Genomic DNA, 54,445 nt, shown 5'->3' on the forward strand with positions numbered 1-54,445 from the left:
GTTCCAGCGCCACATGCTGCGCCAGTCGCTGCTGGGCGGCGGCATCGGCTTCCTGCTGGCGCTCGCCACCCTCTGGGGCCTGGATCAGGCTGGGCGCGGCCTGGGGGCTTCGCTGCTGCCTGACATGGCACTGTCGCTGCGGGACTGGGCTTGGCTGCCGCTGGTGCCTTTGGTGGCGGCCCTGCTGGCGGCGCTGACGGCCCGCCTGACCGTCATGCGCGCGCTGGGCCGGCTGCCGTGAGTTGGCATATTGCTTCCCGGCAGTTGCGGCGGCTGATCCTGCTGGGATCGCTGCTGTTGCTGGCCTGGGCGGTGGGGCTGTTCCTGTTCGCGGCGTCGTTGCCGCGACAGGCGCCGGATGACGGGATCACCACCGATGGCATCGTTGTGCTGACCGGCGGCAGCGAGCGGCTGTCCGTGGGCTTCGATCTGCTGCGCGCGGGCAAGGGTCGCAAGCTGTTCATCAGTGGTGTCTATCGCGGGGTGGAGGTGCGCGAGCTGCTGGCCCTGTCGTCCAGATCGGGCAACGATCTGGAATGCTGTGTCCGCCTGGGCTATGACGCCGACGATACCGAAGGCAACGCGGTGGAAACCGCCCGCTGGATGGCGGAGGAGGGGTTCACCAGCCTGCGTCTGGTCACCGCCAATTATCATATGCCCCGCAGCCTCGTGGAATTCCGCCGCGCCCTGCCGGGCGTCACCCTGGTACCCCATCCCGTGACACCGCAGAAGGTGCGCCTCGATTCCTGGTGGAACTGGCCCGGCACGGCTGAGTTGATCGTCGGGGAATATAACAAATATCTGCTGGCCGTGGCCCGTGCCGCCCTGACCACCTCTCATCCCGCCTCCTGATGGGCCGCACCCTGGACAGGGTCCGGTCCTTGCGGTTAAGTGCTGCCCCGCACGCCGATCATTCCGGACCAGACGCGCATGATTTTCCTCCGCTCGCTGCTGTTCAACGTCGCCTTCTTCTCCTGGACGGCGGTTTACTGCTTCGCCATCGTCTGGACGCTGGTCATGCCGCGGCCGGTCATGCTGGCCATGATCCGCTTCTATATGCGCAGCCTGTCCGTTCTGGAATGGGTCATCATCGGCCTGCGGTACGAGGTGAAAGGCACCGAGCACCTGCCCCGTGACGGCAGCTATCTGGTGGGCGCCAAGCACCAGTCCATGTGGGAAACCATGAAGCTGCACCTCATGTTCCGCGATCCGGCGATCGTGCTGAAGCATGAGTTGATCTATATCCCGCTCTGGGGCTGGTACGCCTGGAAGGCCCGCATGATCCCGGTCAAGCGGGGCAAGCGCGGGGCGGCCATCGCGTCGCTGGTCCGGGGCGCCCGCGCCATGAAGGCGATGGGCCGCGAAATCGTGATCTTCCCCCAGGGGACGCGCGTCGCCGTGGGCGAGTATCGGCCCTACAAGGTGGGTATCGGGCTGCTTTATGAGGATCTGGGCGTGCCGCTGGTGCCCATGGCCGTGAATTCGGGTGTCTTCTGGGGCCGCAAGACCTTCATCAAGCGCCCCGGCCTGATCACCATCGAATTCCTGCCGCCCATCCCGCCGGGCCTGCCCAAGGATGTGGCGCTGTTCGAGCTGGAGGCGCGGCTGGAAAGTGCCAGTAACCGGCTGGCCATTGCGGTCGGCGGGGCCGCCACATTGAACCCCCATGCCGCCAGTCCGGGTGCCGCGATCACGCCAGAACCGGAAACGGGTTTGTAATCCGCCCCTGATCAGCCCCGGCTCTTGAAGCTACGCAACTGGGCATTGAGCTGCATGGCCAGGCTGCTCATGCGGTTAGTGGCGTCATTGTAACGCGCGGTAATTTCCGGCGTGAAATTGCCCTTGGCTTCTGCTTCCAGGCAGGAGAGGAATTCCTGCGTCTCCACGATATAGGCCTTCACGGCGTCCTGGGCCTGGTTCATCTCCGCCGCGGCCGCCGTGGCGCCATCCGGCACGGCGGGGGCCGCATTGATGGCGCAGCCGGCGGAGGCGGGCAGGGCCGACGCCGTCAAGGCGGCCAGCAGCAGGGCGGCGAAGGACAGGCTGGAGCGGGTCGTGGTCTTCATCTGCGGTCTCCTGACATCATGCCGCACGGCAACATGTTTTCTCTGATCTCGTGTAAAAACCATGCCACAGGCGTGACTAAAATCAATAGATCGAGCCTTTACTTTTGTGCATCGCAACCAACGCTAGCCATGCGCGAACATATGTAACAATCAGGTACGAATTATACTGATATCGGCCTTGATGAATCATATAATTATCGAGAATTTTATCGAACTGCCCTTTGCATATTTTATGAACATTTGATGATGCAAAAGGCGGCTGCAGGCCCCGCAAAATCGCGCCCCTCATCTGTTGTCGCACCCTCTTTCGCGGGCGCGGTGAAGGGCCTATCTGTGCGGCAGGGGCGATCATATGAAACCTGCAGGGAACTGTACTCGTGAAGACCAAACATCTGCTGGCGGTCGCCGCCATGCTTCTGACCGCCGTCGGCGCCGCCCGCGCCGAGGAGGGTCCCTATGTTGCCTCCTCCGTCGGCGCCTATATGGGCACCAATTACGACCATCATCTGCTGTGGAAGCTGCTGAAGGGCGATGCCGACAAGAAATTCAACGGTTCCCTGGCCGCCGGCTACCGGTTCGATGAGTTCCGTGTCGAACTGGAAGGCGGCTTCGGTCGTCTGGCCGATGTGGATCGCGGCACCACGGCGATCACGCCCGGTGCCGGTTTCCAGGCCAAGGGCGACCTGACCATGTGGACCGCCCTGGCCGGTGCCTATTATGACATCCCGGTCACCGAGACCTACCAGCCCTATGTCGGCCTGGGAGGCGGCGTGGCCGGTCTGGACAATAGCAGCGACCTGCTGGTCATCAATGAAGGCAGCCATGCCGCCGCCTTTGCCGAGGCCGGCCTGAACATGGCGCTTTATGACGGGCTGACCGTGGCGCCCGGCTATCGTTACCTGTGGGTCAATTCCAAGGGTGGCGGTGCGCGTAACCTGAGCACCCATATCGTCAAGCTGACGGCCCGCGCCAGCTTCTGAGCAAGGCCCCGATTCCCCTGGCCGGTTCGCCGGCCGGGGGATCAGTCATCGACCTCTTCATTGGGGTAGATGCCCCAGAAATCGGTCCGTTCCAGCCAGCCGTGATAGCCCTGGATCTCCACCTCGCACCATGTGCCCTTGCAGGAGACCAGCCGGCCCATCACGCCCGGCTCCGCCTGTGCCACGGCGGCGGCGGAACCGCTGGGCCGTTCGCGGACAGTGCGCAATTCCCCGGTGATCACCAGGGTGCGGCGGCCGGACAGCATGGATTGGTGGACCCAGCCCTGCGTGCCCTCCACATCGCGGATACGGCGCCAGGTGTCGAATTCGGCCGTGATCTCCACCGGCATGCCGGGGCGCACGAACACCCATTCGATCGGGTAGGACCGGCCGGGGCCGGTACGCACATTCACCTCTCCCGAGCGCAGCGACACGAAGCGCGGCACGGGCAGGCCGCTGCGCACGATCATGTCGGACCGGGGGTCGGTTTCCTGCCCTGTGGCGGGGCTGTAGGCCAGACCGGTGGCCAGCAGGCAGGCCAGCAGCAGACGGGTCCCGCCCGCCCTCACCGCCCCGCCCAGCGTCTTCGTCCCGGTTCGCAGCAACACACAGCCTCGCACGTGGCGGCCCGGTGATCCGGGCACCCAATCGTTAACGACCCTTTGTGCCGTACCCCGGATATCCGGGTCAAGCACCAGCGACCATCCGTCCCGCAACCCGCATCATGGACAAGGGCGGCCGTCGCTTGTACTGCTATGGCAACCAGCCCATGGGAGGATCAACGCACATGGCCGAACGCCGGAAGCCCCTGGTCATCGTCACGCGCAAGCTGCCGGACGCCATCGAAACCAGGATGATGGAGCTGTTCAACACGCGCCTGAACCTGGACGACCACCCGATGAGCCGGGCCGAGTTGGAAGAGGCGGTGAAGACCGCCGACATCCTGGTCCCCACCGTCACCGACGTGATCGATGAGGCGCTGCTGAACCAGGCCGGGCCGCAATTGAAGCTGATCGCCAATTTCGGCAATGGCGTCGACCATATCGACCTGCGTGTGGCGCGGGCCAAATCCATCCTGGTCACCAACACTCCCGGCGTGCTGACCGAGGATACGGCCGACATGACCATGGCCCTGATCCTGGCCACGGCGCGGCGCCTGTCGGAAGGCGAAAGGCTGGTCCGCTCAGGGCAATGGACGGGCTGGGCCCCCACCGTCATGCTGGGCTCGCGTCTGGCGGGCAAGCGTCTGGGCATCATCGGCATGGGCCGCATCGGCCAGGCGCTGGCGCGGCGCGCCAAGGCCTTCGGCCTGTCCATCCATTACCATAACCGCAAGCCCGTCCACCCGGAGGTGGAAGCGGAACTGGATGCCGCCTACTGGGAAAGCCTGGACCAGATGCTGGCGCGCATGGATATCGTCGCCATCACCTGCCCGCGCACGCCGGCCACATATCACCTGCTGAACGCCAGGCGTCTGGCCCTGCTGAAATCAACGGCCATCCTGGTCAATATCAGTCGTGGTCAGGTGGTGGACGAGGCGACGCTGGCCCGCATGCTGCAACGGCGGGAGATCGGGGCCGCCGGCCTGGACGTGTATGAGGACGAGCCCAATGTCGATCCCAAGCTGCTGAAGCTGGACAATGTTGTCCTGCTGCCGCACATGGCGTCGGCCACGCTGGAGGGCCGCATCGACATGGGCGAGAAGGTGATCGTCAATATCAAGACCTTCGTCGATGGCCACCAGCCGCGCGACCGCGTGCTGGAAATGATGTTCTGATCAAGGCTTGGCAGTCCCGCCGCACCGCAACATACTGGCCTCTTCCCAGAGGCCAGTACCGGAGCCGGCGCACATGGCGGACCCCGCCCCCGTCATCACCTATGACGATTTCCAGAAGCTGGATATCCGTGTGGGCACCGTCGTGAAGGCGGAGCCCTATCCCGAGGCACGCCGGCCCGCCATCAAGCTATGGGTGGATTTCGGCGCACCCCTGGGCATCCGCCGCTCCTCCGCCCAGATAACGGCCTATTATCAGCCGGAAACGCTGGTGGGCCGGCAGGTGGTCGGCGTGGTCAATTTCCCGCCCCGTCAGATCGGCAAGTTCATGTCGGAAGTCCTGGTCCTGGGCGTGCCCAGCGCAGAGGGCGAGGTGGTGCTGCTGTCACCGGATCAGCCGGTGCCGGACGGCGGCCGCATGTACTGACACCCTGCCCAAATTACCCGCTTATCAGCGCGGCGGGTTCCGGGTCGCCGTCCAGGTCGGGTGCGCGCCGCGGTGCGTGGATTGCGGCCAGCCGCTGCACAATGGCCGCCTTGGGGCTGGAGACCTCCCCCTGTTCGAACGCCACCACTTGCATCCCCTGTTCCAGGGCAAAACGCAGCAATTCCCCGTCCCGCAGCAGGAACGCAGGACTGGACGGCCGGCCGTGCCGCTGATTGCCATTGCCGAACGTCTCGTACAACAGCAACCCGCCCGGTTTCAGCGCGCCGACCAGGGCGGGCAGAAGCGGCCGATGCAGGTAGTTGGTCACGATGACGGCATCGAATCCGACCAGGGCCGGGGGCGGGCCCGCTTCCCCCTCCAGATCGGCCTGTAACAGGGTGACGTCCGGCCGGCCGTCCAGATCGTTGACACCGCGCAGGTCGATATCCACACCCATGACGCGGATGTCCCGGTCCAGGAAATGGCGCAGATGCCTGCCATTGCCGCAGGCGACATCCAGGATCGAGCCCCCGGCGCGCACCAGCGGCGCGAACCGCACGATCCAGGGGGATGGGGGGGCGAAGGGCAGAACGGGCGTCATGCGTACCGAATCATTGGGGCTGTGGGGCCGTGTGGGGATGGTCGCTGAAATCCCGGTCCCGGCCCATGGTGAAAAGGGGCTGGAACCCGCCCAGGATCAGCCGGCGCGGGTCGAACGGGATATCCCCTGGCGCGACATCCATGCGGGGGTCCTGATGCATCCTGGCCTCGGCTTCGTCCAGTGTCGCCTTGTCGGGCCAGATCTGCCAGCAGAAGACGATCTTTTCCCCCTCCTGCGCCGCCACGGCGCGGCGGAAATCCGTCTGCTTGCCGGCGGGCACATTGTCCTCCCAGGCATCGACGGTTTCCAGACAGCCATATTCCTTGAAGAAGGCGGCGCTGCGGGCCGCCCAGCGACGATATTCCTCCATCCTGCCCTCGGGCACGGGGATGACCAATCCACAGACATACATCGCATGGCTCCATCGCAGGCCGGTCGGAGATGCGGGCCGGTGCGACACAGGGTAGGGCCAAATGGCGGCGGCGGCCAGGGGGGCCGACCTGCGCCGATCCGGTTGCCATGCGCTGGCATGGCTTGACAAGAACGGGCCGGCGGGATTTAACCGGTTCGCGTGGTGATTTGGTGACCGGATTGCAGGCCACGTTCTAAAGAAGCTGCTAAAAGGTCGAAGCCATGGATCGTATGCCGCGAAGGGCGGCGCACCGGGCCTCGATCGAACCGGTCGAGGCTTGTGAAGGACCATGGCGATGAGCGACCTGCCCGATGACCTGAACCCCGCCACCTTGCTGGTGCATGGTGGCACCCGCCGCTCCCAGTTCGAGGAGACGAGCGAGGCGATCTTCCTTACCTCCGGCTTTGTCTATGGCAGTGCGGAAGCGGCGGAAGCCGCCTTCGTCAATGACGGTTCGCGCTTCGTCTATTCCCGGTTCCGCAACCCGACCGTGGCCATGTTCGAGGATCGGCTGGCCATCTATGAAGGGTTCCCGCGCTGCTTTGCCACCGCGTCGGGCATGGCGGCCGTGCATGCCGCCGTCTTCGGCCTGCTGAAGGCCGGCGACCGGCTGGTGGCCAGCCGCGCCCTGTTCGGCTCCTGCCTCTATATCGTGTCCGATCTGGCCAAGCGCTTCGGCATCGAAAGCGTGATCATCGACGGCACGAAGAATGAGGAATGGGAAAAGGCCCTGTCGGTCCCCACCAACCTGGTCTTCCTGGAAACCCCGTCCAACCCCTGCCTGGAAGTGGTCGACCTGGAACATGTGGTGCCGCTGGCGCACAAGGCCGGGGCCAAGGTGGTGGTGGACAATGTCTTCGCCACGCCTGTCCTGCAGAAGCCGCGCCAGTATGGCGTGGATGTCGTGGTCTATTCCGCGACCAAGCATATTGACGGCCAGGGCCGCTGCCTGGGCGGGGCCATCCTGTGCGATGACGAGGTTGCGGCCCAGATCGCACCCTTCCTGCGCCATACCGGCCCCGCGCTCAGCCCCTTCAACGCCTGGACCCTGCTGAAGGGTCTGGAAACCCTGGAGCTGCGCGTGAAGGCACAGTCGGCCAGCGCGCTGAAGGTCGCCACCTTCCTGGAAAGCCATCCGGCGGTGGAGCGTGTGCTCTATGCCGGGCTGGAAAGCCATCCGCAATATGCCCTGCTGAAGCGGCAGATGAAGGCCGGCAGCAACCTGATCTGCTTCCATCTGAAGCCGGTGAATGGCGATGCCAAGGCGGCAGCCTTCGCGGTGCTGAACGGGCTGCGCGTCGCCAAGATTTCCAACAATCTGGGCGATTCGAAGAGCCTCGCCACCCACCCGGCGACCACCACCCACCAGCGCCTGACCGACGCCGACCGCGCCATTGTCGGCATCGGCCCCGGCACCATCCGCCTGTCGGTGGGGCTGGAGGATGCGGACGACATCATCGCCGACCTGAAGCGCGGGCTGGATACGCTGGTGTAACGGGGAGCATACCGGCCGCCGTCGCCCCCCTCACCCTCCCAAACGCTGGCGCATTCGGGCCCCTCCCTCTCCCGCCAAGCGGGCGAGGGAGGAAACGATCTGTGCCCGACATTCCGCCCCTCTCCCACGAAGGTGGGAGAGGGAGGGGCCCAGGCCTGCCAAGGCCTGGGAGGGTGAGGGAGCGACGGTGTCGGAACGGGCACCCCCACCCGACCCGGCAACCCACCGGGCAGGCAGGCGTGCCTTGCGCGCCGCCATTCTGGACAGGGCTTTCCTGGATCGTTACATGAAAGGTTCCCAAGGGTGCGGATGGTGATCCGCGCCCTGTTCGGGCATTGCCAACGAGATGGTGTCCCATGACCGCGTCCACTGAAACCTTCCAGCCCTATCCCGCCGCCGAGCCCAATCCGGATTTCCCCCGGATCGAGGAAGAGGTGCAGCGGATTTGGAAGGAGAACGCGGTTTTCCAGAAGTCGGTGGATTTCCGCCCGCTGGAAAAGGACGGCAAGCACAACGAATTCGTGTTTTACGATGGCCCGCCGTTCGCCAACGGCCTGCCGCACTATGGCCATCTGGTCACGGGCTTCGTGAAGGATCTGGTGCCGCGGTATCAGACCATGAAGGGCCGCAAGGTCGAACGCCGTTTCGGATGGGACTGCCACGGCCTGCCGGCAGAGCTGCAGTCAGAGAAGGAACTGGGCGTTTCCGGGCGTCACGACATCCTGAAATACGGGATCGACAAGTTCAACGCCCACTGCCAGGTGTCGGTGCTGCGCTTCACCCAGGAATGGGAATATTACGTCACGCGCCAGGGCCGCTGGGTCGATTTCCAGAATGATTACAAGACCATGGACATCTCGTTCATGGAAAGCGTGATGTGGGCCTTCAAGCAGCTCTGGGACAAGGGGCTGGTCTATGAGGGCTATCGCGTTGTGCCCTATAGCTGGGCCGTGGAATCGCCGCTGTCCAATTTCGAGACCCGCCTGGATAATTCCTACCGCGAACGCCAGGACCCGGCCCTGACGGTCCGTTTCCGCCTGGACCCGCGTGACGGCGATGCCGGCGCGCTCGACATTCTGGCCTGGACGACCACGCCCTGGACCCTGCCGTCCAACCTGGCTTTGGCGGTCGGTCCGGAGATCGACTATGCCGTCATGCGCAAGGGCGATGACCGGCTGATCCTGGCTACCAGCGCCATCGGCAAATACGCCAAGGAACTGGAAGGGTACGAGCAGGAAAGCACGCTGTCCGCCGAGGACCTGCGCGGCCGCACCTATGAGCCGATCTTCCCCTATTTCAAGGGGTTGGAGAAGGCACACCAGATCCTGGTGGCGGACTTCGTCACCACGGGCGATGGTGTCGGCATCGTCCATATGGCGCCCGGCTTCGGTGAAGACGACTTGGCCGTCTGCAAGGCCCACGGCCTGCCCGTGAAGGTGCCGGTGGATGTGGCCGGCAATTTCACGGCGGAAGTGTCCGACTATGTCGGCCTGAACGTGATCGAGGCCAACAAGCCCATCATCCAGGACCTGAAGGCGCGCGGCGTCGTGCTGCGGCATGAGACGTACCTGCACAATTACCCGCATTGCTGGCGCACCGATCAGCCGCTGATCTACAAGGCGGTGAATAGCTGGTACGTGGAGGTTTCCAAGTTCAAGGACCGGATGGTCGAGCTTAACCAGCAGCAGATCAACTGGATCCCCGGCCATGTGAAGGACGGCTCCTTCGGCAACTGGCTGGCCAATGCCCGCGACTGGAACATCTCCCGCAACCGCTTCTGGGGCTCGCCCATCCCGGTCTGGCGCAGCGATGATCCCCGCTATCCGCGCATCGACGTCTATGGCTCGATCGAAGAACTGGAGCGGGATTTCGGGGTGAAGGTCACCGACCTGCACCGCCCCGCCATTGACCATCTGGTCCGCCCCAACCCCGACGATCCGACCGGCCAGTCGATGATGCGCCGCGTGGAAGATGTGCTGGATTGCTGGTTCGAAAGCGGCTCCATGCCGTTCGCGCAGCAGCATTACCCGTTCGAGAACAAGGAACGATTCGAAGCCGCCTTTCCCGCCGATTTCATCGTCGAATATGTGGCCCAGACCCGCGGCTGGTTCTACACGCTGATGGTGCTGTCCACGGCCCTCTTCGATTGCGCGCCCTTCCGCAACGTCATCTGCCATGGCGTCGTGCTGGACGAGGATAAGCAGAAGCTGTCCAAGCGTCTGCGCAACTATCCCGACCCGGTGGAGGTGCTGAACAACCAGGGTGCCGACGCGCTGCGCTGGTATCTGGTGTCCAGCCCCCTGATGGTGGGTGGCGATCTGGCCATGCCCAAGGATGCGCGCGGCATCGCGCAGGCCCTGCGCCAGGGTGTGCTGCCGCTGTGGAACGCCTACAGCTTCTTCACGCTCTACGCCAATATCGATCAGGTGAAGGGGCAGATCCGCGCCGATCAGAAGGGTCTGCTGGACCGCTACATCCTGGCCAAGACGCGCGAACTGGTGGAAGGCATCGAAGGGCGCATGGACGCCTACGACCTGCCCGGCGCCTACGCCATCATCACCGGCTATTACGACGCGCTGAACAACTGGTTCATCCGCCGCTCCCGTTCCCGCTTCTGGCGCGAGGCCGGGGAGGGCGATGGTCAGGACAAGCGTGATGCCTATGACACGCTCTATACCTGTCTGGTGACGGCGACCAAGGCGCTGGCCCCCCTGCTGCCGCATGTAACGGAGCGGATTTATACCGCCCTGACCGGTGAGGCATCGGTGCATCTGGCCGATTGGCCAGACGTGTCCTACCTGCCATCCGATCACGATCTGACCAGCCAGATCGACCTTGTCCGGGAGATCTGCGCGTCGGCCATGTCGCTGCGTGAGGCCAAGAAGCTGCGCATCCGCCTGCCGCTGCGCACCCTGACCATCGTCCACCCCGATGCCGACCGGCTGAAGGGCCAGTTCGATACCGTGCTGGGCGCGCTGGTGGCCGACGAGGTGAATGTGAAGCAGGTGGTGGTGTCGTCCGACATCAGCCTGGTCGGCACCCGTCAGTTGGCCGTGAATGCCGCTGTCGTCGGTCCCAAGGTGGGGCCGAAGATGAAGGAGGTCATGGCGGCCAGCAAGCAGGGCAAGTGGAGCGACAAGGGCGACGGCACCGTCGAACTGGCCGGTGTGGTGCTGGAAGCGGGTGATTTCGACATCCGCATCCAGGCCAAGGAAGGCACCCACGCCGCCCGCTTTGCCGGCGGCAAGGGCGTGGTTGTGCTGGACGTCACCGTGGATGCTGAACTGGAAGCCGAAGGCTGGGCCCGCGACTTCGTGCGTGCGGTGCAGTCGACGCGTAAGGATAGCGGCTTCCAGGTCACCGACCGCATCACGATCACGGCCCAGGTGCCGGACAATATTGCCGGTGCGTTGACCACGCATGCCGAGACGATCAAGCGCGAGACGCTGGCTCTGTCGCTGACGGTGAACCCGGCGGCCCTGCCCGATGGGGCGGTGTCGGTGGACCTGTCGGGCACGTCGGTGTCGTTGGTGCTGACCAAGGCCTGATCCCGGCCACCTGCGGGGACGCTGCGTCCCCGCAGGTGATGCCTGTCAGCTTGCCCGGGGGGCCCATAATATGGTCGCAGCCCCGATCAGGCAGAGCGCGGCCCCGGTGATGTCCCAGCGGTCGGGCCGCTGCCCCTCCACCAGCCACAGCCAGGCCAGCGAGGTGGCGATATAGACCCCGCCATAGGCGGCATAGGCGCGGCCCGCCGCATCGGCGGGCACGCGGGTCAGGACACAGGCGAACAGGGCCAGGCTGGCCATGCCGGGAACCAGCCACAGGGCCGACCGCCCTTCGCGCATCCAGGCCCAGAAGGCAAAGCAGCCGGCGATTTCCGCCAGCGCCGCGACGATGTACAGAAGGACGGTGCCGCCCGCCACGCGGCCTCAGCCCTTTTTCATCACCAGGGTAGACCAGTCGCCCAGACGGTAGCGCTTGATCAGGCGCAGGCCCTGGGCGCGGTGGGCGTTGATGACCAGCGGTTCCTGACGGTGCAGCAGGCCCGACAGGATACAGATGCCGCCCGGCATCAGATATTTGTCCAGGTCCGGCGACATCCGGGCCAGCGGACGGGCCAGGATGTTGGCGACGATCATGTCGAACTTGCCATGGCGGCGCACCGCCTCGGCGGCATAGCCGTTGGCGGCGTGCAGCTTCACCAGCTTGTGTACGCGGTTCAGGCGGGCATTCTCCGTCGCGATCTCGATCGACAGCTTGTCGATATCGACGCCGACCACCGGCTTGTGCGCCAGCTTGGCGATGGCAAACGCCAGGATGCCCGACCCGCAACCCATGTCGAGCGCGTTGCGGAAGCTGTTGCGCCCGCGCTGCGCGAATTCGGAAATGGCGCGCAGGCAGCCCTGCGTTGTCGCATGCTCACCCGACCCGAAGGCCATGGCGGCTTCGATCTGCAGGCCCAGCTTGCCCTTGGGCACGGGCTTCTTGTGGTGGCTGCCATGGATGAAGAAGCGCCCGGCCTCGATCGGCGGGAAGGACAGATAGGTCTTGGTCACCCAGTCGATGGGGGCCAGCGGTTCCTTGGTCAGTTCCGGTTCCGCGATGCCATGGGCGGCGGCCAGCACGGCCAGCTTCAACCCGATGCGGCTGGTGTCGGGTTCATTGTAGGAGGTGCATTCGATCAGCCACTGGCCGCCCTCCTGCAACTCGAATGTGGAGACGGCATCGACATGCGGCTCCACAATATCGGCGAAAACGGGAACCAGCGCCTCCGGCACCTCAAACGCGACACGCCACATCGGCTGCATGGAACTCTCCGCCCTTCGATCCGTCACAAACCAAACCAGTCGGAACTTTCTAGTAGCAAGGCGGCAACCCGGCAATGGCCCTTTGCGGCGGGGACATCTGCGGTAAATAAGGGCGTTTCCAGGTGAGATACCTTCCGTAAGGGAAGGAGCATGTGGCGCCGGGGTGTTTCGCAACCGCGAAACACAACCATCATCGCTTCGACGGAAACACGTCAAATCATTGAAATATAACAATGGTATCCGCCCATTGTGCGCCGCGGCAACCAAGCCGGCGGCCAAAGGGATGCCCATAATGAACCATCGTCAGCTTGTCCTGGGGACGGCGCTTGCCACCCTGTTCGCCGTTTCCCCCACGCTCGCGCAGACCACCGAACTGGCCGAGGCGTCGCCCCTGCTGGAAGAGATCATCGTTTACGGACGGGGCGAGGCGCGGCAGGTGCAGGGCGTGACCGCCGCTGCCATCGCGCTGGAAGCGCCGGGCACCAGCCCGCTGAAGGCCATCGAGAACCTGCCCGGCGTCAGTTTCCAGTCGGCCGATCCGTTCGGCAATTATGAATGGTCGGCCCGCATCACCATCCGTGGCTTCAACCAGAACCAGCTTGGCTTCACGCTGGATGGGGTGCCGCTGGGCGACATGTCCTATGGCAACCATAACGGCCTGCACATCTCCCGCGCCATCAGCAGCGAGAATGTGGGCGAGGTGACGGTGGCCCAGGGGGCGGGTTCGCTGTCCACCGCATCGACCAGCAATCTGGGCGGCACGGTGCAGTTCACCTCGCACAAGCCCGCCAAGGAGGCCGGCGCCTTCGTGTCCGGCATGTTCGGCAGCGAGAATACGGGCCGTGGCTTCGTGCGGCTGGAAACGGGTGAACTGAGCACGGGCACCGCTGCCTATATCAGCTATACCCGCCAAAACGCCGACAAGTGGAAGGGCGACGGCATCCAGAAGCAGGATCAGGCCAATTTCAAGGTTGTGCAGACGGTCGGCGAGGGCGAGATCAGCGCCTGGCTGAACTGGTCCGACCGCCGCGAGAACGACTACCAGGACCTGTCCTTGGCCATGATCGACCGGCTTGGGTACGACTGGGACAATTTCGCCAAGGACTGGGCCACGGCCCTGCGCGTGGCCGATATCTATAACGGTCTGGCCACCGGCCCGTTCCCCGGCAAGATCCAGACCGTGGATGATGCCTATTACGATGCCGCCGGCCTGCGCAAGGACACGCTGGGCGCCGTCAATTTCACCTATCCGCTGACCGACAGCCTGAAGCTGGACGTCACCGGCTATGGCCACCAGAATGACGGTCAGGGCCTGTGGTTCACGCCCTATACGCCCACGCCGGGCGGGGCGCCCATGTCCATCCGCACCACCGAATACAGCATCGAACGGTTCGGCGGCATCGGGCAACTGACGGCGGAGATCGGTGACCACACGGTCAGCGGCGGCTTCTGGTTCGAGGATAACGACTTCAACCAGGCCCGTCGTTTCTATGGCCTGAACCGCGCCTCGCCCGGCCGCTCCTCCACCCAGTTCCAGACGGGGCCGATGGCCACGCAATGGGAATATGACTTCACCACCAAGACCACGCAGTTCAACCTCTCGGACGCCTGGAAAGTCACCGACCAGTTGACGGTCAATGCCGGCTTCAAGTCGGTCAAGGTCGAGAATGAGGGCGCCACCGTGGTCGGCGCGGTCAAGAACGGTACGATCACGGCCAAGGACAATTTCCTGCCCCAGGCCGGTTTTGTCTATGAAATCAATGATGAACATCAGGTCTTCGGCTCCTATGCCGAGAATATGCGCGCCTTCGAATCGTCGGGCACCGGTGGACCGTTCAGCACCACGAAGGACGCCTTCGACAAGATCAAGGATGGGCTGAAGCCGGAAAATTCCCGCACCTTCGAACTGGGCTGGCGCTTCCGCGTCGACGGGTTCCAGGGCTCGGTGGCCGCCTATGATGTGCAGTTCGACGACCGTCTGCTGACGGTCACCGTCGGCTCGGGCATCCAGGGTCTGCCGCCGTCTTTGCAGAATGTCGGCGGTGTTTCCACCCGTGGCATCGAGGCCGCCGGCACTTACAAGGTGACGGACGACCTGTCGCTGTTTGGCTCCTACACCTACAATGACAGTTCCTATGACGATAACGTCCTGGACGGCGCCAACGTGGTTGCGACCAAGGACAAGACCGTCGTCAACTCGCCCAAGCATCTGCTGAAGGGCGAGGTCAGCTACGATGATGGCAACCTGTTCGGCACCTTGGGGGCCAACTACACCTCCAAGCGCTACTACACCTATCTGAATGACGGTTCCGTCGATGCCTATACGCTGGTGGAAGCCAGCGTCGGCTACCGGTTCGAGGGCAGCGACTGGCTGGAAGGGACGGAGCTGCAGGCCAACGTCACCAACCTGTTCGACAAGAAATATGTCTCGACCATCGGCTCCAACGGCTTCGTCAACAGCGATCCGACCGGGGCCGCGCAGACCCTGCTGGCCGGCGCGCCGCGTCAGTTCTTCGTCTCGCTGAAGAAGCAGTTTTAAGTTTTCGACGTCCGCCCTCTCAACGTCATTCCCGCCTGTGCGGGAATGACGGGGGGGAGCGTCATCATCTCTTTTCCCCTTTCTGAAACTGGGGCGGGCCGCCGGTCCGCCCCTTCTTTCGTCCGGAGGCCCCATGTCCCGCCCCCTTCTCGACCGTCGCATGCTGCTGACCGGGCTGGCCGCGACCCCGCTGGTGGCCCAGGCCGCTGGTGCGCAAACCATCCACCGCCTGCCCGAAACATCCATGCCCACCCGCATCGCCTTCGGCTCCTGCGCGCATCAGAGCAAGGACCAGCCGATCTGGGATGCCATCCTGACGGCCAAACCGGACCTGCTGATCCTGCTGGGCGACAATGTCTATCTGGACACCCGCAATGTGGAGGACATGAAGGCCAAATACGCCATGCTGGCCGACAAGCCGGGCTTCCGGAAGGTTCGCGACACCATCCCCATCATCGCCACCTGGGATGATCATGATTTCGGGGAAAATGATGCCGGTGCCGATTACCCGATGAAGGCGGAAAGCCGGAAACTGTTCTGCGATTTCTTCGGGGAGGCGCCCGACAGTATCCGCCGCACCCGGCCCGACGGCATTTATACCGCCTATGAATTCGGGCCCAGGGGTAGGCGTTTGCAGATCATCCTGCCCGACCTGCGCTGGAACCGCACCGCGCTGTCCACCATCGACATGGGCGGCAAGGAATACAAGGAATGGGCCACGGCCCGGCATGAGGCGGGGCAGACGGTTCCCGGCCCCTATGCCCGCCTGCCCGACGGGGCGGCAACGCAGCTTGGCGAGGCGCAGTGGCAATGGCTGGAGGGGCAGTTGGCCCGGCCCGCCGACCTGCGCATCCTGGCGTCATCGCTGCAGGTCGTGTCGGACTTTCCCGGTTGGGAGGCGTGGATCAACTTCACCCATGACCATCAGCGGTTGATCGAGGGCATCCGGGAGCGCAAGGCCAATGGCCTGTTCTGCATCTCCGGCGACACGCATTATGCGGAAATCTCGCGCTTGGACTGGAACGTGCCCTATCCGTTGTGGGACTTCACGTCGTCTGGCCTGACGGAGGTCTGGCCCGTGCTGCCCCCCAATGCAAGACGGGTGGGGGAGGCGTATCGCGCCCAGAATTTCGGCATGATCGAGATCGACTGGGCGGCGAAGACCGTGGCGGTGACCATCCGCGATGTGACCGGGGCCGAACAATTGCGCCAGACGCTGGCCATGGGCGACCTGCGCGCGGATTGAGAAGGGTCAGGCGTTCCACATGCCGTGGAACGCCTGTTCCAGATGGCGGGTGAAACCGGCCGCATCGCACAGGGGCGACCGGCGGACCTGCTCCCGCAGGTCCAGGCGCAGGCGGTTCAGCCCGTCCGGATCGCTGGCCAGCGCCGCCGCCCTGGCCACAAAATCCGCCGCGTCCGCCGCCACAAACCTGTCTTCCAGGCCCAGGACCCGCAGGAAACTTTCCCCGATTCGTCCGGCCCAGCGGTCGCCGCGCAGCGTCAGCGTCGGCACGCCCATCCACAGCGCCTCCGCCGTCGTGGTGCCGCCGCCAAAGGGGAGCGTGTCCAGCACGATATCGACCATGCCATAGGTTTGCAGATAGCGGGTGCGGTCGGTCATCCCCTCGAACCGCAGGCGGGCATGGCCGACGCCCTGTGCCAGGAATTGGGCGCGCAGTTCCTGACGCACGCCGACATCATCGAACTGCCGGGCCTTCAGGAACAGCCGCGCATGGGGAATGGCCAGCAGGGTGCGTGACCACAGCGCCACGGTTTCCGGCGTGATCTTGGCGCGATTATGGAAGGACCCGAACGTCAGGCTGCCCGTCTGGATCAGGGGGGCGGGCGTGACGTCCGGGGCATCGGCGGGCGGGGTGAAGCAGAGATAGGTGTCGGGCAGGTACCAGACCTTCTCCGTGTAGAATCCCTGTTCGGCGGGCGGCAGGACGGTGCGGTCGGCGATGATCCAGTCCATCTGCGGCACGCCCGTCGTGCCGAAATAACCCAGCCAGGAGACCTGGACAGGTGCTGGCCGCCGGATGAACAAGTGCAGTCGGTTGCGGTCGGTATGGCCGGACAGGTCGACCAGGATGTCGATCCCGTCCTGACGGATACGGGCCGCTGCCTCCGCATCCCCCATGGCGGCGATATCGACCCACCGGTCGGCCCCGGCGCGCAGCCGGTCGGTCAGCGCGTCGTGGCGGTCATTGTTGCAGTAGCAGGTGACATGCACCCGCGTGCGGTCATGTGCGGCCAGAACGCCTTCGATAAAATAGCCGACCGGATGGCTTTTGAAATCACCGGAGACATAACCGATGCGCAGGGGCCGGCCTGCCAGGGGTTGCCGTGCCGGTGGTGTCGTGTCCGGCGCGCCCGGTGCCTGCCGGGCGGCCCATTCCCGCGCGGCGGCCCGGAAATCGGCGGGCCCGGCGGCGGTGGTGTAATGCAGGGCCATCTGCAGGTTGCTGTCGGCCCCGGCATGGCCGGGATGGGTGGCCAGCACCTCCCGGTAACCGGCGATGGCGCGGTCGATATCGCCCCGTTCCTTGGCGTTGTTGGCCAGGTTGGACAGGGTGACGGGGTCGCGCCGGAAATGCAGGGCCATGGCGAAGCTGGCCGCCGCTTCCCCCAGCCGCCCCACCTTCTCCAGCCCCACGCCCAGATTGCCATGCGCCTGGGCATGGTCGGGCTGGCACTGGATGGCGCGGGCAAAGCTGGCGATGGCATCGTCCAGCCGCCCCACATCCATCAGCAGGATGCCCAGGTCGGAATGGGCGGCGGCCAGGCCGGGGTCGAGGGCGATGGCCCGATGATATTCATCCCCCGCCTCCTGCGGCCGGCGCAGCCGGTGCAGCAGGTTGCCCAGTGACAGATGGATCTCCGCATTCTGCGGCGATAGGCTGGTCGCCGTTTCCAGCGCCGCCTGCGCCTCGGCCATCCGGCCGTGCCGCATCAGGATCAGTCCCAGATTATGGTGGAACGGTCCGGCCGGGTGCAGGGCGATGGCCCGCCGGATATGGGCGATCGCCGCCTCATGCTCCCCCCTGCCATCCAGGATGGTGCCCAGCAGGTGATGGGCGTCGGCATTGTCGGGTTCCCGGAACAGCAGCGCGGTATAAAGCCGTTCCGCTTCGTCCAGGCGACCCTGTTGATGAAGCGCCACGGCTTCCGACAGGCTGCCGGGACGGGAATTGCGCATGATCGGGCCTGGGTCAGGAAGGGACGTGCCGTCTTTAGAGCAGTTCCGGCGGCTCCCCACAATCCTGCTTGCATGGTTGTCGCCGGCCCCGGAAACGAAAATGGCGGGCCGTCCCAACCAGGAGACGGTCCGCCATTTCTCGATAGCCTCTCGGCTTCAGCCGGATGGGCACAAGCCATGTGATACCGCACGGGGGCGGGGGCTTCGCCGCGATAAATCCGGCCGATTGTCCGGCCGCCCGTCATCCGGGCCGGTCGGTTTTGGCGGGGATTGGTCCTGACTGCCCCCGTCATATGGAAAATGTGCGCCCGACCCGCCGTCCTGACAACGCCCAATGGCGTATGGTGCGGGGCGGTAAAATCCCGCTCACCGCATGGCTCGATGGGGCTTGGCAGAATCCCCGCTTTTCGCTACTGCATGCCAGCCCTTGGCTTGGCCCAATGTTCGGGTGCTTGACTATCGCCCCGCCGCGGATCACTTAATCGGTACCAAATTGGTCCTGTATTGAGAAAGGTTCGCAACGCCCATGCTGCGGCTCAGCAAGATGACGGATTACGCCGTGGTGGTCCTGACCACCCTGGCGCATGCCGACAGCGCGCTGCACACGGCCAATTCCCTGGCCGACCGCACGGGCCTGCCCATGCCAACGGTGCAGAAGCTGTTGAAGCTGCTGACGCGGGGCGACCTTCTGCAATCGCACCGGGGGGCGGCGGGCGGCTACAGCCTGTCGCGCACGCCGGACCGGATCAATGTGGTGCATATCATCGAAGCGATCGAGGGGCCGATTGCGCTCACCGACTGCGTCGATGGCGGTTCCGGCGGCTGCGGGGTGCAAAGCCTTTGCTCCCGCAAGAACCATTGGGAAAAGGTGAACAGCGCCGTGCGCCGCGCGCTGGAGGATGTGACGTTGGCCGACATGGCCACCCCCGCTTTGTTCGATTTCGAGCGTGAGCCGGCGCCCCGCGCCGCGCTGGCCGGTTGAACGGGTTCGGGGAGAGGGGTTTGAAGGGGAGCGACGGATATGGCCGCCACTGAACAGACGATCGAACAGGTCAAGAGCCTGGCGGAGGGGAAGTACAAGTACGGCTTCTTCACCGATATCGAGTCGGAAACCGCGCCCAAGGGCCTGTCCGAAGACATCGTCCGCTTCATCTCCGCCAAGAAGGGGGAGCCGGAATGGCTCTTGGAATGGCGGCTGAAGGCCTATCGCCACTGGCTGACCATGGAAGAGCCGGACTGGGCCAAGCTGCATTATCCGCCCATCGACTATCAGGACAGCTATTACTACTCAGCGCCCAAGACGACGGCCGGGCCAAAGTCTCTGGACGAGGTCGATCCCGAGCTGCTGAAGACCTATGAGAAGCTGGGCATTCCCCTGAAGGAACAGGCCATCCTGGCCGGTGTCGAGGGAGCGGGCGACAGCCCGTCCATCGCGGTCGATGCCGTGTTCGACAGCGTCTCGGTCGCCACCACCTTCAAGAAGAAGCTGGAGGAAAAGGGCATCGTCTTCTGTTCCATCAGCGAGGCGGTGAAGACCCACCCCGATCTGGTGCGCCAGTATCTGGGCACCGTCGTGCCCTATTCCGACAATTACTTCGCGACCCTGAACTGTGCCGTCTTCACCGACGGGTCCTTCGTCTACATCCCCAAGGGCGTGCGCTGCCCCATGGAACTGTCCACCTATTTCCGCATCAATGCGAAGAATACGGGCCAGTTCGAGCGCACCCTGATCATTGCCGACGAAGGGTCCTACGTCAGCTATCTGGAGGGCTGCACCGCCCCGCAGCGTGACGAGAACCAGTTGCATGCCGCCGTGGTCGAACTGGTGGCGCTGGATGACGCCACCATCAAGTACAGCACGGTCCAGAACTGGTATCCGGGCGACGAGAATGGCAAGGGCGGCATCTATAATTTCGTGACCAAGCGCGCCGCCTGCCGTGGCCGCAATTCCAAGGTAAGCTGGACCCAGGTGGAAACCGGGTCGGCCATCACCTGGAAATATCCAAGCTGCATCCTGCAGGGCGACAATTCGGTGGGCGAGTTCTATTCGGTTGCCATCACCAACAACATGCAGCAGGCCGATACCGGCACCAAGATGATCCATATCGGGAAAAACACCCGGTCGACCATCATCTCCAAGGGTATCTCCGCCGGCCGCGCGCAGAACACCTATCGCGGTCTGGTCCGCATCCTGCCCAAGGCCGAAAACGCCCGCAACTTCACCCAGTGCGACAGCCTGCTGATCGGCGACAAGTGCGGGGCGCACACCGTGCCCTATATCGAAAGCCGCAACCGCACCGCGCGGGTGGAGCATGAGGCGACGACGGCCAAGATTTCCGAGGACCAGTTGTTCTATTGCCGCCAGCGCGGCCTGAAGGAAGAAGACGCGGTCGGCCTGATCGTGAACGGCTTCTGCAAGGAAGTGCTGAAAGAACTGCCCATGGAATTCGCCGTGGAAGCACAGAAGCTGGTGGCGATCAGTCTGGAGGGAAGCGTGGGGTGATACTCTCAACTGCCATGCCGTCCCTCCCCGTCATCCCCGCGAAAGCGGGGACCCAGCATGAGGCGCGGTTAGCGCCGATATGAGTCATCTCACGGCTATCGCCACTCTCATCGGGTCCCAGCACATCAAGGGGATAGGAGGGAAGGGCGGAGGTAAAGGAACAGATGCCCGGCTATGTCTATATCCTGGCCAGTGCACGCAACGGGACGCTCTATATTGGCGTGACCAGCGACATCGGCAGGCGGGTGTGGGAACACCGGGAAGGTTTGGTTGAAGGGTTCGCAAAGCGGTATGGCATCAAGACTCTGGTCTACTATGAAGCGTTCGAGCGGATCGACGATGCGATCCATCGCGAAAAACGCCTGAAGAAGTGGAACCGGGCCTGGAAGCTGGAGCTGATCGAATCGTCCAACCCGGATTGGAACGATTTGAGTTCGACGTTGCTGTAGATCGCTTTACGGCCATTCCCGCGCAAGCAGGAACCGTGAGGCACCATCGGCAGCGATACAAGTTATGTCGCGGCTATCGCCGCTCTCGCTGGGTCCCCGCTTTCGCGGGGATGACGGTGGGGGGGCGGGGTCGTAGAGCAAAGACAGGAACCGGATTAGGTCCGGCAGTACGGAGCAGCAAATGTCCCTGATCGAAATCAAGAACCTGCACGCCACGGTCGATGGCAAGGCGATCCTGAAGGGGATCGATCTGACCATCAATGCCGGCGAGGTGCATGCCATCATGGGCCCCAATGGGGCGGGCAAGAGCACCCTGTCCTATGTGCTGGCGGGCCGTGAAGGCTATGAGATCACCGAGGGAAGCGTCACTTTCGACGGCCAGGACCTGCTGTCCATGGAGATCGAGGAGCGCGCCGCCGCCGGTCTGTTCCTGGCCTTCCAGTACCCGGTCGAAATCCCGGGCGTCAGCAACACCACCTTCCTGAAGGAAGCGCTGAACGCGGTCCGCAAGACGCGGGGGGAGACGCCGCTGGACGCCATGCAGTTCCTGAAGCTGATCCGGGCCAAGGCCAAGGATCTGTCCATGACGGACGACATGATCAAGCGCGCCGTCAATGTCGGCTTCTCCGGGGGCGAGAAGAAGCGTAACGAGGCGCTGCAGATGGCCGTGCTTCAGCCGAAACTGGCGATCCTGGACGAGACCGACAGCGGCCTGGATATCGACGCGCTGAAGATCGTGGCCGAGGGCGTGAACAAGCTGCGCGGGCCCGAACGCGGCATGCTGGTCATCACCCATTATCAGCGCCTGCTGGATTACATCGTGCCCGACGTGGTGCATGTGCTGGCCAATGGCCGCATCGTGAAATCGGGCGGCAAGGAACTGGCGCTGGAACTGGAAGCCAACGGCTATGCCCAGTTTGGCGTGACCGAGGCGGCCTGAGCCATGGTTGCCCCCGGTGTGCGCATCAGCATCGAATATGACGTGCCGGTCACGGGACCGGACGCGGATATCGTGCTGGGCGGGTTGATGGCCTACAACGCTGCCGCCTTGCCTCCGGTCCAGGGGCGGTTCGTGGTGGTGGCGGGCGATCCGGAGACGGGGGCGCCGCAGGCGGGCCTGTCCCTGACCCAGTGGGGGCGTGACGCCTATTGTTTCTGGGGCATCTGGACGGTTCCCGGCATCGACCCCGGCGCGGCCATCGCGGCCGTGCTGGCGCGCACGGAGGCTGAGTTGGCCCGGCGCGATGCCGACCGGTTGATCATGGTGGTGCGCGCCCATGACGATACGGCCCCCTATCTGGCCGCTGGCTACGCCGTGCGGCAGGTGATCGGCCCGCATATCCGGGGCGGTGTCTTCACCGTCCTGGAAAAGCGGATCGGTAAGGGCGAGGCTGTGGTGCCGGGCGGCTATGCGCTGGCGATCCATGAACCGCCGGCCAAGCATCTGGCCAAGGAGATCTGGCGCATCACCGATGCCCGCCGGCAGGCGGTGTTGGGTGCGCCCGTGAAACTGGTGGCCGCCTATGTCCGGGACGTGATCACCAACACTCCGCGCGGGGGCGCCCTCTGCTATGCCGTGGACAGCGACTTCATGGTCGACATGGTCTGGCTGGATGACAGTCTGCGCGGCACCGGTACCGGCTTTGCCATGCTGGCCGCCGCCTTGGATGAGGGGCGCAAGCTGGGCTGCACGCGGGCGGCGGTGGAGACGATGGATTGCCAGGCGCCCCAATTCTATCCGCTGCATGGGTTCCAGCGCTTCGGTTATGCCGAATATGACGTGCCGGGCCTGAACATGAACTTCTACGACATGAAGCTTTAGATGATGCGCGACGAACAGAACCAGACGGCCAAGAATTTCGTGGAACAGGTGGTGGCCCTGGCCCCCGCGCTGGCCGGTCCGCGTGGTGAGGGGCTGGAGCGCTTTGCCAAGGCCGGCCTGCCCAGCACAAGGGTGGAGGCGTGGAAATTCACCAATCTGCGCGGGCTGGACAAGCTGACCCTGGGTCCGGCGCCCGACGCGGCGACGGTGACGGTGGATGCCATCCCGACCGCGCTGGATGCGCCCGGCCCGCGTCTGGTGTTTGTCGCCGGACAGTACCGCGCCGACCTGTCGCGCGTGGGCGCGTTGCCCGAGGGCGTGGTGCTGGCTGCATCGACCGGTGATGCCACCCCCGTGGCGGGCGAAGGTCCGTTCCGTGCGCTGAACAGCGCCCTGTCGTCCCAGGGCGCCGCCCTGCGCGTGGCGGCCGGTGTGAAGCTGGCCAGTCCCGTGGAACTGGTCTTCATTGCTGCGACCACCGGTGACAAGGCCGCCCTGTGGAACCCGCGCATTACCATCGACATTGCCGACGGGGCCGAGGCGACGGTGGTGGAACACCATGCCGGCGCCAATGCCGGCACCTATGTCAGCAATATCGTGGCCGATGTCACGGTCGGCGTCGCCGCCCGCCTGCATCATTACAAGCTGCAGGCCGAGGGTCTTGACGCCTGGCATCTGGCCAACATTTCCACCCATCTGGCCCGGGACGCCGTCTATGACACGTTTGTCCTGAACCTGGGCGCGCGTCTGTCCCGGCATGAGGCGCGGCAGGTGCTGGACGGTACCGGCATCGCGGCGCGGGTCTCCGGCGCCTATGCCATCAGCGGCAATCAGGTCAGCGACATCACCACCCTGATCGACCATGCCAAGCCGCATTGCACCAGCCGTGAGGTGGTGAAGGGTGTGATCGACGGGTCGGCCCGCGCCGTGTTCCAGGGCAAGATCATCGTGCGCCCCGATGCGCAGAAGACCGATGGTTATCAGTTGAACCGCGCCCTGCTGCTGTCCGATCAGGCGGAGATCAATTCCAAGCCGGAATTGGAAATCTACGCCGACGATGTGAAGTGCAGCCATGGCGCCACGGCGGGTGAACTGGACGAGGACCAGATGTTCTATCTGCGCGCCCGTGGCATCCCGCGTGATGCGGCCCGCGTGCTGCTGATCGGCGCCTTCCTGGATGAGGCGTTGGACGAGATCATCGACGAGACGGTGCGGGCCTATTTCCGCGCCCGTGCCGAGGCCTGGATGGGGGCCCGCTGATCCGATGCCTGACAGCCTGTCCCGCCGCTCGACCCTGACATTCTACCGCCGCCACCCGGCGGATGGGGATGTCATGGCCTGGCTGCATGAACGGGCCATGGTGGCGGAACGCGCGGCGTTGGGAATGGACCGCAAGCCGCTGGGCCTGTTCATCCGCGACATGGGTGGGGTGATCCAGGCCGGGGCCGTTGTCTGGCTCTATGGTCCTGACGCCTATATCCATGTTCTGTGGGTGGACGCGCCCTGGCGCGGCAAGGGGCTGGGGGCGGCTCTGCTGGTCGCGGCGGAGAATGCGGCCATCGCGGCGGGGGCCAACCGGCTGTACCTGTCGACCATGGGGTTCCAGGGGCCGGATTTCTATCCGCGCTATGGCTTTGAAAGCCAGGGCGTGTTTGCCGATTTCACCTGGGGCCATGACCGGCATTATTTCAGCAAGGCGCCGCTGTCCATCGCCCCGGCCCTGCCGCTGCCCGCCGGCTTGTTCCTGCACCGGGCCGAAGCGCCCGACGCGGCTGACATTGCCGCCGTGGAGAACGGCCTGGATGCGCATTGGTACCTGACCATCCCCGACCCCTATACCGAACTGACGGTGGAAGCGGTGGATGGCGGCGGCATACGGGTGGCGGCCGGTCTGGCCGTGCTGGATGGCGCCTATCTGACGCTGGTCGATCTGGCCGTGGTGCCGCTCTGGCGCGGCAAGGGCCTGGGACGGCAGGTGCTGGGGGAACTGGAGCGGCTGGGGGCCGAGGCGGGGTGCCGCTGGGCCACGGTTATGCCCATGGATTACCAGTCACCGGGCTTTTTCCGGCACCTTGGTTATGCCCGCCGCATGCGGGTGGACAATTACCTTCTGGGCCAGGGCCGCGATTGGTTGCGGCGGGCCATCGGGGATGCCATTGGGGATGAATGATGTCTGATCTGTTGAACCCGACCCTGGGCAATGCCCCCTATGACGTCATGCGCGTGCGTCAGGATTTCCCGATCCTGACCCGTCTGGTGCATGAAAAGAAGGGGCGTGCCGGCAAGCCGCTGGTCTATCTGGATAATGGTGCCTCCGCGCAGAAGCCGCGCGCCGTGATCGACGCCATGAGCCACCTGCTGGAAAATGACTACGCCAACGTGCATCGCGGCGTGCATTTCCTGTCGCAGCGGTCGACCGACCTGTATGAGGCGACCCGCGACAAGGTGGCCAGGTTCCTGAACGCGCCCAGCCGGGAGAACATCGTCTTCACCCGCAACGCGACGGAGGCGTTCAACCTGCTGGCCAATAGCTGGGGCGGGCGGTTCCTGAAGGCGGGTGACGCGGTCGTCATCTCCTGGATGGAACATCACGCCAATATCGTGCCCTGGCAGCTTCTGCGTGACCGGATCGGCATCAATATCAAGGTCGTGCCCGTGCTGGATGATGGCAGCCTGGACATGGCGGCCTATGAGGCGATGCTGACGCCCGAGGTGAAGCTGGTTTCCATCACCCATGCCAGCAACGTCCTGGGTACCGTCAACCCGGCCGCCCGCATCGCCCGGCTGGCCCATGCCAAGGGCATCCTGGTCGCCTTCGACGGCAGCCAGGCCGCCGTGCATCAGCCGGTGGATGTGCAGGCCATCGACGCCGATTTCTATGTGTTCACCGGGCACAAGCTGTATGGCCCCACCGGCATCGGTGTGCTGTATGGCCGCAAGGAGCTGCTGGACAAGATGCCCCCCTGGCAGGGCGGCGGCGACATGATCAGCACCGTCAGCTTCGAGAACACCACCTATCGCGAGGCGCCGTACCGGTTTGAGGCCGGGACGCCCGCCATCGTGGAAGGGATCGGGCTGGGGGCCGCCATCGATTATGTGTCGGCGCTGGGCATGAGCGCCATCCAGGCGCATGAACAGCGGCTGCTGGCCTATGCCACGCACCGGCTGTCGGAGATCGAGGGGCTGCGCATCATCGGCACCGCCCCGGACAAGGCCGCCATCATCAGCTTCACCATGGACGGCATCCATCCCCACGATATCGGCACCTTGCTGGACCGCGGCGGGGTGGCGGTGCGGGTGGGACGGCATTGCGCCGAGCCGCTGATGGACCGGTTCGGGGTGGGGGCGACGGCGCGGGCCAGCTTCGGCCTCTATAATACCGAGGCCGAGGTGGATGCGCTGGTCGACGCAGTCCAGGCCTGCAAAGCCTTTTTCGGATAAGGGCGGATATCCATATGTTTGATGATCTGCGCGACCTTTACCAGGAAGTCATCCTGGACCACGGGAAACACCCGCGGAATTTCGGCAAGCCCGCCGCCTTCAACCGCACGGCCCGGGGTGACAACCCCATGTGCGGGGACAAGATCGCCATCTACCTGACCGTGGGCGCGGACGGCACCATTCAGGACCTGCATTTCGATGGTCGCGGCTGTGCCATCAGTCAGGCCAGCGCCAGCCTGATGACCGAGATCCTGCGTGGCAAGTCGATGAAGGAAGCCGAGGCCCTGTTCGGCTATTTCCACGACATGTGCACCAAGGACGAGGATGAACAGGGCGACCATGGCACCCTGGACGAGGATGCCACGGACAAGCTGGCCGTCCTGTCGGGTGTGCGCGAATTCCCCATGCGGGTGAAATGCGCCACGCTCGCCTGGCACACGATGAACGCCGCGCTGCATGGCGAGGCAACGACTTCCACTGAAAACGCGTCCTTCTGAGCGGACACCGATCATGAGCCACAGCCACCGCCCCATCGCCCCCGACGTATCCATGGGCAGCCCCGTGGACATTCCGGCGGATGAGAAGCTGCCCGCCGACGCCCCCCTGCATGACCGGGTGGTGGAGGCGCTGCGCACCGTTTATGACCCGGAAATCCCGGTGAATATCTATGAGCTGGGGCTGATCTATCGCTGTGACGTCGATGCTGATGGCGATGTCGAGATCGACATGACCCTGACGGCGCCGGCCTGCCCGGTGGCCGGTGAGATGCCGGGACAGGTGCAGCAGGTGGTGGCCGCCGTCGATGGCGTGAACAGCGTGCATGTCGAACTGATCTGGGAACCCGCCTGGGACCCCAGCCGCATGAGCGACGATGCCCGCATCGCGCTCAACATGTTTTAAGGGTTGAGGAGGAAATGATGGCCCGTGCATTGCCCAAGGCCCTGACCCTGACCGACGCGGCCGCTGAGCGCGTGAAGGAACTGATGTCCCGGTCGGACAAGCCCATCATCGGCCTGCGCGTGGGCGTGAAGACGCGCGGCTGTTCCGGCATGTCCTATTTCGTGGAATATGCCGAGGAAAAGAAGAAGTTTGAGGAAGTGGTGGAGGATAAGGGGGTGACCATCCTGATCGATCCCGCCGCCACCATGTTCCTGATCGGCAGCGAAATGGACTATGCCGAGGACAAGTTCCAGTCCGGTTTCACCTTCAAGAACCCCAACGAGAAAGCCCGCTGCGGCTGTGGAGAGAGCTTCTCGGTCTGACGCCTTCTATGCCCCCGGCAAGGCGGGTGGCCGATCCTGTTTCAGGCCGATCCCCGTCAGTTTCAGCCGCCGCGCCTCCGCCATCAGCCAGGCGATCAGGTCGGCCGCCAGGGCAGGGGAGTATCCGTCGGGACGGATGTTGGAGACGCAGTTGCGCTCGGCATCGCGGGTGACGCCCGGCTGGGGGCTGAAGGTCAGGTAGGCCCCGATACTGTCCGCGGCGGTCAGGCCGGGCCGTTCCCCGATCAGCATCACCACCATGGCGGCGTTCAGCGCCGCCGCCACGTCATCGCCTAGCGCCACCCGCGCCTGCCGTGCCAGGATCAGCGGGGCGACATCCCACCCGGCCAGACGCGGCAGCAGTTCATCCACCAGCGTCTTACCATGGTCATGCATGGCGCGGGAGGACAAGCCATCAGCCAGCACGATGACGGCGTCATAGGATTTTTTCGGCCCCTGCCCCTGACAGCGCATGCCCGACAACAGGGCCAGATCATCATCATGCAGGCGCCTTCCCAGGTCGGGGCGCTGCAGGTAGCTGGCGCGATCCGGCGCCCGGCTGCGCACCAGCAGGGTAGGATGGTCCGACAGGGTGTCGGCCAGCCCCTCGGCATCGAAAGGCTGATGAACGGCATCGCGGGCCAGGGCGTGTGCCGCCTGGAATTCCAGCAACCGTGCCACGGGCAGGGCATCGCCCGTGCGGCCCAGGGCGATCCGGGCCTGGGTGAAGCGGCGCAGGCCGGCCCAGGGATCGAACGTATCCTTCATGCCGCCACCCCATCAATCAACTTGCGCGCGCCGCTGCCGGCGGAAAGGGCGGGGCGGATGCGGGCATCGCCATCCATCACGCCCATCTGTTTCAGCCAAGCCTCGAACTCCGGTGCCGGACGCAGCCCCAGCGCGCTGCGCACATAATTGGCGTCGTGGAAGCTGGTGCTTTGATAGGACAGCATCACATCATCCGCCCCCGGCACCCCCATGATGTAGGAACAGCCCGCCACGCCCAGCAGGGTCAGCAGAGTGTCCATGTCATCCTGGTCGGCCTCGGCATGGTTGGTGTAACAGACATCCACCCCCATCGGCAGGCCCAGCAGCTTGCCGCAGCAATGATCCTCAAGGCCGGCCCGGATGATCTGCTTGCCGTCATAGAGATATTCGGGACCGATGAACCCCACCACGGTATTGACCAGCAGCGGATCGAAGGCCCGCGCCACCGCATAGGCCCGCACCTCCATCGTCTGCTGGTCCAGGCCGTGATGCGCGTCTGCCGACAGCGCACTGCCCTGGCCGGTTTCGAAATACATGACATTCTGCCCGACGGTCCCGCGTTTCAGGCTGGTGGCCGCCTCCTGCGCTTCCTTCAGGATCGACAGGTCGATGCCGAAGGACCGGTTCGCCGCCTCTGACCCCGCGATGGACTGGAATACCAGATCGACGGGGCCGGCGCGTTCCATCACCTGGATCAGGGTGGTGACATGGGCCAGGACACAGGACTGCACCGGCATATCGAAACGCCGGCGCAGATCATCGATCATGGACAGAAGCTCCAGGCACCGTCCCACCGAATCGGTGGCGGGGTTGATGCCGATGGTGGCATCGCCACAGCCATACATCAGCCCGTCCAGGATGCTGGCGGCGATGGCCTTTGGATCGTCGGTCGGGTGGTTGGGCTGCAGCCGCACGGACAGCCGGCCCGGCAGGCCGATGGTGGTGCGGAAGGCCGTCACGACCCGGGCCTTGCGCCCCACGGTGATCAGATCCTGATTGCGCATCAGTTTCGACGTGGCCGCCACCATTTCCGGTGTCAGGCCGGGGGACAGGGACGACAGGGCGTCCGATGTGGCGGCATCCGACAGCAGCCAGTCGCGCAACTGTCCCACCGTGAAGGACGCGACGGGGCCGAAGGCGGTGCCGTCATGGCCGTCCATGATCAGCCGCGTCACCTCATCCGTCTCGTAAGGAACCAGCGGTTCGGACAGGAACGTCGTCAGCGGTACATCGGCAAGGGCGATGCGGGCCGCCACCCGTTCCGCGTCACTGGATGCCGCCACCCCGGCCAGCAGGTCGCCCGACCGTGCCGGCGTCGCCCGCGCCAGCAGGGTTTTCAGATCGTCGAACCGATATGTCGTCCGCCCCACGGTCGCGCTGTATGCCATGGCCCGCCCCCGCTGTTTGACAGGCAACAGCGTAGCAAAGCGGGGCGGTCTGGCAAGATGTTGCGGCGCAAAATAAACGGCATCGGTCACATCGCGTGACCGGGGCCGGATCAGGTCATCCAGCCGGGGAACAGCGCCCGCAAACCCGCCGCGATGATCTCCACCGCGACGGCGGCCAGCAGCAGGCCGGTGAGCCGGTTCATGATGTTCAGACCCGTCTGGCCCAGCTTGTTGCCGATGGGAACGGCCAGGCGCAAGGTCAGCAGCAGGAAGGCGCAGACGATCAGGATGCACCCGACCAGCACGGCGAAATGTTCCCAGCCGACACCCCGCTGCGCCTCGATGATGACGGCGGAGATGGAACCGGGACCGGCCAGCAGCGGCAGCCCCAGCGGCACCACACCGATGGCCTGCCGCGTTCCGGCCTCGTCCGCTTCCTGCGGGGTCTGCTTCATGCCCGACACGGTGGCATTCAGCAGGGACAAGGCGATCAGCAGCAGCACGATGCCGCCACCAACCCGGAAACTGGCCAGACTGGTGCCCAGCACGGTCAGGATCGCATCGCCCAGGAAGACGGAACTGACCAGCACGGTAGCCACCGTCAGGACGGCGGAAAAGGCGATGGCATTGCGTTCCTTCGCACCGCGCCCCTCCGTCATGCCCAGGAAGATGGGGATGGCGGCAAAGGGTGTCAGGATAGCGAACAGGGCGATCAGGAAACGGGAATATTCGGACCAGGCTTCCATGGAGATGTCCGGCGAGCAACGGGTGTGGGGCCGAACCATAGCACGGATGCGGGGGCGGATTGGAAGGGGCGCGGTGGGTCCCGTGCTCAGCCGGCCGGGCGCCGCAACCGGCGGGCCACCCGGCCCAGGATTTCGCGCGGGGTGGATGCGCGCTCGGCACCGATCCGCGGGGCCATCTTGGTGGTGTGCCGCCCCTTCTCGAACGCCACCATGCTGTCATAGAGGTGGATGGACAGGGTCGAGCGGGTGAAATCGTCGGGCGGCAATTCGCCCCTGGTATGGTCGGCGTTCAGGCTGTCGATCAGGTCCTTGGTCAACTCGATGAAGCTGCCCTTCTGCCGGTATCCACCCTCATATTCCGGCCAATAGGCGGTGTGCAGATCCTCCACCATGTACACACCGTTCTTCGACACCTTCGGATAGAGGTAACGAAACGTGGCGTCGATGTGGGACATGATGTGGCTGCCATCGTCCAGCACCACGTCCGGCGGCCCGAACTCGTCCAGAATCTGCTGCAGGAACCCCTCATCCTGCTGCGGACGGATACGCACATGGATCTGGTCCGCCTCGAACGCCTTGCACGCGGGGTTGATATCGATGCCGATGATGGTGGCGTGCGGTCCGAAATAGCGCTTCCACATCTGCAATGACCCGCCGCTGCCGCAGCCGATTTCGATAAAGGTCATGCTCTTACCAACCCATGGCGCAAAATGGCGTTCATAGGCCGGAAAATAATGCTTCCACTTATGGACAACCCGTCCCGTGTTGTTATGGAAATCCTGATAGAGATTCATGTTCAGCACCCCTCAACATGATCCCGGCAAGGCTGGATGACGGATGGAAAACCGGCCCGGCACTCGACGGCAGAACTGGAAAACACAATCCCATCCCGGAATTGTTTGCCGATGGTCTGGGATATCGCCGGGGCTGTCAAATAATCTATTGGTTAATACTTTTGTCTGTTTGCCACACTATTGTAGTCGATTGGAGGGGCCAGTCCCCATGCCGCGATCTTCGGCCCTAAAACAAAAAGGACCGCCACCGGTCCCTTTCGGGGAGGCGGTGGCGGTCCTTTTCATCTGGGACACGGATATGTCGTGACCTTGCCGGTCAGGTCGTTTGACCGTGACAATGCTTGAACTTCTTGCCGCTGCCGCAGGGGCAGGGCGCGTTGCGCGGGGTGTTCACCCAGGCGTCGCCCTCCGTGAGGTCGGTCTCCTGTGCCACGGGCAGGGCGGCGGCCCCCATGCCGAAATTCGGCACCGTGGCGCGGCGCATGCCCTCGGGCAGCGGCGCATCGGCCGGCGGCTGGCCGGCGAAGGCCGGGTCCAGACGGGTTTCCTGACCGAATTCCGGCATGGGCATCGGCATCGGCTCCGGCTCGCTGACCCGCACCTGGATCAGCATCAGCATCTGGGTCACCTGCTCCCGCAGATTATCCAGCAGGCCGGAGAACAGCTCGAACGCTTCCTTCTTATATTCGTTCAGCGGATCGCGCTGCGCATAGGCGCGCAGGTTGATGCCCTGGCGCAGATGGTCCAGCGACAGCAGATGGTCCTTCCAGACCTGATCCAGGATCTGGAGCAGCAGGCTCTTCTCGATATTGCGCAGAAGGGCGGCGCCATAGGCTTCTTCCTTCTCCGCCATCTTGTCGTCGGCGAATTTCAGCAGCCGCTCGGTGATCTCCTCGTCCGCGATGCCTTCCTCCTTGGCCCATTCACGGACCGGCAGGTCGGCACCCAGCAGGCGCAGGCATTCCTCATGCAGCAGGTTGACGTTCCACTGCTCGGCATAGGCGTTTTCCGGAATGGAGCGGCGCACCATATCGGTGATCACTTCGCGCCGCATGGACGTCACCATCTCCTGGACGTCCTCAGCCTCCATGATCTCCTTGCGCTGTTCATAAATGACCTTGCGCTGGTCATTCATGACGTTGTCGTATTTCAGCAGATTCTTGCGGATCTCGAAATTGTGGGCTTCGACGCGCTGCTGGGCTTTTTCCAGGGCCTTGTTGATCCAGGGATGGATGATGGCCTCACCCTCCTGCAGGCCCAGCTTCTGCAGCATGCCGTCCAGGCGCTGGCTGCCGAAGATGCGCATCAGATCGTCATCCAGCGACAAGAAGAACTTCGACGCGCCGGGATCGCCCTGACGGCCCGAACGGCCGCGAAGCTGATTGTCGATGCGGCGGCTTTCATGGCGCTCGGTGCCAACCACATACAGGCCGCCGGCCTTCAGCACGACATCCTTGGCCACCGCGATCTCGTCGCGGATGGTCTGGATGCGGCGCTGGCGCTCCTCACCCTCCGGCACCTCGGCCAGTTCGAATTCCACGCGCATCTCGAAATTGCCGCCCAACTGGATGTCGGTGCCGCGGCCGGCCATGTTGGTGGCGATCGTTACGGCACCGGGACGACCCGCCTGCGAAACGATATAGGCTTCCTGTTCGTGGTAACGGGCATTCAGCACATTGTGCGGGATGCCCTTCTTCTTCAGCAAGGCGGCCAGCGTTTCCGACTTCTCGATCGATACGGTGCCGACAAGAACCGGCTGCTGCCTCTCACGGCATTCCTCGACCAGCTTGACGATGGCCTCGTACTTCTCCGCCGCCGTGCGATAGACCTCGTCATCCTGGTCCTTGCGGGCCACGGGCAGGTTGGTGGGGATATCCACCACTTCCAGCCCGTAGATCTCGGAGAATTCGGCCGCTTCCGTCATGGCGGTACCGGTCATGCCGGCCAGTTTCGGATACAGGCGGAAATAGTTCTGGAAGGTGATGCTGGCCAGCGTCTGGTTCTCGCGCTGGATCGAGACACCTTCCTTGGCTTCCAGGGCCTGATGCAGGCCCTCCGAATAACGGCGCCCCTCCATCATGCGGCCCGTGAACTCGTCGATGATGACGACCTTGTCGTCCTTGACGATGTAATCGACATTGGTAGTGAAAAGCTGATGCGCCTTCAGCGCCTGGTTCACATGGTGGACCAGGGAGATATTGTGGATGTCGTACAGGTCGCCGGTCTTCAGCAGATCCATGTCCTTCAGGATCTGCGCCACCTTCTCCGTACCCGATTCGGTCAGGGAGACGGCCTTGGCCTTCTCGTCCTTCTCGAAATCGCCCTCACCGATCAGGGCCATCACCTTGTTAATGGCGATGTACAGTTCTGACCCGTCGGTGGAAGGGCCGGAAATGATCAGCGGCGTGCGCGCCTCGTCCACCAGGATGCTGTCGACCTCGTCGACGATGGCGTAATTGAAGGGCCGCTGCACCATGTCGGTCAGCCGGTACTTCATATTGTCGCGCAAATAGTCGAAGCCGAATTCGTTGTTGGTGCCATAGGTGATGTCGCTGGCATAGGCGGCGCGGCGTTCCTCGTCATCCAGCCCGTGGACGATGACACCCGTGGTCAGGCCCAGAAAACCGTAGAGCCGGCCCATATGGCTGGCATCGCGGCGGGCCAGATAATCGTTGACGGTGACGACATGCACGCCCTTGCCCTGCAGCGCGTTCAGATAGACGGCCAGGGTACCGACCAGGGTCTTGCCTTCGCCCGTGCGCATTTCCGCGATCTTGCCGGAATGCAGCACCATGCCGCCGATCATCTGCACATCGAAATGCCGCATGCCCATGACACGCTTGGACGCCTCGCGCACCGTGGCGAAGGCGTCGGGCAGGATGGCGTCCAGCGTCTCCCCCTTCTCCAGCCTGTCGCGCAACCAGTCCGTCCGCATCTGCAATTCGGCATCGGACAGGCTGGCCAGTTTGGACTCCAGCGCGTTGATGGCTTCCACCCGCTTGCGCAGGCCCTTGACCACCCGCTCATTGGCGCTGCCGAACAGCTTGCGGGCGATGGCACCGAACATAGAAGCACTCCAGATAGGAACAGGCGCGAAGGACACCGGACATGACGAAGTCCCGGTAACGGCCGGGCTGGCCGCCGGGGGGGCTGTTTGGTACTGGAACAGAGTTTCCCCATTCCAGCGCCCGTCACAGATAAGACCTGATATCACGCGGGTCAATGCGGCATGCCACCCCGGAACGGGTTTTCGGGAGCTTTGCAGCCATGAAATGGCCATGAACGGGCGCTTTCCATTGGCCTTATGGCCATATCCAAGGCCCCTTGCCTGTCTGTGGCCTGTCATGCTTTATGCCGGTGCGGTCTGCTGGGGATGTTCCCGCCGACCGACCGGATTGTTTGCAGGGAACCCCCACAGATGTCGTTCAAGACCATGCGTGCCGCCCTGGTTGTCGCCGCCCTCGGGTCGGTCGCCGCCGTCGCACTGTCCCCGGCCATGGCCCAGGATGCGGCCAAGCCGGCCGCGGCCCCGGCCGCCAAGCCCGCCGCCGGCGGTTCGGCGCTGGCCGACGACCCGGTTGTCGCCCGCGCTAATGGCAAGGAATTCAAGCGCTCCGACGTGATCGCCCTGCTGCAGCAGCTTGATCCGCAGGTGCAGCAGATGCCGTTGCAGATGATCTATCCGCAGTTGGTCGATCAGTTGATCCAGGCCCAACTGGTGACCGAAGCCGGCTACAAGGCCAAATTGCAGGATAGCGCCGACGTCAAGAAGCGCCTGAAGCTGGCCGAGGAGCAGTTCGTGCAGCAGGCCTGGCTGAAGGGCGAGATCGACAAGAAGCTGACCGCCGACAAGCTGAAGGCCGCCTACGACAAGTGGATCAAGGAGAACCCGCCGCAGGACGAGGTTCGCGCCAGCCACATCCTGGTGAAGACCAAGGAAGAGGCCGACGCCATCATCAAACAGCTCAAGGGCGGCGCCGACTTCGCCAAGCTGGCGGCCGAGAAGGGCACCGACGGCACCAAGGACCAGGGCGGCGACCTGGGCTATTTCGTGAAGGACCGCATGGTCCCGGCCTTCGCCGAAGCCGCTTTCGCGATGAAGGTGGGAGAGATCAGCCAGACCCCGCTGCAGACCGAATTCGGCTTCCATGTCATCAAGCTGGTCGACAAGCGCAAGCAGACCCCGCCGACCTTTGACCAGGCCACGCCGCAGCTTCGCCAGATGGTGGCGCAGGACATTGCCGAGGAGCTGGTGAAGGGCCTGGAAAAGACCGCCAAGGTCGAAAAGTTCAACATTGACGGCACGCCAATGGCCAACGCCCCGGCGCCGCAGAAGAAGTAAGCGGCCGACCGTCGTTCCGACCGCCGGTGTTCGCCTGTGTCAGGGGCCGCGAGGATTGTCTCGCGGCCCCTTTCACATCCGGTTCCGAGCCGACCGCCGGGCGTTGCCGCTACGCGTCCCCCCCCGGGCGTTGCCGCTACGCGTCCCCCCGGGCGTTGCCGCCCTAAGCGTCGTTGGCGGCGGGCATGTCGCCCAGGGACAGTGGTTCATGATCGGGGAAACGGTCCAGCAGGGCATCCGCCTCTGCCACCACCGGGCCACGGTCGGTGATGAAGCCGCTGACCAGTGGCAGGGACAATATGTCCAGACCCGGCGCCGCGATGGCGGCGGGACCCAGGCCCTGCCAGTTGATGGCCGAGGCGGGCAGGCAGACATGCAAGGGCGCGCCGGATGATTTGGCGGCCCGCGCCAGATCCGCTGTGCCGGCCTGCGCCAGAACATCACCACGGGCATTGGCCCGTAACGCCGCCACGAACAGCCGTTCCACCACGCCGCGCTGCACCAGATCGACCGCTTCTTCCAGGGTGCAGGGGCTGTGCGGGATGCCGGCTTCCATCATTTCCCAGGTGGTCAGGGGGCCGATGGTCACCACCTGCGGCGGGGCGATATCCTCCCCCAGCACGCCGCCGGTGGCGCGGCGCAGATCCACCTGTTCCTGTGCCAGGAACAGGCCCGACGATGCCGCGCCCCAACCCACCGATGACAGCCAGCCCGGTTCGGAGGCCAGCAGGACCGTCTGTGGCTTGCCATCGCCGCCACCGGCGCCGACTCGGCGCAGCAGTCCCATGGCGTGCCGGCCGATGGCCAGATTGGCGGCCAGTTCCTCCGTGGCGATGGCGTCGGCTTCCATATAGGCGCGGTCGGCGCGGTCGATCTTGGGGGTGACGTCCAGAACCTCCCGCATCCGGTCCAGCACGCCGCGCAGGCGTGGGCAGCGTGGATCGATGGTGGCCAGCGCATGCCAGGCCGTCATGACGGGCACGATGTCGGGATCGCGTCTGGCCGCCAGGGCCAGCCCATAGCCGGCCAGGACCGCAACCAGGCCCGGACCGCGGGCCACGCCGCCGACGATGGCGCCCAGCACATCACCGACGCTGGCCAGACGCCGGACCAGACATTGCGCAGGAAGGGCCGTCTGGTCGATCAGTTCCACGCCCCAGCCATCATCCGCCAGCCATACCGACTGGTGCCGTACATATCGGCGGAGGGAGGTGGCAGCGGGCATAGGAGTCCTGTTTCCGTTTGCGTCCCCACCATGGACCGCCGCTGCGGCGCGGGTCAAGCCGCGTGACCATGCCCGCACGCGCAGGGCTGTTTCCATGCCCGCCGTTTGTCCGGCAATTCCATGCCGGCCCCATCCCGGCCCGGTGTTGCCCGGTCAGGGGCTGGCGTCGGCCCGTCCGGCACCCACCCCCGCCGACATCCGATCCCGCACCAGGGACGCCACGGCCGTGACAGGGGCCTTGCCGGTGATGGTCAGCAGGCGGCGGGGGGCCACATAGCGATGGCACAGCCCTTCCAGCACGGTCTGGAAATGCAACTGCAGCCAGGGATTGGGCGACCGGATGCCATCGGCCGCGATGGGATGTTCGCCCCAGGGCAACAGCACGACCAGATCGTAATCGGCCATGGCGCAGACGGCGCGGGCCAGCAGCGCCTCCGTCGCGGCGGGATCATCGACGCCAAATCCGTTGGCCAGCCAGAAGGCGGCCATGTCCAGCGGCGTGCGGTCGGTAATCAGGCCGCCCCGGTCGCGGGCCAGATCCAGGGCCAGATCGTCGGCATCGCCGGCGATCATGCGGCGATGGCCGTCGCGCGACAGGCTGTGCGGGTCGAAGCCGGCGGCCAGACGGTCGCGCATGCCTTCCGCCCGGACCGGCAGGCCCAGAAGGTGGGAAAGCGTGGCTGCAAGACTGGTCTTGCCCGTGCCGGCACTGCCCGTGATCCCGATGCGTGGCCGCCGTTCAATCATCGACGCCTCCCCCCGCCTTGCCCGTTCCGTCGCGACCGCACTATGCATTATAAAGTCGCGCCCGCCGGTTGTTCGGCGATCCGGGTCCAAGGATAGCATCGTGCCAACCAAGCCCGCCGCCAATCCCCGCGAAAGGCGGGGGTCCACCGGCCTTTCCGTCATCGGTCTGATCTATGTCGCCAGCATGGCGTTACTGACGCCGATTGCGGCGAAAGCGGGGCCGGCGCGCGTCGTGTCGCTTAATCTCTGCACCGACCAGCTTGCCCTCGCCCTGCTGCCGCGCGACCGGATCGCGGCCCTGTCGTTTCTGGCGGCCGATCCCGGCCTGTCGGCCCTGTCGACCCAGGTGGGGAACATCCCGCTGGTCCAGGGCATGGCGGAGGAGGTGCTGCCCCTGGCGCCGGATCTGGTCCTGGCTGGCACTTTCACCACCCGCCCCACCATCGCCCTGCTGCGCGCGCGCGGCGTACCGGTGCTGGAGGTCGGGCTGGTCCAGGATTTCGACGGAATCCGCGCCCAGATCCGGCAGGTGGCCGCCGCGCTGGATGTTGTGCCGCGCGGGGAAGAGATGATCGCATCCATGGAGGCGACACTGGCGGCGGCCCAGGCCCCGGCGGGACGGGCCGACCGGCTGCGTGTCCTGTCGCTGGCCCCCGGTGCCTTCACGGCCGGGTCCGGAACCCTGTCGGACGCGGTGATCCGGGCGGCGGGGCTGGTGAATTACGCGGCAGACAAGGGGCTGGTAGGCTACGGCTATCTGCCGGTTGAAACGGTGGCGGCCGATCCGCCGGACCTGCTGATCGCCAATGCGGATGAGGGCGGGCACCCGTCGCTGAACGGGCAGATGCTGACCCATCCTGCCCTGGACCGGGCCGTGCCAGCGGCGGCGCGGCCCGGGGTGCCGGGCAAGCTCTGGACCTGCGGCGGCCCGTTCACGGCGGATGCGGCCGCGATGCTGGCCCAGGCGCGCGACCGGATATTGTCGGCAAGGGGGGAATGATGCGGCGCGTGGCACCCTGGCTTCTGGGCCTGGCCCTGATCCTGTTTTTTGTGACCTCCCTGTCCGTGGGGCCGGCGGCCGTGTCGCTGCCGCTGGTCCTGCGGGAATGGTGGGCGGGCGGGGACAGCACGGCGGGCGTGATCTTTGCCCAGATCAGGCTGCCGCGCGCCCTGCTGGGCCTGGGCATCGGCGCCGTGCTGGGCCTGTCGGGGGCAGCGTTGCAGGGGCTTTTGCGCAACCCGCTGGCCGAGCCGGGGGTGATCGGCGTATCGGCCAGCGCCGGGCTGGGCGCCGTCATCGCCTTTTATTCCGGGGCCAGCCTGCTGTTCCCGCTGGCGCTGCCGCTGGGCGGCATGGCGGGGGCGCTGATCGCCGTGACGCTGCTCTATCTGCTGGCCGGACGGCAGGCATCGGTGCTGACCCTGATCCTGGCCGGCGTGGCCATCAGCAGCCTGGCCGGGGCCCTGACCTCGCTGGCCCTGTCGCTGTCGCCCAACCCCTTCGCCCTGACGGAGATCGTGTTCTGGATGCTGGGGTCGCTGGCCGACCGGTCCATGAACCATGTGGGCGTGGCCGCCCCGTTCATGGCCGCAGGCGCCCTGCTGCTGCTGCTGTCTGGACGCGGGCTGGACGCCCTGTCGCTGGGGGAGGGCACGGCGCAGTCCATGGGGTTCAGCCCGCGCCGCACAGGCACCCTGGTCATCCTGGGCACGGCCCTGTCCGTGGGGGCGGCCGTGTCAGTGGCGGGCGCCATCGGCTTCATCGGGCTGATCGTGCCGCATCTGCTGCGCCCGCTGGCCCGCGCGCAGCCGTCACGACTGCTGCCTTTGTCGGCGCTGGGCGGGGGGGCCTTGCTGCTGGCCGCCGATACCGCCTTGCGCCTGGGCGGGCCGGGTCCGGAACTGAAACTGGGCGTGGTGACGGCGCTGCTGGGCGCGCCGTTTTTCCTGGCCCTGGTGCTGAAGACACGCACACGCATGGTGTGAAGGAAGGGGCGGGGCAGGCATCGCCGCCGTCCCCCCGCAAAATATCCCCCTTTAAACCCGCGTTCCGATCGCCTATATGAAGCCTGTCGGGTTCGCCCGACTATGGGGATAAACGCGGTGTGGAATAGACGTTGCGGACCCGGGGGCGGTACCCGGCGCCTCCACCATTCACCTTCGGCCTGACGGCTGCGGGTTCATGGGGGCGAAACAGGATCGACGCGCGTAATAAAGGCATAGTCTTCCCTCGGCATGATACCGCCGTTATCGGGTCAAACCTCATAGATGCCAACGATAACTCGGCGTCTGACCTTCGCATGGCTGCCTGATTCCCCCTAAAGGGCGTTAGTCAGTTTGCTTAAGTCGCAGCCCGGGGGGAGCTGGGCAACAGAATCCCCCCACCTTATCTATTTTTTTTCCCTTCGTTTTCCTGCCTGCCCCTCACGGTGTGGTCCAGGCCGGGGCATCCGTGCCCAGCGGTCCCGCCGGCCGGTCCCAGAAGGCGGGCGCCCCGGGCATGTCCAGCGCGGGACGCAGGCGGTGGACGGGGCCCCAGCCCGTCATTTCCAGATCCGGTTCATGATCCTCCGGCCCGGCCGGGGCCAGGGGTGGCGCGGTTGCGGCGGCCGGCGCCATGGTCAGCAGTGCTGCCATCCGCGCCAGAGAGGTGCGCCAGCGCGATCCCCGGCCCGTTGCCGTCCGGTGATTCAGACCATGCAGGGCGCAGGCGGCCAGCAGGTAACCCGTGGCGTGGTCCAGCGCCTGCACGGGCAGGGGCTGTGGACGGTCGCTCCCCTTCCAATCCATGCCGGCCTGGGCGATGCCGGTGCTCATCTGCACCAGGCTGTCGAAGCCACGGCGGCCGGCCCAGGGGCCGGTCCAGCCATAGGCCGACAATGACACATCGATCAGGCCGGGCCGGATCGCTTGTCGCCGCGCCGCACCCAGACCCAGCCGGTCCAGCGCGTCCGGGCGATAGCCATGCACCACGATATCCGCCCCTGCCAGCAACTGTTCCAGCCGGGCGCGATCCTCTGGCTGTTTCAGGTCCAGCCGGGCCCGGTGCTTGCCCGGCGTGACGTCGGGCAGAACGCCCGGCTCGTCCCAATCCGGCGGATCGATCCGCCGCACCGACGCGCCATAGGAGGCGAGGAACCGTGTCGCGACCGGCCCGGCCAGCACGCGGGTCAGGTCCAGCACCCTGATGCCCGCCAGCGGCCGATCGGCCTCCACCGCCGCCGCCGGGCCTGCGCCTTCCGTGCCTTCCTCGACCCAGACCAGCGGTTCGGCGGCCAGGGCAGCGCCCTGCGGATGGGCCGCCCATGCCTGGCGGCTGCGCATCGCGGCGGCACAGCCGCCTGCTTCCACGACCGCCTGTTCCAGGGCGTCGGCCGACCATTGGGCGACACGGGCGGCAACGGCATCCCGGTCGGCCGGCACCCCCAGCACCTGCAGGGCCGCCGCGCGGTGATGCGGGGCATTGGTGTGCAGCCGGATCCAACCATCAGCCGTCGCATAATCACCCGCCACCGCATCCCAGGCGGCGGGCAGGGTCCAGCCGACCGGTGTCACCGAGCCCTGGAACCAGAGGGAGGCACGCCGCCAGTCCACCCGGAAAGGGCCGGGGTCCCGCCCCGCAAGGCGCAGCCGCGCGGCCATGCCCGTTCCGGCGGCAATGAGGCTGGCCGCGGCCAGATCGGAGACGGGGAAGCAGGAAGGCAGGCTGCCCGCATCCGGGTCCGACAGGGTGAAGGGCAGGTCGGGCAGGTTCAGCGCCTGACGCAACTGCTGCAACAGGAAGGTCAGGGGGTGGGGGTGCATGCGGGAACTCCCGTCAATGGTGCCTGCTCCCTTTGTTGGACCGGAATAATATATGGTCAATATTGATTCATTGAATCAATATATCGTGCTTTGCCTGTCGATTGGGCTGGGGTGCCGCCGATTTGGGCAAGTCGGAATGTTGGACAGGCCGCCCTGTCCGGAAAAGGGCCATATCCGCCGGTTTCCACACTTGGCACGCGATTCGCAAAGGACTTGGTGCACATGCACAGGGGATATTGGGTGACCCCACCGGCTGGTGACAGGCGGTCGGCATGATGTTGAAATTGGGGTCCCGTGTTGGGGCCTGGCTGGGGATCGACGCCCGGCAGCGGGGTGACCTGCTGCCGGGCGTTGTTTGTTTGGGTGACACCCCCCTCCCTCGTCATCCCGGCGAAAGCCGGGACCCAGCGCAGAGCGGCGTCTGCCGCGATAAGGGTCATATCGGCGCTGACCGCGCCTCACGCTGGGTCCCGGCTTCCGCCGGGATGACGGTTTGGGCGGCCCGGACCCGATAAAACACATGCCGACGCAGGGCGTGACCTTCAGCCAACCTTGGATGATCGAAATCCATCGCCGGTTCGTGGCGCATGCCGATCCGTTCCATGACGGCGCGGGATGCACGGTTATGCGGCACCGTAAAGGCCACGATCTCATCCAGCCCCGCCGGGCCGAACCCATGGGCAAGGGCGGCCTTCGCCGCTTCCGTCGCGTAACCCTTCCCCTGGAAGGTGGGCGACAGACGCCAGCCGATCTCCACCGCCGGCAGGAACCCGGCATCGAAGGTTACGGGCATCAGGCCCGACGCACCGATGAGAAGGCCCGAGACCTTTTCCACCAGGGCCCAGCAGCAATAGCCGTGTTCCGCCTGAAACCCTTGCTGTCGCTTGATGCTGGCCGCATTCATCTCCCGCGTGAAGGGCCCGGCCAGCCATTGATAGACGGCGGGATCGTCATTGATGGCCGTCAGGGCGTCCAGGTCGCTGTCCAGCCAGGGACGCAGGATCAGGCGGTCGGCTTCGATCATCAATCCACCATCCGCACCTGCGGCAGCCCGATGCCCGCCGCCACCCGTTCGCGCAGCACGTCGCGGCGGAAGCGGTGCAGTTCGGCCGGGCGGCCGCCGGTATGGGATTCCTGTGATCCCGTGGCTTCCACAAGCCCGCCGGCCAGGACCAGGCGGCGGAAATTCTGCTTGTGCAGTTGCACGCCGGACAGCGCCTCCACCGTCCGCTGCAAGCGGAACAGCGTGAAAAGCTGCGGCAGCAGGTCGAAGACCAGGGGGCGGTATTTCAGCTTGCCTCTAAGCCGGCCCAGGGCCACGGCCAGGATGCGGCGGTTATCCTGGGCCATGGGCGTGCCCATCTGGGCCGCCAGATCGGGTTCGTTCAGATGGCCATTATCCAGGCTCAGGCCCAGGCGCTGGCGGATGGCGCGGTCGCGCAGCGCCTCTTCCACCAGACCGGCGCTGTAGAGCAACTCGTACCGCTCCAGCACACGTTCGGTGTCCCACAATTCTTCTTCCGCGAAGGTGGTGGAGACACGTTCGGCGCGTGCGGCGGCGATGGCGCTGTCGGGGGCGGCCGCGATCCAGCGCGACAGGGCCGGCATGATGGTGCGGGTCAGCAGGGCCGGGCGGCCATCGCGCCAGTCTTCCCAGGGGAAATAATCGTACCAGTCGTGCCATTCGGCCGCCCCGCTGCCCGATAGTGGCGCTTCGCGCACCAGCGCCATGTAACCGACGGTGACGACACGGGCCCCGCCCTCCAGCTCGCGCGGGTCGCGGTACTTGTCTCCGAATGTATAAAGCTGTTCGACATAGCGCAGCGGCAGACCCGTCTGTTCTTCCACCCAGCGGCGCAAACCCTGTTCCAGGGTGCGGTCGCGGTCGGCCGTGAAGGGGCCGAAGGGCAGGGCATCCTGGCCCGCCGTCGCGTCGCGCTGTTCCGGCGTGGCCAGGTTGTGCGTCATGCGCCGCACCACCAGCACGCGCGGTACCTCGTCCGTCACGGCGACGATGACGGCGGTCAGACCCAGCACTGTCGAGTCGGGCACGGGCACGGGGGGCTTGCTTCCTCTCTGTCGGGCGGTCGGGGACGGGCGGATTCGAAAAGAAAGCCGTAGTCGCTTGTAAAGCAATGGAATGCCGTATGCCAGCCCGTCGGCGGCATAAGCGTTCCTGAACGCGCAACTGTCACCCGACCCTCTTTTGAACGCAGCATAAAAGGAGCAAGGTGTTGCCCGCAAACCGTGCCGGGGCAAATCCAGCCCTAAACCGCCCCGACAAGATGCGGTCCATTGCGGGAGATACACCATGGCGTTCAAGCTCGAACAGCGTAAGTCCGAGCTGTTGGAACAGGTCGTTGCCAAGCTGCGCGGCCGCCTGTCCAAGGAAAAGGCCGGCCTGGCCGAAGCGTTTGTCCGGGCCTTCTATCGTAACGTGTCGCCGGACGACATGCTGCGGTCCACCGCGGACGAACTGTACGGCGCGGCAATCGCGATCCTGCAGTTCGGTGGCACGCGCCAGCGCGGCGAGGCCCTGGTCCGTGTGGTCAATCCGCGCGTCGACAGCGATGGCTGGCATGCCCATCACACGGTGGTGGAGATCGTCAATGACGACATGCCCTTCCTGGTGGACAGCGTTTCCGCCGAACTGAACCGGCGCGGCCTGACGGTCCATCTGGTGGTCCATCCCGTGATCAAGGTCAGCCGCGATGAGGCTGGCCGGGTCACCGCCATCTGGCAGAATGGCGACGCGCCGGCCGATGCGACGCCCGAATCGGTGATGCATATCGAGGTCGACCAGATTTCCGGCGCCGATGAACTGGACGCCATGCGCGCCAGCATCGCTGCCGTCCTGGCCGATGTGCGGGCCGCCGTCAGCGATTTTCACGCCATGCGCGCCCGTCTGGCTGACACGATCGATGGCCGTTACGGCCCCGTGGCGGCGGATGAGCGGGAGGAGGGCCTGGCCTTCCTGCGCTGGATGGACGAGGACCATTTCATCTTCTTAGGCGTCCGTGAATATCGCCTGGGCAAGGAGAAGGACGAGGAGACGCTGGACATCCAGACCGGCGCCGGCCTGGGCCTGCTGCGCAATGACGAGGTCAGCGTCTTTGACGGGTTGCGCTATTTCTCCACCCTGCCGCCGGAGGTGAAGGCGTTTGTCCGTCACCCCCGTTTCATGATGGTGACCAAGGCCAACAAGGACAGCACCGTCCATCGCCGCGCGCCGCTGGATGCCGTCATGGTCAAGCTGTTCAATGACGCGGGGGAGGAGATTGGCGAGCGGTTGTTCGTCGGCCTGTTCACCAGCACCGCCTATAACCGCTCGGCCCGCGACATCCCGTTCCTGCGCCAGAAGGTGAACCGCGTCATCGCCCGGTCGGGCTTTGACGGGCGCGGCCATGATGGCAAGGCGCTGGTCCATATCCTGGAAACCTATCCGCGCGACGAACTGTTCCAGATCGGCGATGACGAACTCTACGACATCGCCACGGGCGTGCTGCATCTGCAGGAGCGTCAGCGTGTGGCCCTGTTCGTGCGCAAGGACCCGTTCGAACGGTTCGTGTCGGCCCTGATCCATGTGCCGCGCGACCGGTACGATACCGATCTGCGCAAGCGCCTGCAGGCCTTGATCGAGAAGGCCTATGACGGCACCTCCTCCCAGGTGAATGTCTCCCTGTCGGAAAGCGTGCTGGCCCGTGTCCACCTGATCGTGCAGACCACGCCCGGCAAACTGCCGGATGTGGATGTGGGCGAACTGGAAAGCCAGTTGATCGAGGCCTCGCGCGGCTGGCGCGACCGCTTCACCCAGGCGCTGGTCGAGGATCGGGGCGAGGCGGCGGGCCTGACGCTGGCGCGCAAATACAATGCCACCCTGCCGGCATCGTACCAGGAAGCCTATACGCCGGATGAGGCGGTGGTCGATATCGCCCGGATCGAACAGATCATCGCCCATGGCGGTATCGCGCTGAACCTGCACCGTCCGGTGGAGGCGGACAGCCACCAGCTTTTCTTCAAGGTCTATCAGACCGGCGGGCCGGTGGAACTGTCCAAGGTGCTGCCCATGCTGGAGCATCTGGGCCTGCGCATCCTGGCCGAAGGCGGCCCGTTCGAGGTGGAATTCCCCGGCGATACGCCCAACATCTTCATGCAGGATTTCGACATGCGCACGGCCGATGGCCGGCCCGTCGAACTGGACCGGGTGAAGACGGCGTTCGAGGATACGTTCCAGCGCGTCTGGACCGGGGAGGCGCAGTCCGACGGGTTCAACCGTCTGGTCCTGCTGTCGGGCATGGATTGGCGCGAGGTCACCATCTTCCGCGCCTATGCCAAGTATCTGAAGCAGGCCCGGTTCGATTTCACCCAGGAATATATCGAGAATACCCTCTCGACCCATTCCAGGATCGCCCGCCTGCTGCTGGACCTGTTCCGGTTGAGCCATGATCCGGCGATCCTGGCAAAGCTGGGCCGGGATGAGGTGGACATGAAGCGCAAGGGTCTGATCCTGGAGATCGACCACGCGCTGGATGCCGTCACCAACCTGGATGAGGATCGCATTCTGCGCCGGATGCTGAACATCATCCGCGCGACCCTGCGCACCAACTTCTTCCAGAAGGGGGCGGACGGGAAGCCGAAGAGCTATATCAGCTTCAAGCTGGACAGCGGCTCCATCGACGAGCTGCCCCTGCCGCGCCCGTGGCGGGAAATCTGGGTCTACAGCCCGCGGGTGGAGGCCATCCATCTGCGTGGTGGCAAGGTGGCGCGCGGCGGCATCCGCTGGTCCGACCGACGGGAAGATTTCCGCACCGAGATCCTGGGCCTGATCAAGGCGCAGATCGTCAAGAATGCGGTGATCGTGCCGGTGGGCAGCAAGGGCGGCTTCATCGTGAAGAACCCCGTGCCGGCCAGCGCCGGGCGCGAGGCCGTGATGGCCGAGGTCATCGAATGCTATAAAACGATGATGCGCGGCCTGCTGGACATCACCGACAACCTGAAAAACGGTGTCGTGATCCCGCCGGCCGACGTGGTGCGTCTGGACAGCGATGATCCTTACCTGGTGGTGGCCGCCGACAAGGGCACGGCCACGTTCAGCGACATCGCCAATGGTGTGTCGCGTGACTATGGCTTCTGGCTGGACGATGCCTTTGCGTCGGGCGGGTCGGCCGGGTACGACCATAAGGGCATGGGCATTACCGCGCGCGGCGCGTGGGAGGCGGTGAAGCGCCATTTCCGCGAACTGGGCAAGGATATCCAGAACGAGGACTTTACCGTTGTCGGCGTCGGCGACATGTCGGGCGACGTGTTCGGCAACGGCATGCTGCTGTCCAGGCATATCCGCCTGATCGCCGCCTTCGACCATCGCCATATCTTTGTCGATCCCAACCCGGATGCGGCCAGCAGTTGGGCGGAGCGTAAGCGCCTGTTCGACCTGCCGCGCTCCTCCTGGGCTGATTATGATACGGCCAAGCTGTCGCCCGGCGGGGCCATCTTCGACCGGGGTGCCAAGTCGGTGGCCCTGTCGCCGGAAATCCGTCAGGCCCTGGATATCCAGGCCGAACGGGTGACGCCGACCGAACTGATGCGCGCCGTGCTGCGGGCCAAGGTGGAACTGCTGTGGCTGGGCGGTATCGGCACCTATGTGAAGTCGACCGATGAGAGCAACGCCGATGCCGGCGACAAGGCCAATGACCCGATCCGCCTGAACGGCCGTGACCTGCGGGCCAAGGTGGTGGGCGAAGGCGCCAATCTGGGCTTCACCCAGCGCGGCCGGATCGAGGCGGCGCAGGCCGGCGTGTCGATCAATACCGACGCCATCGACAATTCGGCCGGCGTGGACACGTCGGACCATGAGGTGAACATCAAGATCCTGCTGCGCGACGTCATGGATGGCGGCGGCATGACGCGTGAACAGCGCGACGTGCTGCTGGCCCAGATGACGGACGAGGTGGCGGAACTGGTCCTGGCCGACAATTACAAGCAGACCCAGGCCCTGACCATCGCCCAGGCCATTTCGGTGGAAACGCTGGAGGATCAGGCCCGGTTCGCCCGCACCATGGAAAAGGCCGGCAAGCTGTCCCGCGCCATCGAGTTCCTGCCCGATGACGAGGAGATCGCTGCCCGCGCCAATGCCAAGCGCGGCCTGACGCGGCCGGAAACGGCGGTACTGCTGGCCTATGCCAAGATCGACCTCTATGACCGGCTGCTGGCGTCCGACCTGCCGGAGGACAAGACGGTCGAACGCGATCTGATGCGCTACTTCCCCAAGGCGTTGCAGGAGAAATTCCCCGACGCCGTGGCACGGCATCAGTTGCGGCGGGAGATCATCTGTACCGCCGTCACCAACGGCATGGTCAACCGCGTCGGCCCCACCTTCACCTGGGAAATGGTCGAACAGACGGGCCGCAGCGAGGGGGATGTCGCCCGCGCCTATCTGATCGTCCGCGATGCGTTCGGTCTGCGCCGGCTGTGGGACGCGGTGGAGGATCTCGACACCAGGGTGCCGGCCGGTGTGCAGACGGCCATGATGCTCTATACGGGCCGGCTGATGCGCCGGGCCGTACCCTGGGTCCTGTCCCATGGCGCCTATCCGCTGGATATCGCGGCGGAATGTGCCCGGCTGGGCCCCGTGGTCGATGCGCTGACCGGCCATCTGCCCGACGTGCTGTCCCCGGCTGCCTTGAAATGGCTGGCGGAGACGGCGGGCAACTGGTCCAAGGACGGGGTGCCGGGCGATCTGGCCCGCCGCGTGGCGGCGCTGCCGCTGCTGGCGGCCAGCACCGACATCGCCGAAATCGCGGTGGAGGCGGGGCGCGATCCGTCGGACGTGGCCAGCCTGTATTTCGACCTGGGCGACCGCCTGGGCCTGGAATATCTGCGGGCACGGACGGCGGAGGTGAAGGCCGACAATCACTGGCAGCGCCAGGCGGTGGCAGCCTCTCTGGACGATCTGTTCAACCTGCAGGCCCGCCTGACGGCCCGCGTGCTGGCCCAGACCCAGGGCGGCGACCCGTTCGATGCCTGGGCGGCGCCGCGTCAGGGCCCGCTGGAACGCATCAACAGCCTGCTGACCGAACTGCGCGGCGTGGCGGTGCTGGACATCGCCATGCTGGCGGTGGCGGGGCGGCAGTTGCGCGGTCTGCTGGCGGGGTAAGGTACGGGGGGGCGGTTTCGGCCGCCCTCCTTAACCCCGTTTGGGCGCCGGCCGCGTGGCGACAAAGGTCGCGGTGCAGCACAGGATCACCCCCACGATCACGGGCACCCAGGTGCCCTGTGTGGTGAAGAACACGATCAGCCAGGACAGCGCCATCACCGACACGGCGGCGATCTTTGCCCGGGTCGGAATGGCGCCCTGTTCCCGCCAGTCGCGCAGCGGCGGCCCCCAGCGCGGATGGTCCAGCAGTTTCTGCGCCTTTTCCGGATGTGAGCGGAAATAGGCCCACAGCGCCACCAGCAGGAACGGCGTGGTCGGCAGCACGGGCAGCACGGCCCCCGCCATGGCCAGCCCCACGCAGACATAGCCCAGCGCGATATAGAAGGGCCGCCAGCGGCGGCTGCTTGTCGGCTCGGTCATCCCGCTTTCCGCTGCCAATCGCAAATCGTTCGCAACAATGGACCGGGGGCCAGTGGTTGGCAAGCACCCTGCCGTGGTAGAACGGGATGGTTTGACGGAGATCTCCCATGGCCCGCGACATCCTCTACCTGCTGCCGCCTGATTTCCCGGACGAGAAATATCCAGGCCAACGCTTCTATTGCGCCGATTGCATGTTCATGGAGGGCATCCTGGCCCGCTTCCCGGTGATTGCCCGGCGGGTGGAGGTGCGCCGCCATGATTTTCCCCGGCCACGGGCCGAACTCGTGGCGCTGGTGGGGGAAGCGAACCAGGGAATGCCGCTGCTGATCCTTGGCGATGATGCCGAGGACGGGCTGGAGACGGGGCGGCATGGCGGGGTTCGCTTTGCGGGAACGCGGGCGGCCATCATGAAGGCGCTGGCTGCGCGGCACGGGATCCCATTGCCCCATCCGTGATGGCGCCACCATAATTTCACTCCCCCGCTGTCCTGCCGCTTGGTTATGCTGTGGCCAGGACCTGAACCGGGGGTAAGCAGATGCGCAAGGTGACCGTCGCTGCCACGCAGTTCGCGTGTAGCTGGGACCGTGAGGCCAATATTGCCAAGGCCGAGGAACTGATCCGTCAGGCCCATGGCCAGGGCGCCCAGATCATCCTGATCCAGGAACTGTTCGAGGCCCCCTATTTCTGCCAGGACCAGAAGCCGGAATATTTCGAACTGGCGGCCCCGGTGGAGAATAACCGGCTGATCCAGCATTTCCAGGCCCTGGCCCGGGAATTGTCGGTCGTGCTGCCCCTGTCCTTTTTCGAAAAGGCCAATACGGCACATTATAATTCCCTGGTCACCATCGATGCCGATGGATCGATCCTGGGCCTGTACCGGAAAAGTCATATTCCCGACGGGCCGGGTTATCAGGAGAAATTCTATTTCAGTCCGGGGGATACGGGCTTTCAGACCTATCAGACGCGCTATGCGCGGATCGGCACCGCCATCTGCTGGGACCAGTGGTTCCCGGAGGCGGCGCGCGTGATGGCCTTGCAGGGGGCGGAACTGCTGTTCTATCCCACGGCCATCGGATCGGAACCACAGGATGCGACCCTGGACAGCCGCGACCATTGGCAACGCGTGATGCAGGGCCATTCAGGCGCCAACCTGATGCCCGTGATCGCCAGCAACCGCATCGGGACAGAAACGTTCGAGACGGGCAGCATCACCTTCTACGGGTCCAGCTTCATCACCGATCCCAAGGGCGCCAAGCTGGTGGAGGCGGACCGCGTGTCGGAAACGGTGCTGGTCCAGGAATTCGACCTGGATGCCATTGCCCGCATCCGCGCCGGCTGGGGTGTATTCCGCGACCGCCGGCCAGGCCTGTACGCCCCCATCCTGTCGCTGGATGGCACCCTGCGCCACGGCTGAGGCTGTTCCCAAACGCCAAAGACAAGTGTAAACCATGAGTCTTACATCCTTTTAGGACTCATGGTTTACCTTTCCCGCCTCCTTTTGCTGCTGTTTGCATTGTCTCTCCCGCTTCCGGTGGTAGCCGGGGCGGTGACGGATATGCCGGGGCGTGTGGAAAGGCTGTTCAGCGACCGTGCCGGGCAGGAACTGCGCCTGTTCGGGCGTGATCTGTTTGCCGGGGGGGCGGCGGCGGCGGACGGGCCGGCCCTGGGCAGTGTCGGGGATGACTACCGGCTGGGCCCGGGGGATGAGCTGTCGCTGCTGTTGCGCGGACAGGCGGCGCGCAACAGCCGGCACCGGATCGGCGCCGACGGGCTGCTGCTGGTCGATGATCTGCGCCCCATCGCGGCGGCCGGCCGCACCCTGGGGGAGGTGCGGGCGGAACTGGAGGCGGCGGTGGCTGCCACCCATGTGCAGACGCAAGCCTTTCTGTCGCTCCTGTCCATGCGGCGCGTGGGCATTCTGGTCCTGGGGCAGGTGGCGAAGCCGGGGCGTGTGGCGCTGCCGGCCTTTGCCACGCCGCTGGATGCGCTGCTGGCCGCCGGTGGCGTTCTGCCGGATGGATCGCTGCGTGCCATCCGGCTGGTGCCGCCCGGTGGTGGCGGTGGGGTCTTGGTTGATCTCTACGATTTGTTGACCCGTGGCGACGGGGCGGCGGCCGACCTGCTGGCCGACGGGGCGCGGCTGATCGTGCCGCCACTGGGACCGGTGGTGGCCGTGGCCGGGTCGGTGAAACGCCCTGGTATCTATGAATTGCCGCCCGGCGCGGGGTCCGGCACGGGACCCGACGATACGGCCGATCTGCTGGCACTGGCGGGCGGGGCGCTGCGGCCGGGGCGGGACCGGTCCAGCCTGTTGCGTCTGTCGCCGGAGGGGGTGGAAAGGCCGCTGCCGGTCAGCGCCGGGACACCCATCCCCCTGCGCGATGGCGACCTGTTGATCCATGCGCCCGAAGGGGGCGCGCGGGCGGGCGGTGTCACCCTGTCGGGGGCCGTGGCCGAACCGGGGGAACGGGTGCTGGTGGCGGGCATGCGGCTGGCCGATCTGGTCGACCGGTCCATGCTGCCGCCCGATGCCTGGCTGCCGGCCGCCGTGCTGCTGCGCCGGACGGCGGCCGGGGGGTCGCCACAGATGCGCGCGCTGGACCTGGCCGCCCTGTTGTCGGGGCGGGAGGCGGAGATGGCGGTCGACGGTGATCGGCTGGTGGTCCTGTCGGCAGCGGATGTCGGTTTCCTGCGCGGCCGGTCGGTGCTGTCCCTGCTGGCGGGACAGCCGGCCGACCCGCTGCATCGCGAGGAATGTGCCGGCCTGGCCTCGCTGGCCGCCGCGCTGTCGGCCGATCCGGAGGGGGCGCTGGCCGCCGGTCCCCTGGCGCGGGCTGCCATCGGGGTGGAGGGGCCGCCGCTGCCCTGTCCGCCGCTGTTCCAGGGGACGGATGGCGATCTGTTGCCTTTCCTGCTGCGCCAGTCGGTGTTTATGCGGCGGGGCGTACTGCGGCCCGGCCCCTATCCGCTGGCGGGACCCATGGCGCTGTCGGCGCTGGCCCCGATGGCGGGCGGCGGGTTCGGGGGCAAGGCGCAGGTCGCGCCGGGACAGGTGGCCGATGCCGTGGGCGATGGGGTTCTGCTGTCAGGACCGGTGCGGCAGCCCGGCCTGCGCTCCGTGGGGGATGACGGGTTGAGCCTGCGGGCGCTTTTGTCGGGGGCCGGGGCGCCGCTGCCCGATGCCTATGGGCTGGCGGCCCTGCTGGAACGCACCGATGCCACCGCCTCGGGCCGGCGGCCCAGCCTTTTTGCACCGGCGGAGGTGGTGGAAGGGCGGTTCGATCTGCGCCTGCGCGATGGCGACCGGGTGACCCTGTTCACGCGCGACGCGGTGATGGGGACGGAGACCCCGGACCCGCTGGACCCCGCATTGCGCGCCCTTTTGTCGGAACGGATGGTGGCACTGCGCGGCGGGGTGGTGCGGCCGGGTGAATATCCCGTGGCCGGGCCGCTGCCCCTGCCGCTGCTGCTGCGTGCGGCGGGCGGGGTGAAGCCGGAGGGTGATCCGGCGCGCCTGGAACTGCTGCCCCCACCGCCCGGACCCAGGGGCGAGGGGCAGGGGGACGGGCGCGGCGTGGCCCCGCGTGAGATCACGGGCGGGGTAGCGGCCGTGGAGATGATCCCGCCCGGTGCCGCCCTGCGCGTTGCCCTGCGCCAACGGCCGCAGGAACGGCGCGGCGTGCTGCTGGCCGGGGAGGTGGCGGAACCCGGCACCTATGACATCGCACCGGGGGAGACCCTGTCCATGCTTCTGCACCGGGCCGGTGGGCTGACGGATGAAGCCTATCCCGCCGGGGTGATCTTCACCCGCGAAAGCGCCCGGCTGGCGGAGGAGGAGGGGCTACGCCGCAATGCGCGCGAACTGGACCGGCAGTTGTCGCAGATGCTGGGCGGCAAGAACCCGCCCGATCCGGCGCGGGTCGAACTGGTCCGGCAACTGGCCGCCGACCTGCGCGGAACCACGGCCCTGGGGCGCATTACGGTGGAAGCAAACCCCGACGTGCTGGGCGAGCGGCCGGAACTGGACATCCCGCTGCAGCCCGGTGACCGGGTTCATATGCCCAGGCGCCCCCTGACCGTCACCGTATCGGGAGAGGTGCTGGCCCCGGCCTCCCTGCTGTTCGATCCGGAGAAGCAGGCCAAAGACTATCTGCGGGAAGCGGGCGGCCTGACCCGCTTCGCCGATGATGACCGCATCTTTGTCATCCAGCCCAATGGCGCAGCGCAGCCGCTGGAAAGCGGCTGGCTGGACCATGAGGTGGCGACGGTTCTGCCCGGTTCCATGATCGTGGTGCCCCGCGATGCCGAGCCGTTCGAATGGCTGCCCCTGACCCAGAGCATCACGACCATCCTGAGCCAGATCGCCTTCAGCGCCGCCGCCATCGCGGCCATATCGGACTAGGCCTTGGTGGCCGGCCCGGCCCTTTCCGTCATCACGGTGGTGCGTGACGATCCGGCGGGTCTGACCGCCACACGCGACAGTCTGGCCGGGCAGGTGTGGCGGGATTTCGAATGGCTGGTGGCCGATGGCGGATCGGGGGCGGCCACCCTGTCGGTGCTGGCGGAGGCGGCGCTGGCGCCGGACTGGCTGGACAGCCGGCCCGACGGCGGCCCGTTCGCCGGCATGGACCGGGCGCTGGCCAGGGCCAGGGGGCGGCATGTGCTGTTCCTGAATGCCGGGGATTGTCTGGCCGACGCGGATGTTCTGGCCGATCTGGCGCCCGTGTTGGCGAAGGGGACGGACCTGCTTTATGGGGATGCGCTGGAAGATCCCGGCGACGGGCAGATGCGGCGCAAGCGGGCGCGGCACTGGCGCTGGGCCTTTTACGGCATGCCTGCCCATCATTGCGCCATTATTTACCGTCGCGCCGTGCTGGACGGGCTGCGGCTGGACCAGGGATACCGGATCGCGGGGGATTATGCCTTCACCCTGTCCGTGTTGCGCCGCGCGGCCGGGGTCGTCCAGGTTGATCGTGTCGTGGCCCGCTTCGCGCCCGGCGGCCTGTCGCGCCGTCTGGCGGCGCTGGGTCGGCGGGAACAATACCGGATTCGCCGTCGGCTTCTGATGATGCCCGTAATCGTGGCGTCCACCATCTGGCTGCTACAAATTGTCGCAGCCTCCCTGCGTCATATATCGCCGAAGGGCTACGCCTTTTGGCGATTTTAGCGGCATCTTCAGGGTCTGTTAACCGCTGCAAATCCGTTAACATGCCATTTACATAACAAAATCAAGGCTTAAGCGTTTCCACAACGAATACGCTCATTAACCCTGCC

At 65.5% G+C, this 54,445-nt stretch carries 46 protein-coding genes, 1 other RNA gene, 1 pseudogene and 1 riboswitch; of the genes and pseudogenes, 30 read left to right on the plus strand and 18 right to left on the minus strand.

Going from position 1 to position 54,445, the window contains the following annotated elements; all coding sequences use genetic code 11:
• From KBA48_RS14020 to KBA48_RS14030, 3 genes and pseudogenes are all read left to right on the plus strand, one after another.
• Positions 1 to 241 (plus strand): annotated as a pseudogene (locus tag KBA48_RS14020) (hypothetical protein); the annotation flags it as partial.
• Entirely contained in the window at positions 238 to 852 is a 615-nt protein-coding gene (locus tag KBA48_RS14025; protein ID WP_292907352.1) for a YdcF family protein, read from the plus strand. The pseudogene KBA48_RS14020 and the gene KBA48_RS14025, both read left to right, overlap by 4 nt.
• Positions 853 to 930: 78 nt before the next feature.
• On the plus strand, positions 931 to 1,719 hold the full coding sequence (locus KBA48_RS14030) for a 1-acyl-sn-glycerol-3-phosphate acyltransferase (protein ID WP_292907354.1): 789 nt from the start codon (positions 931 to 933) through the stop codon (positions 1,717 to 1,719).
• An 11-nt stretch (positions 1,720 to 1,730) separates the two neighbouring features.
• Here KBA48_RS14030 and KBA48_RS14035 read toward each other — a convergent pair whose 3' ends face one another.
• Positions 1,731 to 2,066, minus strand: a complete 336-nt coding sequence (locus KBA48_RS14035; RefSeq protein WP_292907356.1) for a hypothetical protein — start codon at positions 2,064 to 2,066, stop codon at positions 1,731 to 1,733.
• A 377-nt stretch (positions 2,067 to 2,443) separates the two neighbouring features.
• Between KBA48_RS14035 and KBA48_RS14040 the strand changes: the two genes are divergently transcribed.
• Positions 2,444 to 3,046 (plus strand): outer membrane beta-barrel protein, encoded by a 603-nt coding sequence (locus tag KBA48_RS14040; RefSeq protein WP_292907358.1) that lies wholly within the window; start codon positions 2,444 to 2,446, stop codon positions 3,044 to 3,046.
• Between the two features lie 41 nt (positions 3,047 to 3,087).
• On the opposite strand, the gene KBA48_RS14045 is transcribed toward KBA48_RS14040, so the two are convergent.
• A complete protein-coding gene (locus tag KBA48_RS14045; protein ID WP_292907360.1) occupies positions 3,088 to 3,651 on the minus strand; it encodes an SH3 domain-containing protein in 564 nt (187 codons plus the stop codon).
• 182 nt (positions 3,652 to 3,833) lie between these two features.
• Here KBA48_RS14045 and KBA48_RS14050 point away from each other — a divergent pair, with 182 nt between their 5' ends.
• Together KBA48_RS14050 and KBA48_RS14055 are read left to right on the plus strand one after the other, a co-directional pair.
• Complete coding sequence (locus KBA48_RS14050) at positions 3,834 to 4,823, plus strand: D-glycerate dehydrogenase (RefSeq protein ID WP_292907362.1); 990 nt, start codon at positions 3,834 to 3,836, stop codon at positions 4,821 to 4,823.
• Between the two features lie 73 nt (positions 4,824 to 4,896).
• A complete protein-coding gene (locus tag KBA48_RS14055; RefSeq protein WP_292907364.1) occupies positions 4,897 to 5,247 on the plus strand; it encodes a tRNA-binding protein in 351 nt (116 codons plus the stop codon).
• Positions 5,248 to 5,260: 13 nt separating this feature from the next.
• Here KBA48_RS14055 and KBA48_RS14060 read toward each other — a convergent pair whose 3' ends face one another.
• Both KBA48_RS14060 and KBA48_RS14065 read right to left on the minus strand, forming a co-directional pair.
• Positions 5,261 to 5,848, minus strand: coding sequence for a bifunctional 2-polyprenyl-6-hydroxyphenol methylase/3-demethylubiquinol 3-O-methyltransferase UbiG (locus KBA48_RS14060; protein WP_292907366.1), 588 nt, complete (start codon positions 5,846 to 5,848; stop codon positions 5,261 to 5,263).
• Positions 5,849 to 5,858: 10 nt separating this feature from the next.
• Positions 5,859 to 6,260, minus strand: coding sequence for a DUF1428 domain-containing protein (locus tag KBA48_RS14065; protein ID WP_292907368.1), 402 nt, complete (start codon positions 6,258 to 6,260; stop codon positions 5,859 to 5,861).
• Positions 6,261 to 6,409: 149 nt separating this feature from the next.
• Positions 6,410 to 6,489: riboswitch (SAM riboswitch) on the plus strand.
• 66 nt (positions 6,490 to 6,555) lie between these two features.
• Here KBA48_RS14065 and metZ point away from each other — a divergent pair.
• Positions 6,556 to 7,755 carry an O-succinylhomoserine sulfhydrylase gene (metZ, locus tag KBA48_RS14070; RefSeq protein WP_292907370.1) on the plus strand — a complete coding sequence of 400 codons (1,200 nt, stop codon included), beginning with the start codon at positions 6,556 to 6,558 and terminating at the stop codon, positions 7,753 to 7,755.
• A 356-nt stretch (positions 7,756 to 8,111) separates the two neighbouring features.
• Positions 8,112 to 11,303 carry an isoleucine--tRNA ligase gene (gene ileS, locus KBA48_RS14075; RefSeq protein ID WP_292907372.1) on the plus strand — a complete coding sequence of 1,064 codons (3,192 nt, stop codon included), beginning with the start codon at positions 8,112 to 8,114 and terminating at the stop codon, positions 11,301 to 11,303.
• 45 nt (positions 11,304 to 11,348) lie between these two features.
• Here ileS and KBA48_RS14080 read toward each other — a convergent pair whose 3' ends face one another.
• On the minus strand, positions 11,349 to 11,681 hold the full coding sequence (locus KBA48_RS14080) for a YnfA family protein (protein WP_292907374.1): 333 nt from the start codon (positions 11,679 to 11,681) through the stop codon (positions 11,349 to 11,351).
• Between the two features lie 6 nt (positions 11,682 to 11,687).
• The gene (locus tag KBA48_RS14085) at positions 11,688 to 12,566 is read right to left on the minus strand and encodes a 50S ribosomal protein L11 methyltransferase (RefSeq protein WP_292907376.1); all 879 of its coding nucleotides are present in this window, start codon (positions 12,564 to 12,566) and stop codon (positions 11,688 to 11,690) included.
• A gap of 292 nt (positions 12,567 to 12,858) precedes the next feature.
• Here KBA48_RS14085 and KBA48_RS14090 point away from each other — a divergent pair, with 292 nt between their 5' ends.
• Both KBA48_RS14090 and KBA48_RS14095 read left to right on the plus strand, forming a co-directional pair.
• Positions 12,859 to 15,105: a TonB-dependent receptor gene (locus KBA48_RS14090; RefSeq protein WP_292907378.1), complete on the plus strand. Its 2,247-nt coding sequence runs from the start codon at positions 12,859 to 12,861 to the stop codon at positions 15,103 to 15,105.
• Positions 15,106 to 15,238: 133 nt separating this feature from the next.
• Positions 15,239 to 16,351 carry an alkaline phosphatase D family protein gene (locus KBA48_RS14095; RefSeq protein WP_292907380.1) on the plus strand — a complete coding sequence of 371 codons (1,113 nt, stop codon included), beginning with the start codon at positions 15,239 to 15,241 and terminating at the stop codon, positions 16,349 to 16,351.
• A gap of 6 nt (positions 16,352 to 16,357) precedes the next feature.
• On the opposite strand, the gene KBA48_RS14100 is transcribed toward KBA48_RS14095, so the two are convergent.
• Positions 16,358 to 18,307, minus strand: coding sequence for a tetratricopeptide repeat protein (locus tag KBA48_RS14100; RefSeq protein WP_292907382.1), 1,950 nt, complete (start codon positions 18,305 to 18,307; stop codon positions 16,358 to 16,360).
• Positions 18,308 to 18,833: 526 nt separating this feature from the next.
• Here KBA48_RS14100 and KBA48_RS14105 point away from each other — a divergent pair.
• The 11 genes from KBA48_RS14105 (at position 18,834) to KBA48_RS14155 (ending at position 27,784) form a co-directional block, all read left to right on the plus strand.
• Entirely contained in the window at positions 18,834 to 19,289 is a 456-nt protein-coding gene (locus tag KBA48_RS14105) for an SUF system Fe-S cluster assembly regulator (protein WP_292907384.1), read from the plus strand.
• Positions 19,290 to 19,328: 39 nt separating this feature from the next.
• On the plus strand, positions 19,329 to 20,810 hold the full coding sequence (gene sufB / locus KBA48_RS14110; protein WP_292907386.1) for a Fe-S cluster assembly protein SufB: 1,482 nt from the start codon (positions 19,329 to 19,331) through the stop codon (positions 20,808 to 20,810).
• A gap of 164 nt (positions 20,811 to 20,974) precedes the next feature.
• Positions 20,975 to 21,259, plus strand: a complete 285-nt coding sequence (locus tag KBA48_RS14115) for a GIY-YIG nuclease family protein (protein ID WP_292907388.1) — start codon at positions 20,975 to 20,977, stop codon at positions 21,257 to 21,259.
• Positions 21,260 to 21,446: 187 nt separating this feature from the next.
• On the plus strand, positions 21,447 to 22,199 hold the full coding sequence (gene sufC, locus KBA48_RS14120) for a Fe-S cluster assembly ATPase SufC (protein WP_292907432.1): 753 nt from the start codon (positions 21,447 to 21,449) through the stop codon (positions 22,197 to 22,199).
• A gap of 3 nt (positions 22,200 to 22,202) precedes the next feature.
• On the plus strand, positions 22,203 to 23,081 hold the full coding sequence (locus KBA48_RS14125; protein WP_292907390.1) for a GNAT family N-acetyltransferase: 879 nt from the start codon (positions 22,203 to 22,205) through the stop codon (positions 23,079 to 23,081).
• Positions 23,082 to 24,341, plus strand: coding sequence for a Fe-S cluster assembly protein SufD (gene sufD / locus KBA48_RS14130; protein WP_292907392.1), 1,260 nt, complete (start codon positions 23,082 to 23,084; stop codon positions 24,339 to 24,341).
• A 4-nt stretch (positions 24,342 to 24,345) separates the two neighbouring features.
• Positions 24,346 to 25,251, plus strand: coding sequence for a GNAT family N-acetyltransferase (locus KBA48_RS14135; RefSeq protein ID WP_292907394.1), 906 nt, complete (start codon positions 24,346 to 24,348; stop codon positions 25,249 to 25,251).
• On the plus strand, positions 25,251 to 26,522 hold the full coding sequence (locus KBA48_RS14140) for an aminotransferase class V-fold PLP-dependent enzyme (RefSeq protein ID WP_292907396.1): 1,272 nt from the start codon (positions 25,251 to 25,253) through the stop codon (positions 26,520 to 26,522). Before KBA48_RS14135 ends, KBA48_RS14140 begins: the two co-directional genes overlap by 1 nt.
• 14 nt (positions 26,523 to 26,536) lie before the next feature.
• Complete coding sequence (gene sufU / locus KBA48_RS14145) at positions 26,537 to 27,019, plus strand: Fe-S cluster assembly sulfur transfer protein SufU (RefSeq protein WP_292907398.1); 483 nt, start codon at positions 26,537 to 26,539, stop codon at positions 27,017 to 27,019.
• Between the two features lie 52 nt (positions 27,020 to 27,071).
• Complete coding sequence (locus KBA48_RS14150; RefSeq protein ID WP_292907434.1) at positions 27,072 to 27,422, plus strand: SUF system Fe-S cluster assembly protein; 351 nt, start codon at positions 27,072 to 27,074, stop codon at positions 27,420 to 27,422.
• A gap of 17 nt (positions 27,423 to 27,439) precedes the next feature.
• Positions 27,440 to 27,784 carry an iron-sulfur cluster assembly accessory protein gene (locus tag KBA48_RS14155; protein ID WP_102112382.1) on the plus strand — a complete coding sequence of 115 codons (345 nt, stop codon included), beginning with the start codon at positions 27,440 to 27,442 and terminating at the stop codon, positions 27,782 to 27,784.
• 6 nt (positions 27,785 to 27,790) lie between these two features.
• Here KBA48_RS14155 and eutC read toward each other — a convergent pair whose 3' ends face one another.
• The 5 genes from eutC to secA all read right to left on the minus strand — a co-directional run bounded on the left by eutC (position 27,791) and on the right by secA (position 34,547).
• Positions 27,791 to 28,552: an ethanolamine ammonia-lyase subunit EutC gene (gene eutC, locus KBA48_RS14160; protein WP_292907400.1), complete on the minus strand. Its 762-nt coding sequence runs from the start codon at positions 28,550 to 28,552 to the stop codon at positions 27,791 to 27,793.
• Positions 28,549 to 29,940, minus strand: a complete 1,392-nt coding sequence (locus KBA48_RS14165; RefSeq protein WP_292907402.1) for an ethanolamine ammonia-lyase subunit EutB — start codon at positions 29,938 to 29,940, stop codon at positions 28,549 to 28,551. Before KBA48_RS14165 ends, eutC begins: the two co-directional genes overlap by 4 nt.
• A gap of 110 nt (positions 29,941 to 30,050) precedes the next feature.
• Positions 30,051 to 30,686, minus strand: coding sequence for a MarC family protein (locus KBA48_RS14170; protein WP_292907404.1), 636 nt, complete (start codon positions 30,684 to 30,686; stop codon positions 30,051 to 30,053).
• An 86-nt stretch (positions 30,687 to 30,772) separates the two neighbouring features.
• Positions 30,773 to 31,372, minus strand: a complete 600-nt coding sequence (locus tag KBA48_RS14175; protein ID WP_292907406.1) for a class I SAM-dependent methyltransferase — start codon at positions 31,370 to 31,372, stop codon at positions 30,773 to 30,775.
• Between the two features lie 424 nt (positions 31,373 to 31,796).
• Positions 31,797 to 34,547 (minus strand): preprotein translocase subunit SecA, encoded by a 2,751-nt coding sequence (secA, locus tag KBA48_RS14180; protein WP_292907408.1) that lies wholly within the window; start codon positions 34,545 to 34,547, stop codon positions 31,797 to 31,799.
• Between the two features lie 351 nt (positions 34,548 to 34,898).
• Here secA and KBA48_RS14185 point away from each other — a divergent pair, with 351 nt between their 5' ends.
• Positions 34,899 to 35,822, plus strand: a complete 924-nt coding sequence (locus tag KBA48_RS14185) for a peptidylprolyl isomerase (protein WP_292907410.1) — start codon at positions 34,899 to 34,901, stop codon at positions 35,820 to 35,822.
• A gap of 163 nt (positions 35,823 to 35,985) precedes the next feature.
• Here the strand turns inward: KBA48_RS14185 and KBA48_RS14190 are convergent, their stop codons facing one another.
• A complete protein-coding gene (locus KBA48_RS14190; protein ID WP_292907412.1) occupies positions 35,986 to 37,047 on the minus strand; it encodes a hypothetical protein in 1,062 nt (353 codons plus the stop codon).
• A 153-nt stretch (positions 37,048 to 37,200) separates the two neighbouring features.
• Positions 37,201 to 37,794: an AAA family ATPase gene (locus KBA48_RS14195; protein WP_292907414.1), complete on the minus strand. Its 594-nt coding sequence runs from the start codon at positions 37,792 to 37,794 to the stop codon at positions 37,201 to 37,203.
• Positions 37,795 to 37,894: 100 nt separating this feature from the next.
• On the opposite strand from KBA48_RS14195, the gene KBA48_RS14200 reads away from it, so the two are divergent.
• The 3 genes from KBA48_RS14200 to ssrA all read left to right on the plus strand — a co-directional run bounded on the left by KBA48_RS14200 (position 37,895) and on the right by ssrA (position 40,180).
• Positions 37,895 to 38,794 carry an ABC transporter substrate-binding protein gene (locus tag KBA48_RS14200; RefSeq protein ID WP_292907416.1) on the plus strand — a complete coding sequence of 300 codons (900 nt, stop codon included), beginning with the start codon at positions 37,895 to 37,897 and terminating at the stop codon, positions 38,792 to 38,794.
• On the plus strand, positions 38,794 to 39,780 hold the full coding sequence (locus KBA48_RS14205) for an iron ABC transporter permease (protein ID WP_292907436.1): 987 nt from the start codon (positions 38,794 to 38,796) through the stop codon (positions 39,778 to 39,780). The genes KBA48_RS14200 and KBA48_RS14205 overlap by 1 nt, the downstream gene beginning before the upstream one ends.
• 46 nt (positions 39,781 to 39,826) lie before the next feature.
• Positions 39,827 to 40,180: a transfer-messenger RNA gene (gene ssrA / locus KBA48_RS14210) on the plus strand.
• Between the two features lie 38 nt (positions 40,181 to 40,218).
• Here ssrA and KBA48_RS14215 read toward each other — a convergent pair.
• The 3 genes from KBA48_RS14215 to KBA48_RS14225 all read right to left on the minus strand — a co-directional run bounded on the left by KBA48_RS14215 (position 40,219) and on the right by KBA48_RS14225 (position 43,656).
• Positions 40,219 to 41,598 carry a CoA transferase gene (locus KBA48_RS14215; RefSeq protein ID WP_292907418.1) on the minus strand — a complete coding sequence of 460 codons (1,380 nt, stop codon included), beginning with the start codon at positions 41,596 to 41,598 and terminating at the stop codon, positions 40,219 to 40,221.
• Between the two features lie 436 nt (positions 41,599 to 42,034).
• Entirely contained in the window at positions 42,035 to 42,622 is a 588-nt protein-coding gene (locus KBA48_RS14220; RefSeq protein ID WP_292907420.1) for a GNAT family N-acetyltransferase, read from the minus strand.
• Positions 42,622 to 43,656, minus strand: coding sequence for a hypothetical protein (locus tag KBA48_RS14225; protein WP_292907422.1), 1,035 nt, complete (start codon positions 43,654 to 43,656; stop codon positions 42,622 to 42,624). The genes KBA48_RS14220 and KBA48_RS14225 overlap by 1 nt, the downstream gene beginning before the upstream one ends.
• Before the next feature lie 253 nt (positions 43,657 to 43,909).
• Between KBA48_RS14225 and KBA48_RS14230 the strand changes: the two genes are divergently transcribed.
• Entirely contained in the window at positions 43,910 to 48,751 is a 4,842-nt protein-coding gene (locus KBA48_RS14230; protein ID WP_292907423.1) for an NAD-glutamate dehydrogenase domain-containing protein, read from the plus strand.
• Between the two features lie 30 nt (positions 48,752 to 48,781).
• Here KBA48_RS14230 and KBA48_RS14235 read toward each other — a convergent pair whose 3' ends face one another.
• A complete protein-coding gene (locus tag KBA48_RS14235) occupies positions 48,782 to 49,171 on the minus strand; it encodes a YbaN family protein (RefSeq protein ID WP_292907424.1) in 390 nt (129 codons plus the stop codon).
• A gap of 107 nt (positions 49,172 to 49,278) precedes the next feature.
• Between KBA48_RS14235 and KBA48_RS14240 the strand changes: the two genes are divergently transcribed.
• The 4 genes from KBA48_RS14240 (at position 49,279) to KBA48_RS14255 (ending at position 54,338) form a co-directional block, all read left to right on the plus strand.
• On the plus strand, positions 49,279 to 49,626 hold the full coding sequence (locus tag KBA48_RS14240) for a DUF3088 domain-containing protein (RefSeq protein WP_292907425.1): 348 nt from the start codon (positions 49,279 to 49,281) through the stop codon (positions 49,624 to 49,626).
• An 80-nt stretch (positions 49,627 to 49,706) separates the two neighbouring features.
• Positions 49,707 to 50,585 carry an N-carbamoylputrescine amidase gene (gene aguB, locus KBA48_RS14245; RefSeq protein WP_292907427.1) on the plus strand — a complete coding sequence of 293 codons (879 nt, stop codon included), beginning with the start codon at positions 49,707 to 49,709 and terminating at the stop codon, positions 50,583 to 50,585.
• Positions 50,586 to 50,726: 141 nt separating this feature from the next.
• Positions 50,727 to 53,573, plus strand: coding sequence for an SLBB domain-containing protein (locus KBA48_RS14250; RefSeq protein WP_292907429.1), 2,847 nt, complete (start codon positions 50,727 to 50,729; stop codon positions 53,571 to 53,573).
• Between the two features lie 6 nt (positions 53,574 to 53,579).
• Positions 53,580 to 54,338, plus strand: coding sequence for a glycosyltransferase (locus KBA48_RS14255; protein ID WP_292907431.1), 759 nt, complete (start codon positions 53,580 to 53,582; stop codon positions 54,336 to 54,338).
• Positions 54,339 to 54,445: the final 107 nt, after the last annotated feature.

Source organism: Niveispirillum sp. (assembly GCF_017996735.1).
In the GTDB taxonomy this organism is placed as follows: domain Bacteria; phylum Pseudomonadota; class Alphaproteobacteria; order Azospirillales; family Azospirillaceae; genus Niveispirillum.

Excerpts from the sequence above, each read along its gene's own strand:
- KBA48_RS14030 (WP_292907354.1), top strand. The coding sequence starts at position 931 with ATGATTTTCCTCCGCTCGCTGCTGTTCAACGTCGCCTTCTTCTCCTGG.
- KBA48_RS14035 (WP_292907356.1), bottom strand. The coding sequence starts at position 2,066 with ATGAAGACCACGACCCGCTCCAGCCTGTCCTTCGCCGCCCTGCTGCTG.
- KBA48_RS14050 (WP_292907362.1), top strand. The coding sequence starts at position 3,834 with ATGGCCGAACGCCGGAAGCCCCTGGTCATCGTCACGCGCAAGCTGCCG.
- KBA48_RS14055 (WP_292907364.1), top strand. The coding sequence starts at position 4,897 with ATGGCGGACCCCGCCCCCGTCATCACCTATGACGATTTCCAGAAGCTG.
- KBA48_RS14060 (WP_292907366.1), bottom strand. The coding sequence starts at position 5,848 with ATGACGCCCGTTCTGCCCTTCGCCCCCCCATCCCCCTGGATCGTGCGG.
- KBA48_RS14065 (WP_292907368.1), bottom strand. The coding sequence starts at position 6,260 with ATGTATGTCTGTGGATTGGTCATCCCCGTGCCCGAGGGCAGGATGGAG.
- metZ (WP_292907370.1), top strand. The coding sequence starts at position 6,556 with ATGAGCGACCTGCCCGATGACCTGAACCCCGCCACCTTGCTGGTGCAT.
- ileS (WP_292907372.1), top strand. The coding sequence starts at position 8,112 with ATGACCGCGTCCACTGAAACCTTCCAGCCCTATCCCGCCGCCGAGCCC.
- KBA48_RS14085 (WP_292907376.1), bottom strand. The coding sequence starts at position 12,566 with ATGCAGCCGATGTGGCGTGTCGCGTTTGAGGTGCCGGAGGCGCTGGTT.
- KBA48_RS14090 (WP_292907378.1), top strand. The coding sequence starts at position 12,859 with ATGAACCATCGTCAGCTTGTCCTGGGGACGGCGCTTGCCACCCTGTTC.
- KBA48_RS14095 (WP_292907380.1), top strand. The coding sequence starts at position 15,239 with ATGTCCCGCCCCCTTCTCGACCGTCGCATGCTGCTGACCGGGCTGGCC.
- KBA48_RS14100 (WP_292907382.1), bottom strand. The coding sequence starts at position 18,307 with ATGCGCAATTCCCGTCCCGGCAGCCTGTCGGAAGCCGTGGCGCTTCAT.
- KBA48_RS14105 (WP_292907384.1), top strand. The coding sequence starts at position 18,834 with ATGCTGCGGCTCAGCAAGATGACGGATTACGCCGTGGTGGTCCTGACC.
- sufB (WP_292907386.1), top strand. The coding sequence starts at position 19,329 with ATGGCCGCCACTGAACAGACGATCGAACAGGTCAAGAGCCTGGCGGAG.
- KBA48_RS14115 (WP_292907388.1), top strand. The coding sequence starts at position 20,975 with ATGCCCGGCTATGTCTATATCCTGGCCAGTGCACGCAACGGGACGCTC.
- KBA48_RS14125 (WP_292907390.1), top strand. The coding sequence starts at position 22,203 with ATGGTTGCCCCCGGTGTGCGCATCAGCATCGAATATGACGTGCCGGTC.
- sufD (WP_292907392.1), top strand. The coding sequence starts at position 23,082 with ATGATGCGCGACGAACAGAACCAGACGGCCAAGAATTTCGTGGAACAG.
- KBA48_RS14135 (WP_292907394.1), top strand. The coding sequence starts at position 24,346 with ATGCCTGACAGCCTGTCCCGCCGCTCGACCCTGACATTCTACCGCCGC.
- KBA48_RS14140 (WP_292907396.1), top strand. The coding sequence starts at position 25,251 with ATGTCTGATCTGTTGAACCCGACCCTGGGCAATGCCCCCTATGACGTC.
- sufU (WP_292907398.1), top strand. The coding sequence starts at position 26,537 with ATGTTTGATGATCTGCGCGACCTTTACCAGGAAGTCATCCTGGACCAC.
- KBA48_RS14150 (WP_292907434.1), top strand. The coding sequence starts at position 27,072 with ATGGGCAGCCCCGTGGACATTCCGGCGGATGAGAAGCTGCCCGCCGAC.
- KBA48_RS14155 (WP_102112382.1), top strand. The coding sequence starts at position 27,440 with ATGGCCCGTGCATTGCCCAAGGCCCTGACCCTGACCGACGCGGCCGCT.
- eutC (WP_292907400.1), bottom strand. The coding sequence starts at position 28,552 with ATGAAGGATACGTTCGATCCCTGGGCCGGCCTGCGCCGCTTCACCCAG.
- KBA48_RS14165 (WP_292907402.1), bottom strand. The coding sequence starts at position 29,940 with ATGGCATACAGCGCGACCGTGGGGCGGACGACATATCGGTTCGACGAT.
- KBA48_RS14170 (WP_292907404.1), bottom strand. The coding sequence starts at position 30,686 with ATGGAAGCCTGGTCCGAATATTCCCGTTTCCTGATCGCCCTGTTCGCT.
- KBA48_RS14175 (WP_292907406.1), bottom strand. The coding sequence starts at position 31,372 with ATGACCTTTATCGAAATCGGCTGCGGCAGCGGCGGGTCATTGCAGATG.
- secA (WP_292907408.1), bottom strand. The coding sequence starts at position 34,547 with ATGTTCGGTGCCATCGCCCGCAAGCTGTTCGGCAGCGCCAATGAGCGG.
- KBA48_RS14185 (WP_292907410.1), top strand. The coding sequence starts at position 34,899 with ATGTCGTTCAAGACCATGCGTGCCGCCCTGGTTGTCGCCGCCCTCGGG.
- KBA48_RS14190 (WP_292907412.1), bottom strand. The coding sequence starts at position 37,047 with ATGCCCGCTGCCACCTCCCTCCGCCGATATGTACGGCACCAGTCGGTA.
- KBA48_RS14195 (WP_292907414.1), bottom strand. The coding sequence starts at position 37,794 with ATGATTGAACGGCGGCCACGCATCGGGATCACGGGCAGTGCCGGCACG.
- KBA48_RS14205 (WP_292907436.1), top strand. The coding sequence starts at position 38,794 with ATGCGGCGCGTGGCACCCTGGCTTCTGGGCCTGGCCCTGATCCTGTTT.
- KBA48_RS14215 (WP_292907418.1), bottom strand. The coding sequence starts at position 41,598 with ATGCACCCCCACCCCCTGACCTTCCTGTTGCAGCAGTTGCGTCAGGCG.
- KBA48_RS14220 (WP_292907420.1), bottom strand. The coding sequence starts at position 42,622 with ATGATCGAAGCCGACCGCCTGATCCTGCGTCCCTGGCTGGACAGCGAC.
- KBA48_RS14230 (WP_292907423.1), top strand. The coding sequence starts at position 43,910 with ATGGCGTTCAAGCTCGAACAGCGTAAGTCCGAGCTGTTGGAACAGGTC.
- KBA48_RS14235 (WP_292907424.1), bottom strand. The coding sequence starts at position 49,171 with ATGACCGAGCCGACAAGCAGCCGCCGCTGGCGGCCCTTCTATATCGCG.
- KBA48_RS14240 (WP_292907425.1), top strand. The coding sequence starts at position 49,279 with ATGGCCCGCGACATCCTCTACCTGCTGCCGCCTGATTTCCCGGACGAG.
- aguB (WP_292907427.1), top strand. The coding sequence starts at position 49,707 with ATGCGCAAGGTGACCGTCGCTGCCACGCAGTTCGCGTGTAGCTGGGAC.
- KBA48_RS14250 (WP_292907429.1), top strand. The coding sequence starts at position 50,727 with ATGCCGGGGCGTGTGGAAAGGCTGTTCAGCGACCGTGCCGGGCAGGAA.